This is a genomic window from Streptosporangium sp. NPDC049376, from assembly GCF_044466505.1.
Lineage (GTDB): Bacteria > Actinomycetota > Actinomycetes > Streptosporangiales > Streptosporangiaceae > Streptosporangium.
On record NZ_JBITMT010000002.1, the window covers coordinates 810230 to 866213 of the forward strand.

Here is a 55984-nt window from a genome sequence, read left to right on the forward strand (position 1 = left end):
CCCCGCGCCCCCCCCGCCCCCGGGGCCCCCCCCCGGTTCCGCCCCGGGGGCCGGGGGGCCCGGGCCCGCGCGCGAACCCCTCACCCCGCGATCCAGCCGAAACCCGCGGTGTTGGCCTCGCCGAGGCCCCAGCTCCAGATCGCCTGGAGGGTCTCCGGCGGGCCGGTCAGCTCCACCTCGACCGGCGCGCCGGACTTGCCGCCCCGCACCTGGCCCGTCGAGCCGACGGAGAAGGAACGCCTGGCGCCGACCCAGGTGATCCGGGTCAGCGAAACCTCCGGGTCCAGGCCCAGCGTCTCGGCCTTGCGCCGCAGGTTGCGCTGGAAGCACGTCGGGAACTCCCGGTCGGCCGGCAGCAGCCACGCCTGACGGGTGACACGCTCACCCTGTTCGTCCTTCCCCGCGCCCTTCACCACCACCGGGGTGAGCGTCCTGAAGAGGGCACGACCCGAGGTGAACGCCGGGGGCTCGGCCAGGGTGGCGTTCAGGATGCGGAAGGCCGCCCCGCCCCAGTCCAGCAGCTCCCGCCGTTTGATCCCCTGGGCCATCGCGGTCACCGCCTCGAAGAGGGGGCTGCCCAGCTCCACGTGTCCCCGGCCGCCGACGGCGTACCTGCCCCTGACCCGCGCGGCCCTGGGAAAGACCGGCGCGCCGTGCCCCAGCGGAACCATGCCGTACGGCCCGGCCCCCCGCGCGTGCAGGAGCCGCCCGAGATGGGGGACCTCACGTGTCAGCAGGTCGTAGAGCAGGGAACGACCAGGGGACAGCACCTTCGTCCACGCGAGTTCGGTGGCCCCCGTGGTGACCTCGATCCGCAACCGCATCATTTCCTCCCGCCTGTTCCGCCTCTCGTCGACTACTGATGGACGACGCCTTCGAAGCCGTCGTCCATCAGTAGTCGACGAGAGGCGGGAACGACGGATGGGGCGGTGCGGAGATGGGGCTTCCCCGGGCCAGGAGCGGGACGGGCAGGGCGAGGGAGGTGCTGGCGGGGACGTCCACATGGGCGGTCGCGGCCCTGGCCGGTGTGGCCGCCGCGGTGGCCGCGGGCACGCTGCCCGATGTGATCAAGAGCTGGCTGGGAGAGCGGCGGCCGTTCCTGACGGTGCTGTGCGTGGTCGCGGCGGGGGTGTTCGCCGGGATCAACCTGTGGCAGCAACGCGGCAAAGGGGTCGGCATCGTGGTCGCCCTGCCGAGGGAGGGGCGGCGGGACCCCTGGGACGGCCAGTGGGTGGTCGCGGCGTCCGATCACGCCCGGCGTGGTCACGACTCCTGTTTCACCGTACGGCGGACCGTCCCTGCGTCCGGATCCGGCACCGAAAGGAAAGCCGGGGAGAACGCCGGGGGTGAGGCGGCCCGTGAGGACGCGCTGGAGGTGGCCTACGAGCTGGTGAGCGCCCGGCTGACCGAGCTGTCCGCGGCCGACCCCTCGACGCCGGTGTCCCTGTACGTCAACGCCGCCCTGCCCGACGCCTTCGAGCTGGGCGCGAAGTTCAAGTTCCACATCCAGCGTGAGCTGCGGGGGATGCACGAGATCCCGGAACGGGTCACGCTGCCGCAGCGTTCCGAACGCCCGCACACGGACTTCTTCCCCGCCGTCCGGATCAGCGGCCGGTTGAAGGACCCGCTGAGCCCGGCGGAGGCCGTAAGGGCGGCGAAACTGGCCGAGGTGGTCGAGGAGCCGGACTTCGAGAGCGACCCCGAGGGGCGGGCCGTCGCCGTCGTCGTGCACCTGTCGGACAACCCGCTGATGGTCGCCCAGGCGCTGCGCGCGGCGGGCACGGGGTGCGCGGACACCCGGGGAGAGTGGGCGCGGTGCCGGGCCGCGCTGGTCGTCGACGGTGGCCCGGCCAACCTTCCCGAGACGACCGCCGACTTCGAACTGGTCGTACGGCACGTCTACGCGGCGTGGCGCGCCTGGACCCGGGCCAGACCGCAGTACGCGGGCCTGACCCACCGCCTGTTCATCGCCGCCCCCGCCAGCGTCGCCTTCACGCTGGGCTGGTTGTTCGGCCACACGGTGCGGGTCGTCGAGCCCTCCCACGAAACGCCCCCGCGCTCCCCCGGGACGGAACCCCCTCACGAGACAGGAGAGACATGCACCTCGTCATGATCGGCACAGCCGGTCTCCAGCGCTACATCTTCGCCTCGGGCAAACGCCGGCAGATCGTCGGGGCGTCCGACCTGATCGCCCGGGTCGAGGGCGAGTGGGCCGACCACGCGCTGGAGCAGGTCTTCCCCGGCTTCGACAGGAACGGCTGGCGCATCGACACCCATGACGCGGAACTGCTGGTCGCGGGCGCGGGCGGCGTCACCGTGCTCGTCAGGGACAGAGCGGCCGGGAGACGGCTGGTGACGCGGATGAGGCTGGTCGCGCTGGAAACCGCCCCGGGGCTGGACATGTGCGGCGTGATCGTCGACTACGAGGAGGGTTCGTTGGCCTCCGCCGTACAGGAGGCGCGCAGGAGACTGCCGACGGTGCGCGAACGACAGCCGGGACCGCTGGCGCGCTTCCCCCGCCTGCCCATCGTGGCGGACTGCGCGTCGGACGGGCTTCCCGCGAAGGGCCTGCACGCCGAGGGAGAGGACGAGGCCGCCCGTCCCGAGTCCGCCGTGTCCGAGGCGAAACGCGTATCACGTCCGAACGCGCTCTCCCGGATGTCCGCCATCGCCGGAACGGACCGGGCCACGATGAGCGGGATCATCGACCGGCTCGGGTTCGAGGCCGAGTGGGTGGCGGTGGTCCACGCCGACGGCAACGGCCTCGGCGAGGTCTTCGGCGGCCTGGACGACCTCAGCGCGGAGGGCGCGTCCCTGCCGCCCGGAGAACGGGACCGCCGACACGCGGAGAGGTTGCGCGCCCTCTCCCGCGGTGTGGACGGCTGCGCCAAACGGGCGTTCGCCGCCGCGCTGCGGCTCACCGCCGGCGAACTCGCCTCCCGCGAACCCGTCCCCGTCCTGCCGTTGATCATCGGAGGGGACGACCTGACCGTGGTGTGCGAGGGAACGGTCGCGCTGTCCTTCGCCCGGCACTACCTGGAGCGCTTCGAGCAGCTGACGAAGGAGGACCTCCTGCTGCGTCCCGTCCTTGAGCGGCTCGGGCGCGACGGTCTGAGCGCCGCGGCCGGGGTGGCGATCGTCAAGCGCAACTACCCCTTCCACTTCGCCTACGAGCTGGCCGAGGAGCTGACCAGGGAGGCAAAGGGGGTCAAGAGCTGGAGCTCGGCCCTGTCGTTCGTCGCGCTGTTCGAGAGTTCGGCTCCCGACCTGGGCCGTATCCGAAGCTCGGCCGCCCTGTCCGGCGGCGGGGGCCGGTCGGCCTCGCCGTACCTCGTGGGAGCGGGCTGTGCGAACGGCCTGGCGTCCGGGCGGCGCTGGGAGGACCTGCTCGAAGGGGTCGCCGCGCTGCGGCGGCGTGACCCGGTCTCGGGGGAGGTGCTCCTGCCCGGCGGTCTCGTGCACGAACTGCGCGAGGGGATGTGCCTGGGGGAGGAGGTCGCGACGTCCCGCTTCGAGCTGGCGCGCCGCCGCTTCGAGAAGGACGCCGTGCGCACCGGGGCCCTGCTCGCCCTGGCCCGGGACGGCGGCCTCACATGGACCGACCCCGAGGGGAGAACCGTGACAAGACTGCTGGACGTGCTGGCGGCCCGGCCGTTCGTCCCGGAGGGACCGGAAAGGTCAGAGGGAGGAAACGCGTGACGGGCGAGTTCACGATCTCGTTGTTCATGGTGAGCGACTGGGGGGTGGGCACGGGAAGGGGGGCCTCCGGATACGTCGACCGGCTCGTCCAGCGCGAGGAACAGTCGCCCGCCCTTGCACCCGCTCCCCCGGTCGTGCCCGCCAAGACCCTGGTCGGCGTCTGGCGCGACTCCTGCGAGCTGGCGGCGTACGCCCTGGACAGCGGCTTCGTGGGGGTGTGGCACGCCTGGGTGAGATACCTGTTCGGCGGCCAGTACGCCCCCGCGAGCAGGACCCCGGAGGCGGCGAACAGGACGTCGAGCCCGGCGGCGCTGACACTGGACGGCCCGCTGCGACTGCCCGGCAGACTCGCCGAGGTGCTGCGGGAGCGGCCGCACGTCGCGCTGGCGACGACCTTCCGCAAGCCGGGTGTGGCGGTCGATCCGCGCACCGGCGGCGCGGAGGAGGGCATGCTCCGCTTCGAGGAGATGGCCAGGAACGGCGTCACCTTGGAGGGCCGGGCCAGGATCGACGGATTCGACAAGCTCGATGAGGCCCAGCGGGAGGCCGCCGTCGCCCTGTTGGACGCCGGGGCACGGTTGCTGGAACAGATCGGCGGCAAGCGGCGGCGTGGTCCTGGCCGCTGCCGGATGACCCTCGACGGCCCCGGCGTCTCCCCCGAGTGGACGCCGCCGCCCCCGGACGGTGTCCCTCCGCCACCGGACGGTCCACGGCACGAGGTCGCCGACCGCCCGGAACCGGCGGGGACGGCGGGCCCGGGATGGGAGCGCGTGGAACTGCTCGTCACCGTGGAACAGCCGGTGCTCGTCGCGGCCACCGTGCTCGGCAACGTCGTCAGGGGCGCCGACCACCTCCCCGGCTGGTGCCTGATGCCGGAGGTGGCCAGGAGGCTGGGCGGCGGGGCGCACGCCCTCGTCCGCACCGGAGACCTGGTGGTCACGGCGGCCTTCCCCGTGTCTCCCTCGGGAGCCGGGACGCTGCCGGCGCCCAGGGTCCTGGTGCACGAGAAGAACGCGGACGGCACGGTGATCGGCAACCAGATGGCGGAAGGCGGGCCGTCCAGGGGCAAGCCGTACCGGGAGGGGTACCTCGTGCCCGAAGGGCCGGAGAGGTACACGGTCGTCACCCCGGCCGGCACGGTACGCATGCACAACACCATCCAGGACGACCTGCAGCGGCCCACCCGGGAGGTCGGCGGCGTCTACGTCTACCGGGCGCTGGCCACCGGGACGGTGCTCCGCGCCGAGGTGCGGGCCCGTACGGGCACGCTGGACGACGGCTGGGCGAGGCGGCTGGCGGGACGCTGGCGGATCGGCCGCTCGGCCAAGGACGACTACGGAAAGATCCAGGTCACGGCCACCCCGGTCAGCGCTCCGGCCGGCGTTCCCCCGGCGGGTGGGCGCGGCGACGGCGAGCTCAGGATGTGGTTGCTGTCCGGCCTGCTGGTCCGTGACCGCAGACTCCGGCCGAGCATGGACCCGCGTGACGTCGCACGGGCGCTTGAGCGGGCGTTCGCGAAGGCGGGAGCCCCCGGCGTACGGCTGGAGCCGGTCACCGGGACCGAAGAAAGGCCAACGTCCGGGACCACCGGGAGGGGAATCACCTCCGCTCTCGGCGAGCAGCGCACCGACAGCTGGCACCGGGGGTGGAACCTTCCCCGCCCCACCCTGTACGGCCTCGCGCAGGGAAGCTGCCTGACCTTCACGGTGAAGGACGGCACACTCACCCCGGAGGTCCTCACCGAGGTACGGGCCGCGGGGGTGGGTGAGCGCAGGGCCGAGGGGTTCGGCCAGGTGGAGTTCGACCACCACGTCCTGCTCTGCCCCGTCGACGCCTCCCCGTCCGTGTCTCCCGTACCGGCCGGGCCCGTCGGGCCCGTCGAGCCGCTCGCGCCGGACGAGAAGGGACACCGGGAGGCACGCGTCTTCGAGCGCGCCGCCTGGCGTGCGGAGATCCACCGGGCCTGCGAGCGGATCAGGGCCGACCCGGCGTCGCGTGCCCGGGTCGTCCCCGCCCGGGTCTCCGGAACCCAGCTCAACGCGCTGCGGCGGATCGTCCGCGGCCTGCCGTCCGGCCGCGCGGAGAGCGAACTGCTCTGGCTCACCAGGAACAAGGCGGGACGGCCCCCCTGGCCGAAGGAGGCGGTGACGGCCCTCAGAAGGCTGCTGAACGACCCCGACACGGTCTGGGAACTGCTCGAACTGCCGCAGGACCGGCTCGTCGTCACCCGCGACGGGATCGAGAGCCTGCGGGCCGAGCTCCGGCACGAGGCGGTGCGCGTGCTGATGGACTCCTGCCTCGCCGCGCACGTCCGCGACGAGGCGACTTCGACGGGCACCGGGAGCGAGAGATGAACCCGAGGGCGAGACACCGTTTCACCAGCAGGATCAGGGCACGCGGCTGGCTGCTCACCACCACGCCGTTGCACGTCGGCGGCCTGGGGCACGGCCCGTCCGAGCCGTTGCCGATCGCGCTCGACGGCCAGGGCAGGCCGTACGTCCCCGGCACCACCCTGGCCGGAGTCCTGCGGCACTGGATGGACGGCGCCTCACCCGGCGCGCTGGACGACCTGTGGGGGTCGACGGACGAGGAGGGCCGCGCCAGCCGCGTGGTCGTCGCCGACGGCCTCGTGACGACAGAGCACCGTCTCGACGAACACGGCCTGCCCGCCGCCCCGCTCGACGTCGCCGCCCTGGAGTTCCGGCCCTCGGTGGGCATCGACAGGGTGACGGGGGCGGCGGCCCCCGGGTTCCTGTACGGCAGGGCCGTCGTCCCGGCGGGGCACCACGTCAGGCTGGAGATCGACATCGAGTCGGACGATGACGCCGCTCTCGACGAGGCCAGGATGGACGCGCTGCTCACGGCGCTGCGTGCGGGGAAGGTGCGTTTCGGCGCGGCGACCGGCAGGGGTCTGGGCGCGGTACGGCTGCTCGACGACCCGTTCGAGCTGGTCGTCGACCGGTTCGACTCCCCCGAGGGGCTGCTGGCCGTACTGCGGAACGATCCCGCGCGCCGTCGCGGGGTCGAACCCGCGCTCCGGACCGATCCCGAGCTGCCGCCCGCCAGAGAGGTCCTCGACGTCCGGGTGGAGTGGCGGCCCCTGGCGCCGGTGATGGTCAGGGCCGGGGCGAGCGGCCTGTTCGCCGACACCCTGCCGCTCACCACCCGGGTCGACCGTCGTCACGTCACGCTTGTCCTGCCCGGCGGGTCGATCAAGGGGGTGCTGCGCAACCACGCCGAGCTGGTCGAACGCACCGCGCGGCGTGTCCCCGGCCTCCCGGTGCCGTTCGACGCCTCCGCGGCCGAGCACAGTGCCGCCTTCCGTGCCCGGCTCGACCAACTGCCCGCCGTACGGGCCCTGTTCGGCGCGGCCCGTGACGGGCGGGAGCGTGGGGCGGGGGCGCTGCGCGCCGAGGAGTGCGCGGCCCTGGTGACCGTCCCCGACGAGCTGTGGGACGCCGTGACCGGGGCGGACACCGGAGGCGACCCCGGAGAGTCCGGTGGGGACGAGGAGACGCGGGAGGGGGCGCTGACCGACTCCGTCCGCGACCGGCTGGAGGACCTGGGGATGGCGCGGGCCGACCACGTCGCCCTCGACCGGTGGACCGGCGGAGCCGCCGACGGACGGCTGTTCACCGTGCTCGAACCCCACGCGGTGAAGTGGGAGCCGATCAGGCTCTCCGTCGACCTCACCCGCCTGGGTTCCGGCTCCGAGGTCGCGCTGGCCCTGCTGCTCGTCACCCTTCGCGACCTGGCCGGGGGGCGGATTCCGCTCGGCGCCTCCGCCAACCGGGGGTTCGGCGACATCGAGGTCGCCGAGATCGTCCTGACCGGCCCGCCCTGGGCACGGCCGGTCACGCTGCCGCAGGCCCTGAACTCGCCGGAGGCGTCCTCCGTGGCACGGGCCTGGACCGACTACCTGGCACGGGAGGTGTCATGACCGTTCTGCGCGCCGCCGCCGTCACGGGTCTCACGTTGCCGCGGGCGCTGGAGGCGTCCGGCCTCGACGGCGGGTGCGCCCTGCTGACGACGCCGTCGGCCTACCGGGTCGCCTCGGTGACGGGTGGGACGTGCCGTACGCCCGAGGGGGTCGTCGACCTGTCGGCCGTCTACGAGGCGCGGGTCTTCACCGGGGAGGCCGAGCTGCGCTGGACGGGGGAAAGCGCGGTGCTGCTGGCCGAGGATCGCGCCTCGTTCCCGCCCGCGTTCGACGAGGAGGTGGAGGACCTGGAGGCCTTGACGACCCTGGACAACCACTACCTCCTGTGGGGCGTGGTCGACGACTCCGCCTCGCCCGGCCCCGGCTGGGTCGCGCTCTCCTCCAGCCGGGTCGGCCGCCTGACCGTCCCCATGGCGACGGCCGTTCCCCGGTCCGAGGGGCACCAAAGGCGGGTGCGGTTGCTGACCCGCGAGTACGTCGTCGTCGGCGACGACCACGGCAACGTCCACGTCGCCGAGGAGCGGCTGATCGGCTTCGAGACCTATCGTGCGAAGGGAATCGCGTGACGACCGGCGAAGAGGGGTTCCTCAACCCCTACACCTTCATTCCCGCCTTCCCCAGGGACGCCCTGCCCGACGCGTTCGGGGACGCCCCGCCCCCGTCGAGGGACCGGCTGCGGGCGGGGTGCCTGACCGGCCGGATCGCGGTGACGCTGACCGTGGAGACCCCGCTCCTGCTCCTGGACACCACCCGCGCCGTCCCTGCCTCGACGGGGGAGAAAGACCACCGGGTCTACCCCGTACGGCTCCGCGACGGCCGCCCGCACCTGCCCGCGACCACGGTCAAGGGCATGCTCCGCGCCGCCTACGAGGCCGTGACCAACTCCCGCTTCGGCGTCTTCGAGGACCACGACACCCCCTTCGGTTTCCGGCGCGAGGCGGGATACGCCCTGGGCATGGTGCCGGTGTACGTCGCCGGGGAGGGGACGCTCTTCCGTCTCCAGAGCGCGTTGTTCGAGATGTACGACAAGGAGAGTGGCGAGAACCTCTACCCGGACGGCGACCTCCATGCTCCTGTGCACATGGAGCGCCTCCGGGCGGTGATCAAAAAAACCAAAAACGGCGAAAAAGTGGTTGATTTCGCTCCGGCGGACTCGTCCGTAACGCTCACCGCGGAAAGAGGGGAGAAGGTGGTCAGCGGCATCGCCTACATCACCGGCCCCAACGTCGAACGCAAGAGGTACGAGCGGTTCCTCTATCTGCCGCCGGGAGACAAGCCGTCTCCCCTGCCCCTCGCCCGGGAGTGGAAGGCGCTGGCCGAGAACTGGGAGTCGCTGATCCGGAACTACCGTGCCGCCCACGACGACGAGCTTCGCCGGAGGCGGACCCCGGACGGCCTGCCCGCCGGGCCGGACCGGCGCGTCGGCGACGGGCCGGGCCGACTCGCCTGGAGCCCGCACCTCCACGACGAGAACCACCTGCGGCTGAGGCGTTCCGCCATCTGCTACGCCAGGCTCGTGGACGGCGGGGTCGATCGGCTGTATCCGGTTCTCATCCCACGGGACCTGTACCCCGTCGCCCCGGCGGAGCTCCTGGGAGAGGGCCTGGCCCCGGCGCCCTCCTACGAACGGCTGTCCCCGGCCGACCGGGTTTTCGGGTGGGTGGCGCCGAAGGGGGCCGGTGTACGGCCCTCGGCGTATCGGGGACGGCTGCGTGTCGGCCCGGTCACCTGCGACGGCACCGCCGCGGAAACCGTGGACAGGTTCGAGGGGGACGGCCTGCCGCTGGCGATCCTCAGCCGCCCCAAGCCGCAGCAGGGACGGTTCTACCTCGCGGAGTCAAGGCAGCGTCCCCAGCGGCCGATCAAGGACGGCACCCCGAAGGAGGAGCTCTACGCGCAGGGGCGGGGGCTGCGCGGCAGGAAGGTCTACTGGCACCACGCGGGCCTGGACGCCGGGAAACACTGGAGGATCCCCGGCGCCGAGGACCCGGCACAGGCTCCGGCCGGTGGCCGCCACCGGGAGTACGCGCGTTCCTGGAAGGCCGCCGACGACAGCGGCCGGCTGACCAGGGACCGGCGACGCCACGAGACCGTCCCCGGTGCCGAGCAGCGCGACTCCCAGAACCGCTCCATCAACGGCTGGGTACGGCCCGGCACGGTCTTCCGGTTCACCGTCGAGGTCCGCGACCTCGACGAGCACGAGCTCGGGGCACTCGCCTGGCTGCTCGGCCTGCCGGAGGGACACTTCCACCGGCTGGGGTTCGGCCGCCCGCTCGGTTTCGGCAGCGTCCGGCTCGCCGTCGATCCCACCGGCACCGAACTGCACACGGGGGCGGAGTACGCGACGTACTACCGAACCCTCACCGGCGGCCTTCCCGCGACCGACGGCGTCAAGGTCCTGGACGAGGCGAGACGGGTCTTCGAGAAGGAGGCGGCCGCCTCTCCGGCGCTGTCCACGATCCGCGACGCGATGCTCACGGTGTCGCGCGGCGACCCCGCGCTGCCGGTGCACTACCCCCGCACCCGCCCGGACGGGTTTCCCCCCGGGGTTCCCGCACCACCGGATCCGAGGGGCAGGAACTTCGAGTGGTTCACCGTGAACGAGCAGGACGAGAAGTCACCGAGAATCCGGACGAAACGCTCGCTCCCCGGCCTGGAGGCCACCGCTCCCCCGCTCAGGATCTATCCGAAGAAAGCGCTGCCCGAAGAAACCATAAGAAAAGGCGCCAACGGCCCCCGGCGGAAAGGTGGTAACAAGAGATGACTCCATAAGAACGGGGGGCGGCCATTCCGGACAAGAGCGACGGCGTGCTGCTCGTTCACGCCGTCGGTGGCGGAGACCTGGGGCTCGCCTCCGCACGGACGGTTCCCGTTCTCAACGACACCCCCGAGGCGACGGGCACCGACCGCAGGCCGCTGCGGAAGCTCTTCGAGGCGCTGCCGCCGGTCTCCGCGCTCGCCCTGCTGGGGACGACCAACCCGGGCGGCCCCCTCGGCCTGCCGTTCGCCCACTGGGCCACGGAGATCGGGGCCCGTCTCGCCTCCGAGGAGGGACTGTGCGGGGTGCGCCTCGATCCCGGCGCGGTTCACGTCGTCGAGGTCGAGGAGCCCCGGATGGAGGCCGCCTCGCTGTCCCTGACGGCCTGGCTGGCACGGCACCGGCCGGAGAGGGTCCTCATCAGCTACGGCTCCGGGGCGTTCGCGCTGAGCGCGGGCGCCCTGTGCGCCGCGCTGGAGACGTGCGTTCCCACCGGCCTCGTGCACATCGACGAGCCGCGCAGGCCGTACACGCTGGAACGTCCCCCGGACATGGCCGGGCACATGGAGTCCTGGCTGCTCAGGCACCGGTTCTGGGACGCGCTCGCGGAGACCGACCCCGGCGACGGGGAGCTGTGGCGGCTGCTGGCCGCCCGGCAGGCCGGGGACACCCGGCTCGCCGCGCGGACGCACGCGAGCGACACGATCACTCGGGGGGAGCTGGCGAAGTTCGCCGAGTTGCGCCCCACCATGCAGGCGGCCCTGTTCGAGCGGCTGGGGCGTGGCGAGGCCGCCGACCACGGCCTGCTGCGGGCCTGGTTCGGTGACCGGCTGCGCAAACTGTTCCGCGACGACCGGGATGGACTGCCCGTCAGGGTCAGGGAGCAGATCGAACGGCTCATCACCGCGCTCGGCACCCGGGACGACGACCAGGGCCACCTGTCCGGGCGGATCAGGCAGACCGCCCGCCTCATCGACGAGCGTGTCGACGCCGCCTGCGTCCGGCTGCTCAGGGACCAGGCGCTGACCGACCTCTACGCCAGGGCGTCGACCCACCGGGCGCATCTGCTGTCCGAACCCATGGGGCCGGGGCCGTTGCCACCCGGGCTGCTGACGGCGGCCGACCAGTGGGAACGGGGCGACCAGGGGGTCAGGCTCGTCGCGAGGACGGGCAGGACCGGCTGGCCCGTCCTGGGCAGCGGGGACGTCCTCGGACTCCTGGCCGTCGGACTGGACAGAGGCGACGGCCCCGCCGACGGCCGAAGGGACGCCGAGGACCGGCAGGCCATCCGGGTGGTCCTCACCGAGCTGCGCAGGCGGCTGGACCGGCTGCCGCGCAGGGGCGTCCCGCGGCTACGGCTGCCGGCCAGCCCCGAGGCCGCGCGGCGGGCGCACGCGCTCGCAGGCTGGGCCTCCTCCGTCGCCCTCGACACCGACGTCCGGGTGATCGAGGACGTCTCCGGCGGCATCGAGCGGGTCCGCGAGGTGATCGTCACCGCGCTGCGGTCCGAGGCCGCGCCCACCGGCCGCACCGGCTCGGGCAGCCCCCGCGACATCGACGAACTGCTGCTGGTGCTCAACCCCGGGCCTCCGGCGACGAACTACGGCATGATCGCGGCGAGCGTGGAGTGGTCGCTGACCGCGGCCTGCCCGCTCCACGTCACGGAACTGGTCGGTCGCGGAAACGCCGCCCCCGAACTGCGCGGCGGCCGGCCGGTCCTGGCGCGTCTCGGCGCGGACCACGTCCTGGCCCGGCTGACCGCGAGCGCCGTCCACCGGCTGGACCTGCGCACCGCCGTACGGCTCGCCGGTCGAGGCTCGTCCCGGCTGCGCGAGTCGCTGCCCGCGATCGAGGAACTGGAGAAGGACCTGTTCGGCCCCGCCCCTTCCACCTGGACGGAGGGGGAACAGCGGGCCGCCGCGCGCAGGCGTCTGGGGCTGATCGCGGCGGCGTGCGGCGACCATCCGGGGCTGGCGGTCTACCTCGCCGTCTCCGCCCTCCAACCGGCGCTGTTCCCCTGGGGGGCTTGGAAGGACATGCGCGAGTCGCATCCCGCCCTGCGGGAGCTCGGACGGCGGGCGAACGAGGCCCTGCACGGCCACGCGCTGGACAGGCTCGACCGGCGAGGCCGTTCCGGCAACGGCGCGGACGGCCGTGGCGACGCGCGGGCGGTGTTGGCGCGGGCGATCGGCGAACTGGGTGGACCACTCAAAGGAGACGACGAGCTTATTGTTCGCCATAAATCGCTCATCGCCGAACTCTCTCTCGTATATCAGGAAAACGGTTGACGGTGATCGGACCGGCTGGAATTCTGATGCCGTTCAACGGCCGGTGCCCGCGAGCCTGAGCGGTTGTCTCCGCTCCCTCTGAGGACCTCGGATGTCGAGGTCGACGTCATGAGAACGCGCCCCGAAAAGCGCGTCCTTTCGTCATTCTCGGAGGAGCACCATGCACCTCGGCGATCTCGCCGCCCCCGATCGCTCGGCCGCCTTCCTCGTCTACCACGCGCTGATCTCCCCCACGCTGCGGGACCTGATCCGGGGTCCGCTGCGCAGGGCCAGACACGGCGGCCGTCCCTGCAGCGGGGTCAGCGGGACGCACTGGTGCGACGAGTGCGAGCAGGAGACGAACGACCGCCTGCTCGACGGATACGCCCCCCTCCGCAGGGCACTGGCCGGAGACCCGCCCCGCACCCGGGCGGGCGAACCGGTGCGCGAGCTTGAGACGGTCGCCCGCTGGGTGGCCTCCCCCGAGGCCGCCCGTCAGGACGTCGGCCACGCGGCCCTGCTGATCCGCAGGCGGCCCAGCGACGGGGAGCCCGCCGCGATCCGCGCGGCCCGCGCCCAGCTCGTCCACTACCCGCTGCGCAGCCTGGAGGCGCAGGTACGCCGCAAGGTCGCGACGGCCAGGGGAGCCTCCGCCCAGCCGTTGCGCGACCTCAGGCAGGCCGACTGGGCCGCGCCGCTGCGCCAGGACCTGGTCGCCTTCGCCCTGCTGACCGACGCGGTCGTACGGCTGCGCGGCGTCACGCGCGACCTGTTCGCCGTCTCCCCGGCGGTGCTCGGCGAACACGGGCTGGACGTGCGAACGGCGCGGAGGCTGCTGCGCGACACGCTGGAACGGCTGCGCGAACTACGTCCCGCCTTCTACACGGCCAACGTGGCCGTCCACCTCGGGGAGCCCTCCCTCCCCCACGTCCACCCGCCGACCCCGGAGGAGGTGATCATCCACGGCGAGGAGGAACGGCTGGCCCGCGGAAGGCTGGCCACGCTGCTCGGCGACAGGCGCGCGCGGTACCGGCCCCTGATCGAGGCGGTCCGCGCCGCCGTCCCGGAAAGCGGCCCCGCCCTGGTCGAACAGACCGCCCACGACTTCGGCCTCACCCCGAAGGCCGCGGAGAGGTTCGTCAGAACCCTCATCAGACTGATCTCCCGCGCGAACCTTCTCTGACTCCGCCATCAAAGGACCCCGGTGGTTCCGGGGTCCTTGACGTACGGCCTAGCCGAGATGGCCGTGCTTGACGGTGGTGATGAAGGCCGACCACCCAGCGGGGGCGAAGAACAGAGCGGGACCAGAGCGGTCCTTGCTGTCACGGACGCCCACTCGCCCTTCGGACAGCCTCGCGACCTCGACACAGTTGCCGCCATCCGGTCCCGAAAGAGAGGACTTCGTCCACACGGCGCCGGTCAGGTCATCCATCTGCTTCTCTTCTCCTCGATCAGAACAAGGGATTCGCGCTGGGACAGGGACTCGGCACGGATCGCCTCGTACCACGTCAGCGTCTCCTTCACCTCGCTCGGCTGGTCGGTGGTCTGCCCACGCAGAGCGGATTGCAGATACACGGTATCGGCCATTCCCACGGTCTGTGCAATAACAAAACCGCCCAGCAGACCGGTGGTCGAACGCGCGACGTACGGAAGGACCTGGATGGTGATGTGCGGGAGTTTGGCCATCTCCAGCAGATGGTCAAGCTGTCTCAGCATGACTTCATCGCTGCCCGCAGGGCGCATGAGCACGCCCTCGTCCATGACCACCCAGAACATGGGCGGTTTCTCACGCCGGAAAACCCCTTGGCGCTCCATTCGGGAGGCGAGTGCGTTCTCCACGACTTCGGAGGAGACACCGGGCTTTCCGCTGAGAACGGCGCGAGCATATCCCTCCGTCTGGAGAAGTCCGGGGACCGTGAGCGGTTCCCAGGTCCGGAGGCTTTCCGCCTGCTGCTCGATCTCCACCCATTCTCGGAACCACGGCGGGATCTTGGCGACCATGTTGTCGATCATCGCCTTGAGGCGGCTGAGAGCTCCTTCGAGTTCGAGCGCCTCGTCACATCTTCTGACGAAGTCATCAGTCGGCGCCCTTCGCCCGGTTTCGGTCATACTTACTAAACCGTACGAATACCCGATCCTGTTTGCCAACGCCGTCTGGGACAGCTTCGCGGCCGTACGGTATTTCCGCAGCTCATAACCGAAGTAGGCACTTGGTGACAGTGCCGGATCGAGATCCTTGAGACCGGGCATCGAGGCTTCCTCCATTGTTTAAGCCACGGTTTAACAAAACCGTTGATCCCCCGTTCAACCCGTTTGACTACTGACTGTAGCTGTGGTCTGCGAATCTGGTCAGGCGAATCCGAGAACACGGACGACCAGGCAGGGAAAATCATGGATCTTGAGGAGTCCCGTCTAGACAATCGCTGGACGCTCCTGGGCGCGGAGACGTTCGCCCTCGCACCGGAAGTCGTTTCGGAAGCCCGTGCCCGCCTTCGTCAATGGCTGGGAACCGACCATCCCGTATATGAGAGCGCGGAACTGGTCGTCTCCGAACTGGTGACGAACGCGGTCGTCCACTCGACGAGAGGAAGGCTGTACGGAAACAAGGTGAATCTGACCGCCACCGGTTCGGAGACCCGGATCTACATTCAGGTGATCGACCCCGGTGGACCCTCGTGGACACCGACCGTTCCCCGGGAGATACCGCCCGACCGGATAAGCGGCCGTGGACTGTGGCTGGTCACACGCCACTCCCGGCAGTGGGGCGTACGAGACTACGGATCTCTCGGCCGCGCCGTGTGGGCCGTACTGGACATCCCGAAGAACCCTGATAACCGCTGAAGAACACGGTTCACGACGCCGGGCCCACCACCGGGACTATCTCCGGGGCGCCCAGGCGGATGGCGTCGGCCTCCTGGTCGGTGTCCTGTTCCTGGGAGAGGCGTTCGGCCTCGATCCGCTTGGTGTAGTGCTCGATCTCCCGTTTGATCTGTTCGTCGTCCCAGCCGAGCGGCCCGGCCATCAGTTCCGCGGCCTCCTCCGCCACGGCCAGTCCCCGGTGGAAGGTCTCGATCGAGATGTGCGTGCGTCGTGACAGCGCGTCGTTCAGGTGCCGCGCCCCCTCGTGGGTGGCCGCGTGGACGATCTCCGCCCTGAGGTAGTCGTCGGCCCCGGTCAGCGGGAGCGCCAGGGACGGGTCCCGTTCGATCAGCGTGACGACCTCGTCGATCAGCGAGCCGTACCGCTGGAGCAGGTGTTCGATCCTGGCCACGTGCAGGCCGGAGGAGCCGGCCAGGCGCTGCCGGGAGTTCCACAGGGCCTGGTAGCCCTCGGCCCCGGCGAGCGGGATGCGGTCGGTGCACGACGGCGGGACGCGCTGGTCGAGGCCGTGGACCACGGCGTCGACGGCGTCCCTGGCCATCACGCGGTAGGTGGTGTACTTCCCCCCGGCCACCATGACCAGGCCGGGGACCGGGTGGGCGACCACGTGTTCCCTGGAGAGCTTGGAGGTCTCCTCCGACTCGCCCGACAGCAGGGGCCGCAGCCCGGCGTAGACGCCCTCGACGTCGTCGCGCGACAGCGGTACCGACAGCACCCGGTTGACGTGTTCGAGCACGTAGTCGATGTCGGAGCGGGAGGCGGCCGGGTGCGCCCTGTCCAGGTCCCAGCGGGTGTCGGTGGTCCCGATGATCCAGTGGCGGCCCCAGGGGATCACGAAGAGCACCGACTTCTCCGTGCGCAGGATGATCCCGGTGAGCGAGTGGATCCTGTCCCGTGGGACGACCAGGTGGACGCCCTTGGAGGCGCGGACGTGGATCTGCCCGCGTCCGCCGACCAGTTCCTGGATGTCGTCGGTCCACACGCCGGTGGCGTTGACGACCTGGCGGGCCCGTACGTCCAGTTCGACGCCGTCCTCCAGGTCGAGCGCCCTGACGCCGGTGACCCGCTCCCCCTCGCGCAGGAAGCCGACCACCTGGGCCCGGGAGGCGACCTCGGCGCCGTAGGTCGCGGCGGTCCGCAGCATGGTCATCACGTAACGGGCGTCGTCCACCTGCGCGTCCCAGTACTGCACCGCCCCGGAGAAGGCCGTACGGCGCAGCGCGGGCGCCAGCCGCAGCGCCCGTCTGCGGGACAGGTGCCGGTGGCCGGGGACGCCCCGGGTGAACCCGAGGGAGAAGCCGAGCGTGTCGTACAGCGTCAGGCCCGCCCCGACGTAGGGCCGTTCCCAGCCCAGGTGGGTCAGCGGGAACAGGAACGGCACCGGCCTGACCAGGTGGGGCGCGATGCGCTGCAGCAGCAGGGCCCGTTCCTGGAGCGCCTCCCTGACGAGGTCGAAGTTGAGCTGTTCCAGGTAGCGCAGCCCGCCGTGGATCAGTTTGGACGACCTGGAGGAGGTTCCCGAGGCGAAGTCACGGGTTTCGAGGAGTCCCACGGTCAGCCCCCGGGTCGCCGCGTCGAGGGCGACCCCGGCGCCGACGACTCCGCCGCCGATCACCACCACGTCGAGTTCCTGGGCGGCCATCCGCCGCAGTGCCGTGGCCCGCTCGGCGGGGCCGAGCCGAGCCGTGCCCATTCGCGCCGTCATGTGCATCCCCCCGGGGTACGGGTCACCGGCTTGCTCCCAGGTACCTACCCCCTCGTTCCGTCCGTTACTACCGGTCGGTAGCTATTCACCCGACTCGACGCCGAGGATGGCGAGGAAGGCGGCGGCGGCCGGGGTGTGGCCGGTACGGCGCCAGATGACGTACTCGACCCGGCTCGGCGCGTCGGTGACCTCGATCGTGACGACCCCGGTGAGCCGGGGCACGTAGGCGCTGGGGAGCATGGCCACCGCGAGGCCCGGCCCGACGAGCCGGGTGATGTAGTCAGCGGTGGTCACCTCGAAGGCCACGTCCCGGCTGAGCCCGGCGGCGGCGAAGGCCTGGTCCGACTGGATGCGCCCGGCCGTCCCCACGGGGAAGTCCACGAACACCTCGCGGGAGAACCTGCGGAGGGTGACCGTGGGTTCGGCGGCGAGGGGATGGTCGCGCGCGACCACCGCGACGAGCCGGTCGCGGGCGAGTTCCCGTACGGCGACGCCCTCGGGACGCGCCGTGGTCGGCAGCCCGAGGAAGGCCACGTCGTCGCTTCCCTGCCTGACCTGCTCGGCGAGGTCGTCGCTCGCGCCGACCCGCAGGCTGATGCGCACGTTCGGGTACCGCTCGCGGAAGACACGCAGCGCGTCCGGGATGTCCACCGCGGCGACGGTGGGGATCAGGCCGACGGCGAGCCGTCCGCGCACCTCCCCGACGGCCGCGGCGACCTCGGCCGCGGCGCGTTCTGCGGCCTCCAGGCACTGGCGGGCGGCGGGAAGGAACGCCTCCCCGGCGGGCGTCAGCCGTACCCGGCGGCTGGTGCGTTCGAAGAGCCTCGCGCCGAGTTCCCGTTCCAGGCGCGCGATCTGGTGGCTGAGGGCGGACTGGACGACCAGGCACCGCTCCGCCGCCCGGGTGAAGCCGCCGGTCTCGGCGACGGCGACCACGTAGCGCATCTGCTGGAGTTCCATGGATCCATCTTGATTCACGATCGATGAGCTGACAAACATGTGTTGGACTCATCAATCGTCGTCCCGTGAGACTGCGAGGGTGACGAATCCAACCAATCTGCCGCGTACGGTCCTGACCGCGCTCGCGCCTCTGGTGTGGGGCACGACCTACGTCGTCACGACCGAACTTCTGCCCCAGGGGCATCCGCTGTTCGCGGGGCTGCTGCGCGCGCTGCCCGCCGGTCTGCTCGCGCTGGCGATCACCAGGACGCTCCCGAGGGGAGTCTGGTGGGGCAGGGCCGCGGTGCTCGGCGTGCTGAACATCGGCCTGTTCCTGCCGTTGCTGTTCGTGACGGCGGAACGGCTGCCGGGCGGCGTCGCCGCGACCCTGGGCGCGGCCCAGCCGCTCGTCGTCGCCGTCCTGGCCGTGACGGTCCTGCGGGAGAGCCCCTCCGTCCGGCGGATCCTGTGGGGGGTGGTGGGCGTCGCCGGGGTCGGCCTGGTGGTGATCGGGCCGAACGCGGCACTCGACGCCACCGGGGTGGTCGCGGGTCTCGCGGGCGCGGTCGCCATGGCGCTCGGTGTGACGCTCACCAAGCGCTGGGGGCGGCCCGCCGGGGTCGGCCCGACCGCCTTCGCCGGCTGGCAGCTCACCGCGGGCGGCCTGTTCCTGGTCCCGGTCACCTTCCTCGCCGAGGGGGCGCCTCCGGCGATCGACCTGAACGCCGCCCTCGGCTACCTCTGGCTGGGGCTGGTCGGCGGCCTGCTCGCCTACGCCCTGTGGTTCCACGGCATCACCGTCCTGCCCGTCACCTCCGTCGCGGTCCTGACCCTGCTGTCGCCGCTGGTCGCCGCCGCCCTCGGTGTCGTCCTGCTCGGCCAGACGCTCGGCCCGGTCCAGCTCGCCGGGTTCGGGCTCTCGCTCGCCGCGATCGTCGCGGGCCAGCTCCCCCAACCCGCCCGCCTCACCCCGTCCATGGAAAGGAAGACCTCATGAGGATCGTCGTCGTCGGAGCCGCGGGCATGGTCGGCTCGCGCGTCGTCAGCGAGGCCGTGAACCGGGGCCACGACCTCGTCGCGGTGTTCAGGAGAACCCGGCCCGTCCCCGGGCGGGAGCACATCGTCGCGGCGACCACGACGGCGCTGCTCGACGCCGCCGCGAAGGCCGGCACGCGCGTCCTCGTCGTCGGGGGCGCCTCTCCCCTGCGGGTGCCGGACGATCCCGGCCTGCTCGTTCTCGACAGCCCCCGGTACGTGCCCCCGGAGATCCGTACCATCGCCGCCGCCAGCGCCGCGCAGCTGGACGCCTGCCTGGCGCACCCGGCGAGCTGGGTCTACCTCAGCCCGCCCGCCCTCCTCGAACCCGGGACCCGCACCGGGGAGTACCGGCGCGGCACCACGACCCTCATCGCCGACGCCGACGGCACCTCCCGGATCTCCGCCGAGGACCTCGCCGTGGCCGTACTCGACGAGCTGGAGAACCCCTGCGGGGACCGGCACCTCACGGTCGGCTACTGACGGACACCCCGTAGCCGTCGCTCGGCCTGGCGGACGCGGGCCGCCGCCTCGGGGGGAGCGGCCAGGGTGACACCGGCGTCGGTGAGGATGCTCAGGTCCAGGGTCCAGGTGATGGCCGAGCGGGTGTGCCACTCGGCGAACGCGGCGTCGATGTGGGAGTCGGCCTGGCCCGCGCTCATCCCGGTGACGGCCCGCAGGTGTGCGACGGCCTGGACCTCCTTGCCCTGTATCTGGGCCAGCCCCATGTGGGTGACGGTGTGGCAGTCGGTGCACAGGCACACCAGCCGCCGCAGCGCCTGGGTGCGGGCGGCCTTGTCGTAGGACCAGCGCTCGTGGGCCTCAAGCCAACGCTGGACGACCCGGTCCTCACCCCGGCCGCAGATCTCGCAGCGGTGTGCGGCGCGCCGGGTGATCATCCGGCGCAGCCGTTCCCAGTCGCGCCGGTCGACGCAGGACCGGACGTTGGTGAACCAGCACGAGGTGGGGACCAGGTCGACGAACAGGCCGGAGCCGAAGGCGCGGTCCTCACCGGGCAGCAGGTCGGGCACGTCCGGCAGCGCCGCCCAGCGCTCCAACCCGGTCATACCGGCCTGAGGCGCGTACCACCTCCTGGCGGCCGGGTCCCACCGGGCACCCAGCGCCTTGGCCTCGTCCTTCTCGTCGTAGGGGACGTCCAACCAGAACCGTTCGGCAGCCATGCGTGATCTCCGTTCGGGGGTGAGGGGCCACCTGCCATCGGATCACGACACATCCCGCCTGTCAGGCATATTTCTGGTTCTATACCTGCTCGGCGACAACCATCCTGGTACGGCGCCAGGCCACCGCGAGCAGCCCGATCAGCACCCAGAGCGGGACGGTGCCCACCGACCAGCTCAGGGCCATCGGCGGCCCCGGCTGCGGAAGCACCTGGAGGTCCTTCATGACACCCTCCCCCCGTCCCGAGGGCCCCTCGACGGCGAGGGAGAACCTCCAGGTGCCCTCCCTGGGCAGGGCCAGGGTGTCCATGCCCCACACCTCCCGCTTACGCGGGTGCTTGGCCAGCCTGCTCCGGTGCTTCTGGCCTCCGGGCCCGGCCATGGTGATGGTGCCGTGTTTGCCGCCGATCCCGTCGTCGGGGGTGAAGGTGAAGTCCAGCGACTGCATGGCCCGCAGCGGCCAGGTGCTGAACCCCACGGTGACGCCGTACGGCCCCGCCTGGATCCGTTCGGTGTGCACGGTCTCGACCGGCGGATAGGCCAGGGCCGGGGTCGCGCTCGCCAGGACCAGGCCGGTCGCGGCCAGCACCGCCGCGACGGCACGCCGTGAACCGGAGAGAGAACCGAGAGGAGACACGGGTCACCGACCTTCCTGAGACGCGACGGGCGCCATCACGCGCAGCATGACGGCGAAGCGGCGGCCGAGGAACCCGGCCAGGGCCCCGGCGAGGGCGCCCACGGCGACCGTCGGCGCCAGGGGGAGGAACGACGGCAGCGAGTGCCCGTAGGCCAGGATCGTCTGTACCAGCCCACAGGTCGTGACGAGCGCCCCGACCAGGAGGCCCGTCAGCGGCGCGGCCAGGGGCCCGGTCCACCGGCGACCCACGGCCCGCATGATCCCCCAGGTCAGCACGGCGGCCACGAGCAGGGACATCGGCATCTGCGAGGGCACCAGCGGCGCCGCGGGCACGTAGTCGCGCAGCGGCAGGCCGACCCCGGCCGCGTACGCCCTGGTCGCCCAGGGCGAGAACCACCACAGCAGGCCCTGGGCGAGCGCGAACGCGACCCCGAAGCCCAGGATCAGCCGGGTGTCGCGCAGGAATCCCACGGCGGTGAACACCGTCAGCGTCGTCAGGAACGTGACACCGACCGCGATGGCGTCCACCGGGCCACCTTCGAACGCCTCAAGCCCCTGCGCGGCCACCAGGCTGAAGGCCAGCGTCACGATGAGGGCGAGCACGGCGCCGACCCTGGCCCAGGGGTGCTCCATGCCCGCGGCGAAGACCATCACGGCGCCGACCATGCTCAGCGTGATCGACAACAGCAGGCCGATGTGCGGGGGTGAGGCGATCACGGCGTCGAAGCCGTACAGACTGTGCCACCACAGGTCGAACAGGCCGTAGAGCAGGAAGCCCGCCGAGCCGGTGCCGGAGACGAGGTAGCCGAGCGGCGCGGCGAAGGTCCCGCCGAACACCCGTACGGCCCGGCCGCCGACGGTGGCGTCGATCGCGCGGTCGTTGCGCCTGGCGGCGGTCGTCATGAGCACCACGGCCAGGCTGGCCAGCCCGGACAGGGCGCTGCCCGCGTAGAGGAACAGGTGCGGCAGGGTGAAGAAGGTGTCCGGTCCCACGTCGATGTGCCACTGGATGTCCCAGCTCGCGGCCGTCAGCGAGAACGCCGCGCCCAGCAGGACGACATAGGCGGGGACCCACCCCTTGGGCGTGGTCACCGCTCGGGTGGACGCCGGGGCGCGTCCGCCGATCGGCAGCGCCCCGTCAGCGACGGTCATCGTTTCCTCCTCGGTTGTTTCGTTCATGTCGTCGTCCTCACGGACTCGCCCGGTCGCCGTGCCCACGGGCTCGCCGGCCACCGGTGTCCGCCGCGAGGCCGGTCGCCGGTGTCCGCCGCGAGGGCCCGTCGGTCCGTCGGTCACCGGGCCCTCGGGCCTCCCGGTCGCCGGTCAGGACGGGGTCACCCGGTCACCAGCACCGGGAAGGTGACCCGGTCGGTCCCTCCCGGCCCGTTCATGAGCACGGTGAACGCCCAGGCTCCGCCCATGGGCAGGGCCAGGCGTTCGGCCCGGTACCTGCCCGGCCCCTGGGCCACGGCGGGGACGGGTTCGAGGGCGTGGCCCATGTTCGTCATGACCGGCTCGACGGTGACGCTGCGCAGTGTCACCGGCCGACCCCGCAGGTCGGCCACGTCGACCGTCACGGGGCCCGTCCCCGAGCGTTCGACCGTGAGCCGTACCCGGTAGTGCTCCGTCCCGTTGCGCAGCACCGTCGGCCCCGAGCCGCCCCGCGGCCACAGCAGCCACAGCGCGGCACCGGCCAGTACGGCGACGCAGACGGCCGCCCACGCCCCCCGGCGCCTCATGAGTCCCCCTCCTTCGCCGTGACGTCCAGCACGGCCGGTACGGTCACCAGCGCGTAGCCGCGCTCCACCTGCGCCCAGAGCCGGTAGCGGCCCGGTTCGGGGAAGGTGTGGGTGAAGCGCACCTCGGGCCCGAACATCGCAACGGTCTCGTCCGGACGGCTCGCCGCTCCCCTGGGCCTGGGGGCCATCGCGTGCACGTGCCCCCAGACCGGCGCGGTCTGCGCGGCGGCGCCGACCGGTGTGGAGTCCGGCAGCGGCCCGACGACGATGAGGTGTCCCACCATGCCGAGCCACGGCTGCAGGTCGGCGCGCTCACCGACCTTGACGGTGACCGTGGTGGCGGCCCCGGCCGACGGCGCCGTCACGGCCAGGTCGACCCTGACGCCGTCGATCTCCCTCGGGCCCGGGCCTTCGGGCTGCGGCGCCGCCGCGACGGGAGTGGCGCCCGGGGCGACGTCCAGCCCGGAGGCCGAGCGGACCAGCTGCACGCCGCCGCCCCGTCTGGCCAGTTCCGCCGAGATCGCGTAGTGCCCTGGCTCCGCCAGGGCGAGGCCGACCCGGTAGCGGCCCGGACCGGCCATGACCGGGTGCAGGTGCCACAACCGGCCGGACGGTGAGACGACCAGCAGGTGGACCAGCGCGTCGTCGTGGACGAGCAGGTCCTCGACCGGCCGTCCCGTCGAGCCGTCCGTCAGCAGCAGGTCGAGGTCCGCCAGGCGTCCCGAGGTCGTCTCCGAGGCGCGTACCAGCATGTTCACCGGTGGCCGTGAGTAGTCGGCGTTCACCGGCCTGGCCGCCGTGTAGGGCGAGACGACGTTGTCCACGGTCGCGTCCACCTGCTGGCCGGGCAGCGGCGGTTGCGGGGTGAGCGGGGACAGCGCGGCGCCGGTCACCCCGGTGGCCAGGGCCGCGACCATCCCGCAGGCCGGGACCAGCGGAAGCCACCAGCGCCGCGACCACACCGCCGTACCGAGCGCGAGGAGCAGCAGCCCGCCCGCCACCGAGAAGCCCGCGTAGGCGACCGTGTCGGGAGGCGAGCTGACCGGGGCGGGCACGACGAACGGGATCCGCCCGCTGTCACGGCCGTCGTCGACGGTCAGCTCCCACGGCCCGGGACGGTCGACCCGCAGGGTCGTGCCGTACACGCCGGGTGTGGCGCCCAGGACCAGCTCTCCCTGGCTGACGACGGTGCCCGCGGCGGGCAGGCCGTCGTCGGCGCCGCTGGCCCCGGTCGGGACCAGCCGCAGGGTGAGCCTCCCCCCGCCGACCCCCGGAGCGGTTCCCGAGGTGGCCCCCGCGTGGGTGAGGACCTCGACGCGCAGCGGGCCTGGCACCTCGTCCACCCGGCGCAGGATGACCGAGAGCTCACGGGTGCCCAGGGTCTGGGCGACGTGTACGTCCTGTCCCGTGGGCGCGCCGTCGGCCAGCGCGGGCCGTTGACCGACCGCCAGCACGGTCGCCAGCAGGACCACGAAGGCCGGTATGAGCAACACCCGGTGTCCGTAGGTTCTCATCGCGGCCGACGCTAACCGGGACATCACGGGGATTTCGTCACCTGGGAGCGGGATCCGGGTCCCCCGTTTGAGGGACACGGCGGCCCCCACCTGCGAGAACGCGCCTCAGTCGATCACCGGGCGGTACGGCCCGCGAAGGCCGTGCCCACGGGGGATACCGTGTTCTCCCCCATGGGGAGGGATCTTCCCTCCCGGAGGGAGAGCGGGCAGCATGCCGGGTGGGGACCGACGAGGAGCGAGGGCCATGGGACGTGACGCCAGCCGGTCGCTGGCCGGCCAGTCGTTGCTGGTCGCGGGTGTGTGCATGGTGGCGGACTCGGGCGTGTTCCTGCTCGGCAACCGGCCGAGCGGCGTGTGGCAGTACTGGCTGGCCCTCCTCGCCGTCCTGGTGATCGACGCGTTGCTGGCCACCCCTCCCCGTTTCTCCGGCGTCGTCGCGGTGGTCCACGGCCTCGCCGTCATGATGCCCGCGCTGCTGTTCCCCGGCGCCCTCTGGCACCCGGTCGAGGCCGGCCTCCTGGTCGCGGGCTACCGCGCGGGGGCGTGGCTGCGCTCGACGCAGGCGTTGACCGCGCTCGCGGCGCTGGCGGCGGGGGTCACGGGAAGCTATCTGCTGACCGTCGGCCACATCGCCGTCCGCCCGATGAGCCCGATCGTCCTGGGGATCGACCTCACCGCCAGGGTGCTGCTGCCCTGGATGGTCGGACGTTACACGACCGAGCGGCGCGCCTACATCGCCGAGTTGGAACGCCAGGCCGAGCTGCGGCTCCACGACGAGCGGGCGGCGGTACAGCGAGCCGTCGCCGAGGAGCGCAGCGCCATCGCCAGGGACCTGCACGACGTGATCTCCCACCACGTCAGCGCGATCGGCATGCACGCGGGCGCGGCGCGGCTCGGGCTCGGCGCGCCGCCCGGCGACGGCTCGGCGGACCGGGCCTACAGGTCGCTGTCCGCCGTCGAGTCGAGCAGCCGCGCGGCCATGGCCGACCTGCGCATGCTTCTGGCGATCCTGCACGGCGACGAGACCGAGACCGGGCGGCGTCAGCCGGGTCTGAACAACCTCGACGAGCTGCTCGACGGCGTGCGGGCCGCGGGCCTGAAGGTCACGCTGACCACCCACGGCCCGCCCCGTGAGCTGCCCGGCTCACTCGACGTCGCGGTGTACCGCGTCGCGCAGGAGGCCCTCACCAACGCCCTGCGGCACGGCCGTGGCGAGAGCGTCGGCGTCGAGCTCGAATACCGGGAGACAGAGGCGGTCGTGACCGTGACCAACCAGCTGGGCGAGTGGCACGGCCCCTTCGAGGAACGGAGTTCGCCGCACCGGGGCCTGGCCGGGATCAGGCAGCGGGTCGCGCTGTTCGGCGGCCGGATCACCTACGGCGTGCAACCCGACGGCAGACACTGGCAGGTCAGGGCCAGCTTCCCCCTGGAACGGCCACAACTCTGATCCGAAAAAGCCGGTCCAGCGGCTTTCCCAGGCTTTATACGGAAATTTCTCCATATAACAAACCGTCCGCGAAAGTCCACGTCTCCGGGAGACAATCGCCGTCCGTGACACGTTCTCCGCACGGAACCGGCTTCCGTCCGGAACCTCCCAGCCCCCGAGACCTGGAGACGCCGTGACGCTGCGCGTGCTGCTCGCCGACGACCACGCGATGTTCCGTTCCGGTATGCGCGCCGTACTCGAAACCCAGCCGGACCTGCTCTGCGTCGCCGAGGTCGGAGACGGCCACGAGGCGGTCGCCGAGACCCTGCGGCTCCGCCCGGACGTGGCGATCCTGGACGTGCGGATGCCCAGGCTGGACGGCCTGGCCGCGACGGAGGCGATCCTGGCGGCGCCGGGGAACGCCACCAGGGTCCTGGTGCTGACCACCTACGACAACGACGACTACGTCTACCGCGCGTTACGGGCCGGGGCCAGCGGCTTCCTGCTGAAGAGCCTGCCTCCGGAGGAGATGGCGTCCGCGATCCGGGTGGCCGCCCGGGGGGACGCGCTGATCGACCCCTCGGTGACCCGGCGCCTGATCGCCCGGTTCACCACCAGCATCGAGCCGACGGCCGTGCCCGCCGACTTCGAACGACTGACCTCCCGGGAGCGTGAGGTGTTGCTCCTGCTGGCCGACGCCCGCAGCAACGCCGAGATCGCCGCGGCCCTCCACGTCGGCGAGGAGACCGTCAAGACGCACGTCTCCCGCATCCTGTCCAAACTCAGCCTGCGCGACCGGGTCCACGCCGTCGTCTACGCCCACCTGAACGGCCTGGCCGGGACGCCGCCCCGGTGAAGGCCCTCAGGAGCCGAGCGGGTCGACAGGGGCGGCCGGGTCGGCCAGGCGCTCCAGGTCTCGGCGGATCAGCAGCTGGTTGGCCATCAGGACCGGGCCGTCGGGCTTGACGGTCAGCAGGGCGCGGTGGACCGTACGGTCACCCGAGCTGACGTCGTCGTGCGCGACCGTCTCGACCGAGTCGGACAGAGGCTTGCCCGCGACGACGGCGGTCGTGGTGAGGCGCTCCTTGAACACCTTGCCCACCTCGGCGGCTCTTGGCAGCACGCACACCACGTCGACCGCCTTGTCGGCCGTGGACGCGGGCCTGCGCAGGCCGACGCCGTACAGGACGACCCCGCCCGGCTGCGTGGGGGCCATGACGATGGCGGAGACGACGTCGCCCAGGCAGTCGGCGACGGCGGCGTGGTCGGAGTTCTCGGCCAGGGAGGAGCCGGTGCCGAGAGCCGCCGCGACGGGCTCGGCCGCGGCGCCCGCGACCAGCGCGGAGTCCGTGACCACCACCTGGTTGAGCTGGTTGATCAGCCCGAGCCCGGACTGCGGGCCCTTCATGTCGATCATGTTGTCCTCGGCGAGGGACAGCCCCTCCTGGCCGCCGATCTCCCGGGGCTTGGCCCCCATGGAGGTCAGTTTGGCGCTGATGCCCGAGGCGTCGAGAGCGCCCTCGACACGGATCGCGGTCTTCGGCGGGACTCCGATGTTGACGGCCTGGTTCGCGGCGAACACGTTGAGACCGGTCGCCTCGGCGAGCCTGTCCCCGCTCACCGCGAGGTCGCCGAAGCCCGAGCCGACGGCGGCCCTCCAGCGCTTGTCCTGGCCCGGCCCCTTGTCGGTGACCACGCCGAGCTTGCGCCAGTGCGCCATGTCGCCGTATTCGAGGTAGGTCGCGGCGGGGCCGGAGGCGTCGAGACGCGCCATCGCCTGGCGCAGGCCCTGTCCCTCCTCCGAGCCGCCGGTGCCGCATCCGGCAAGCACCAGTCCCGCAACCGCCAGAGTCCATCCGAGAGCACGCATGCCCAGGACCTTAGCCATCCACACCGCACCGCACGTCACCCAAAAGGGTGAAATGATCACCTCATTCCCCCCGAAGCGGGACAAAGGTCACTCAGCGAGAAGCCCGCACACCCGCTCGATCCCCAGCCCGCTGATCAGCAGCCGTTCCTTGGCGTTGCCGAGCAGCGCCGCGGTCCAGGTGGTCGACCCGCCGTCCCCGAGGTTGAGGGTCTCACCCCGTGGCGTGACGACGTCGATCCCGAACGAGACGCCGGTGTAGTAACCGCGCCCCGTCACGCGCTCGTCGTCGAAGACGAAGGTGACGTCCGGGTGCTCCGGCGCCAACCGGTCGAGGACCCGTTCGCGCAGCGCCGTACGGTGCCGTCCCCCGGTCAGGTCGGTGAGGCCGACGCGCACCGCCGGGATGGCGTGGCCGAGTTCGCGGGCTCCGTCCAGGATGTCCAGGTGAACGCCGACGTGCTCGACGAGAGTCTCCGTCTCGAAGCCGAAGGAACCCTCGTCCCGGCCCGCCGTACACAGCCCGAGCAGCGCGAAGTGCTGCATCATGCCCGGCCCGAACGGCTGCGCGCGCAGGACGCGCTGTGCCGCGCCGAGCCGTACCCTCGACCGGGAGCGGGGCTCGTCCCGGAGCAGGCCCCGGCGGCGGACGGCGCATTCCAGGGCCAGGACGTTGGTCACGTCCGAGACGACCTCGGTGTTGCGGGTCGTCGTCAGCACCTTGTCCTGGCTCACGGTCGCCACCGCCGAGGCGGTGCCCAGCGGGCAGACCGGCGCCGTCGCGAGGCCGGTGAACCCGTGCCCGGTGAGACGTTCGTGGGCCAGCAGGGTCAGGCGCGCCAGGTCGCCCGCGTCGACCGGTGAGAGGGCGGTGAACCGGTCACGTTCGTACCGCCGGAGCAGATGGGCGGGCGTGACGTCGGCCGCACGGCGCCGGTGGACGGCCATCAGCAGCGTCTGAAGATCCGCGGGGGACAGCCGCTCGGCCAGCGCCTCAAGCATCTCCGGCGCCGCCCCCTCACGGAGAATCCGCCCAAGCCAGGGGTCGTTCATCGGAACATCGTGGCGTACGGCCCACTCCCGCCGCACCGGGTTATCCGCCGCCGAAGCCCTGAAAGGCCACCGAACCTCGGAAAGCCACCGGGCCCGGAGAGCCGGTCGGTCTCAGACGCCCCGGGAGGCCCTGCGCTCCGGGCCCTCCTTCTCCAGGTGCTGGAGGACGTGCCTGAGCGACTCCCCCAGCTCGGTCAGGCGCCTCTCGCCGAGGCCGGAGAGCACGAACTGCTCCTCCCGGTTGAACTCGGGGAACAGGGTGGTCATCAGCTTCCTGCCCTCGGGGGTGAGGGAGAAGACGGTACGCCTGCGGTCGGTCGCCGGGATCTCCCGCAGGATCAGCCCGCGTGCCTCAAGCGTCTGCGCCACCCCGGTCAGCGTGCCCTTGGTGATGCCCGCCTCCTCGGCGACGTGCCGGTTCTCGATCGACTCCCAGATCCACACGACCCACAGCACCACGAAGGCGGTCCAGGTGAGCTCGGCCTCCTTCAGCACGGTCTGCTCGAAGTGGTTCCTGATGGACGAGGCGACCCGGTAGAGGTTCGAGATCGCGGTCATGGCGCGAAAGTCCAGCTCCAGCCCCTGGAGTTTTCCCGAGACGGCCTCCTCGGTCTGCCGCAGGGTGTGCGCGCCACTCACAGACAAGCTCCTCGGGGGTTCGGCCATATCGACCCCGGGCGGCGGAATCGTCCGGACTCTCCTGATCCTAGATGATTTCCGACAAATGCCTGTTCTGAGACGCTAGACGCGGACCACGTTCACGCCCGCGTCGGTGAACCGGGCGGCCTCCTCGTCCGGCAGGCCCTCGTCGGTGATCAGGGTGCCGATCGCGTCGATCGAGCAGATCCGCGCGAAGGCCCGCCCGCCGATCTTGGAGGCGTCGGCGACCGCGACGACCTGGGAGGCCCTGCCGATCAGCAGGTTGTTGACGCTCGCCTCGCCCTCGTGGTGGGCGAAGGCGCCCGCGACCGGGTCGAGCGCGTCCACGCCGAGGAAGGCGATGTCGAGCGCGACCTGTTCGAGCACCCCCGAGGCCAGCGGGCCGATCAGCTCGTAGGACTGCGGCCTCGCCACCCCGCCGGTCACCACGATCTTCACGTGCTGCCTGACCGTCAGCTCGGCGGCGATGTTCAGCGCGTTGGTGACCACGGTGAAGCCGAGGTCGGGGTCGGCCCTGATCGCCAGGGCGCGGGCCACCTCCGAGGTGGTCGTGCCGCCGTTCATGCCGACGATCGCGCCCGGTGTGACCAGTTCGGCCGCGGCGTCCGCGATCCGCTGTTTCTCGTCGGCGTGACGGGCGGTCTTGTAGCGCAGCGGCAGGTCGTAGCTCACGCTCTGGGAGACGGCGCCACCACGGGTGCGCATGAGCATCTGCTGCTGGGCGAGCTGGTCGAAGTCGCGGCGGATCGTCGCCGTCGAGACGGTCAGCGCCTCCGCGGCCTCCTCGACGGACAACCGCCCCTCCTGCGAGAGCAGTTCGAGGATCGCGTTCCAGCGCTCATATCGGCTCACAGCAGTCAGCCTTGCACACGGGGCGATCAAAACCCACCTCTGCACAAAGTTGCTCATTTCTGGTATAAATCAATCACAAACGAAGCTTCTTGGGGAGGCGCGCCGTGACCACGCACACCGAATCCGAGATCGTGTCCCAGCCCGACTGCTGGCGCAGAGCCGTCGCCGAGACCCCGAGGGACGCGCTGCCCCGCCCCGGGGAGCGGGTGGCCGTCATCGGCTGCGGCACCTCGTGGTTCGTCGCCCAGTCCTACGCGGTGCTCCGCGAGCGGGCCGGACAGGGCGAGACCGACGCCTTCGCCGCCTCCGAGTTCCCCGTGGGACGTCCGTACGACCGGGTGCTCGCGCTGACCAGGTCGGGCACGACGACCGAGGTCCTCGACGCGCTGGCGGCCCTGCGCGAGCGGGGCGTCAGGACGAGCGCCGTCACCGCCTCCCCCGGCACCTCCGTCGTGACCGCCGCCGACGAGATCGTGATGCTCGACTTCGCCGACGAGCGGTCGGTCGTGCAGACCCGCTTCGCCACGACGCAGCTCGCCCTGCTCCGCGCCCACCTCGGCGAGGACCTGAGCGGCGCGATCGCCGACGCCGAACGGGCGCTCGCCGTCCCGCTCCCCGAGATCACCCTGACCGCCGAGCAGTTCACCTTCCTCGGCCGGGACTGGTCGTACGGCCTGGCGCTTGAGGCCGCCCTGAAGATGCGCGAGGCGTGCCGGGCGTGGACCGAGTCCTATCCCGCGATGGAGTACCGCCACGGCCCGATCAGCATCGCGGGCCCGAACCGCGTCACCTGGGTCCTCGGGGAGGGCGCGAGGGGGCTGCGCGCCGAGGTCGAGGCCACGGGTGGAGCGTTCCTGAACAGCCTCCTCGACCCGATGGCCGAGTTGGTCCTGATCCAGCGGGTGGCCGTGGCCAGGGCGCTGGCCCAGGGACTCAACCCGGACGAACCACTCAACTTGACCCGTTCTGTCATCCTCCCCTCCTGAACATTGACCGGTGGGAGAAACGGGAAGAACTGACGCCATGAGCATCACACTCTCCGACGCCCGTGTCGTGACCCCCGAAGGTGTCCACGAGGGCTGGCTCACCATCGAGGACGGCCGCATCACCCATGTGGGCCGGGGCGCCGCCCCCGGCCCCGGGCTCAGCCTCGGGGGCCGCCACGTGGTTCCGGGCTTCGTCGACATCCACTCCCACGGCGGCGCCGGAGGATCCTTCCCCAGCGGCGACCAGGAGGAGGCCCGCCGGGTCGCCGCCCTGCACGCCGCGCACGGGACGACCACGATCGTCGCCAGCCTGGTCACCGCGACCACGAACGAGCTGACCAGGGCCGCTTCCGCCCTGGCCGACCTGTGCGAGGACGGCCTGCTGGCCGGCGTCCACCTTGAGGGCCCCTACATCTCCAAGGCCCGCTGCGGCGCGCACAACCCCGCCCTCCTGCGGGAGCCCTCCGTCCGGGAGTTCACCGAGCTGCTCAAGGCGGGCCGTGGCCACATACGGATGCTCACCCTCGCCGCCGAGTTGCCCGGGGCGCTGGACACCATCAGGGAGGCCGTCGCCAACGACGTGATCGCCGCCCTCGGGCACAGCGACGCCGACTACGAGCAGACCCTGCTGGGCATCGAGGCGGGCGGCAGCGTGGCCACCCACCTCTACAACGCGATGCCGCCCCTGCACCACCGCGACCCCGGCCCGATCGCCGCACTGCTTGAGGACGAGCGGGTCACCATCGAGCTGGTCAACGACGGTGTGCACGTGCACCCGGCGATGATGCGCCTGGCCTACGACGTCGCCGGTCCCGGCAGGACCGTGCTCATCACCGACGCCATGGCCGCCGCGGGCATGGGCGACGGCGTGTACGGTCTCGGCCCGATGCGGGTCGAGGTCGTCGACGGCGTCGCCAGGCTGGCCGGCGGTGGCTCCATCGCGGGCAGCACGCTCACCATGGACGTGGCCTTCCGCCGCGCCGTACAGCAGGTCGGCCTGTCGCTGTCCGAGGCGGTCGAGATCACCTCGCTCACCCCCGCCAAGGTGCTCGGCCTGGCCGACGACCTCGGCTCCATCTCCGTCGGCAAGCGGGCCGACCTGGTGGTGCTCACCGACGACCTGGAGGTCTCCGGCGTCATGCGGCACGGAAACTGGACGACGGCTCCCCGATGACCTCCCCGCCCGCCCGTGGTCCGGTCCTGACCGTCACGCTGAACCTCGCACTCGACGTCACCTACGTGACCGGGGACGTCGACTGGGACGGCGTCAACCGCGTCGGGGCCGTGCACCGCAGGGCGGGCGGCAAGGGCGTCAACGTGGCCAGGGTGCTCGCCGCCCTCGGCTGCGAGGTGCTCGTCACCGGTCTCGCGGGCGGCCCGAACGGCGAGGCGGCCCTGGCCGACCTCGCCGCCGCGGGCCTGCCCACCGCCCTCACCCCGATCTCCGGTCCCTCCCGCGCCACCCTGGCCGTCCACGACCACGGCCGTGCCCCGGGACGCACCGCGCTGTTCAACGAACCGGGTCCGCTCGTCACCGAGGACGAGATCGGGCGTTTCCTGAGCGACTACGAGGCCCGGCTCAGGGGTGCCGCCGCGGTCGTGATCTCCGGCAGCCTGCCCTCCGGGGTCTCCCCGCGCCTGTACGCCGAACTCGCCGCCCGCGCCCGGGCCCACGGCGTCCCGGCGGTCGTGGACGCCGACGGCGAGCCGCTCAGGCACGCCCCCGGCGGGCGGCCCGAGATCGTCAAGCCCAACGCCGAGGAACTCGCCCGGGCCCTGGCCCTGTCCGGCCCCCAGGAGGCTCACAGCCCCGGCACCGGCCCCGGCGCCGCCGTGCGGGGGGCCCAGGTCCTCAGGCGTTCCGGGGCCAGGGCGGTCGTGGTCTCCCTCGGGGCCGACGGCCTGCTCGCGGTGACCCCCGAGGGGGCGTGGCGGGCGGCGATGCCGTACCGGGTCGAGGGGAACCCGACCGGCGCGGGTGACGCGCTGGTCGCGGGGCTGACGCTCGGCCTGGTCGAGGGCACCCCCTGGCCGGAACGGCTGCGCCGGGCGGCGGCGCTCGGCGCGGCGGCGGTCGCGGCCCCGGTCGCGGGTGACTTCGACGCCGACGTCCTGCGGGAGGTCCACCCGGGTGTCCGGGTGGAAGCGGAACCTGTGTAACGGAGGCCAATCATGTCCCTCGTCGGAATCGGCGACATCGTCGGGAACGCTCCAAAGGGCGTCGGCGCGTTCAACGTCATCCAGCTCGAACACGCGGAGGCGATCGTCGCCGGGGCCGAGGCCGCAGGCACACCCGTCGTGCTGCAGATCAGCGAGAACTGCGTCCGCTACCACGGCGCGCTCGCCCCGATCGCGGCGGCGTCCCTGGCGGTCGCCAGGGCGGCGGCCGTGCCCGTCGCCGTCCACCTCGACCACGCCACCGACCGCGCGCTGGTCGAGGAGGCCGCGGAGCTGGGGATCGGCTCGGTGATGTTCGACGCCTCCGCGCTGCCCGACGAGGAGAACGTGGCGCTCACCGCCGAGGTCGCCGCCCACTGCCACGCCCGTGGCCTGTGGGTGGAGGCCGAGCTCGGCGAGGTGGGGGGCAAGGACGGGGTGCACGCGCCCGGGGCGCGGACCAGGCCGCACGAGGCCGTGGACTACGTGGCCAGGACCGGGGTGGACGCGCTGGCCGTGGCCGTCGGCAGCTCGCACGCCATGACGACCAGGGACGCCGTGCTCGACCTTGAGCTGATCTCCGCGCTGCGCGCCGCCGTACCCGTCCCGCTGGTGCTGCACGGCTCCTCGGGCGTGCCGGACGAGACCCTCCGCGCCGCCGTACGGCACGGCATGAAGAAGATCAACATTGCCACCCACCTCAACAAGACCTTCACCGGGGCGATCCGCGACCACCTGGCCGCCGACGAACGGGTCGTCGACTCCCGCGTCTACCTCGCCGCCGCCCGTACGGCCGTCGCCACCGAGGTCACCCGCCTCCTGAAGGTCCTGGCCTAACCCCTACGACGCCCCTACGACGTCCCCTACGGCCAGTTCCAGCGGATGCCGATCAGGCCGGGGCGCAGCGAGTCGGCCACCAGGTGGACCGCGTGGTGGGCGTTGAGGGTCAGTTCACCGTGGTCGTGCTCCTCCGCGGCGTGGTCGTGCCGGGAGAAGCGGCGGATGCCCGCGGGCAGCGCCGAGGCGGCGAAGCTCACCCTGAGCGTGTACTGCCCGGCGGGGAAGCGGAACCCCCGTTCGTACTCGGTCGTCTCCACCCCGCTCGGGTCGGCCAGCTCGTAGCGGATCACCTGGGTCTCCCCCACCCGCAACCTGCGGTCGAACAGCAGCTCGGCCGCCACGAGCGCGGTCGGGCCGTCCCGCCTGACCCTGCCGACCCGGCAGTCCTCAAGCGCCCTGATCCGCACCCGTTCGACGTCGCACCCCAGGTCGCCCCGGTAGACGATGATGTGGCGGTCGGTCGCCTCCTGCGCCCGCATCACCTGGAGCGTCTCACGGCGCACGACGCTGCGGTCCGGGCCGATCTGCAGCGTCTCGTACATCCCGCTGATGTGCAGCCGCCTGTCGTCGGCGGAGCCGTCGAGGTCCTGCAGCAGGGCCGAGAGCGCTCGTGAGGGCTCAAGGATCGTGGCGTAGGGAACGGCGGCGGAGATCGGGACGGACGTGCCCCCGCCGTTCTGCCCCCGGCCCCGGGGCCGGGGCGGCCCGAGCAGGCCCATCAGCGAGCGCGGCGGGAGGATGAGGATCTCCTCAAGCGCCCGTACGGCCCGCAGCGACTCGGGCCGCTCGGGGCGGCGCAGTCCCTGCTGCCAGTAGCTCAGGCTCGTCATCCCGACCCGCAGCCCGCGCTCCTCAAGGCGGTGGCGGAGCCGGTCAAGGGTCAGCCCCCTCGCTTCGACCGCGGCGCGGAGCGCGACGTGGAACGGGCCTTCCCGAAGAGCGACCCGCAGCTCACGATCATCCGACACATGGGAATGTTCACAGATTTTTCGGCTTACGTCACTTTTGCCGACGCAGACAGTGTCAATTTCGTGACCAGCCGCCGGTCTGCGTCGACACCCATGACAGTGTCCCCCAGCGCCAATCCCTGGCACCCAGCGCACATCCGGCGCGCCTCCCGTGCCGTCCGACGACACCCGACCTGGGGCCTTCCCGGTCGGTGATGGACCTGTTCCGGAGCGGTACCGGGCCACGGCGCACGGGCGGGAAAACACGCGTGCCCGGAGCGAATCGCTCCGGGCACGGCAGAAACGGCGGTGTCAGGAACCCTGGGGGGCGACGACGACCTCGACCCGCTGGAACTCCTTCAGGTCGGAGTATCCGGCGGTGGCCATCGTCCGCTTGAGCGCGCCCATGAGGTTCATCGAACCGTCGGCGACCGAGGAGGGACCGTGCAGGATCTGCTCCAGCGTGCCGACCGTGCCGAACTGCACCCGCTTGCCCCGGGGCAGCTCGGGGTGCTGGGCCTCGGAGCCCCAGTGGAACCCGCGGCCCGGGGCCTCCGTGGCCCTGGCGAGGGGAGAGCCGACCATGACCGCGTCAGAACCACAGGCGATCGCCTTGGCGATGTCACCCGAGGTGCCCATGCCGCCGTCGGCGATGACGTGGACGTACCGGCCGCCCGACTCGTCCATGTAGTCGCGCCGGGCCGCGGCCACGTCGGAGATCGCGGTGGCCATCGGCACCGCGACGCCGAGCACCGTGCGCGTGGTGTGCGAGGCGCCGCCGCCGAAGCCGACCAGGACGCCGGCCGCGCCGGTCCGCATGAGGTGCAGCGCCGCGGTGTAGGTGGCGCAGCCGCCGACGATCACCGGAACGTCCAGCTCGTAGATGAACTGCTTGAGGTTGAGCGGCTCGGCCCGCCCGGAGACGTGCTCGGCGGAGACCGTGGTGCCGCGGATCACGAAGATGTCCACACCCGCGTCGATGACGGCCTTGTGGTACTGGACCGTGCGCTGCGGGGACAACCGCACCGCCGTGGTCACCCCGGCCGCGCGGATCTCCTCGATGCGACGGCCGATCAGCTCTTCCCTGATCGGCGCGTTGTAGATCTCCTGGAGCCGCCTGGTCGCGGCCTCCCCCTCAAGCTCGGCCACCTCGGCCAGCAGCGACGTCGGGTCGTCGTAGCGGGTCCACAACCCCTCAAGGTCGAGTACGGCCAGCCCGCCGAGCCTGCCCACCTCGATCGCCGTCGCCGGGGAGACCACGCTGTCCATCGGGCTCACCACGACGGGCAGCTCGAACCGGTAGGCGTCGATCTGCCAGGCGATCGAGACCTCCTCGGGGTCACGGGTGCGGCGGGAGGGAACGATGCCGATCTCGTCGAGCGCGTAGGCACGGCGGCCGTTCTTGCCGCGGCCGATCTCCACCTGAGTCATATGCCTGTCTTTCCATGTCATGCCTGTACGGCGGGCCGTACCGTGCCGTCACGGCCCGGCCCGTCGCGAGAACCGGGTCGGGACTCTATCGGCGGTGGTAGTTCGGAGCCTCGACGGTCATCTGGATGTCGTGCGGGTGGCTCTCCTTGAGCCCGGCCGCGGTGATCGGCATGAGCTCGCACCTGCTGTGCATGTCCTCGATCGTGCGGCACCCGGAGTACCACATGCCCTGGCGCAGACCGCCGACGAGCTGGTGGGCGACCGCGGCGACCGGCCCGCGGTAGGGGACCTGGCCCTCGATGCCCTCGGGGATGAACCTGTCCTCGCTGCCGACGTCGGCCTGGGCGTAGCGGTCCTTGCTGAAGGAGGTTCCGCCGCGCTCGCGGTTGCGGACCGCGCCCAGCGAGCCCATCCCCCGGTAAGACTTGAACTGCTTGCCGTTGATGAAGATCAGCTCACCCGGTGACTCCTCGCAGCCCGCCAGGAGCGAGCCGAGCATGACCGTGTCCGCCCCGGCCGCGATGGCCTTGGCGATGTCACCGGAGTACTGCAGGCCGCCGTCGCCGATCACCGGGATTCCGGCGGGACCGGCCGCGAGCGAGGCCTGGTGGATGGCCGTGACCTGCGGCGCGCCGACGCCCGCGACCACCCGGGTGGTGCAGATGGAGCCGGGCCCGACGCCGACCTTGACCGCGTCGGCCCCCGCGTCGACCAGCATCTGGGCACCCGCGCGGGTGGCGATGTTGCCGCCGACGACCTGGACGCCGCTGTTGGCCTTGAGCTTGGAGATCATGTCGGCCAGGCCCTTGGAGTGGCCGTGCGCGACGTCGACCACGACCACGTCGACCCCGGCCTCGATCAGGGCCGCCGCCCGCTTCTCGGCGTCCTCGCCCACGCCGATCGCGGCTCCGACGACGAGCCTGCCGTCGGCGTCCTTCGTGGACAGGGGGTACTGCTCGCTCTTGGTGAAGTCCTTGACGGTGATGAGCCCGCGCAGCCGTCCGCCCGCGTCGACCAGCGGCAGCTTCTCGATCTTGTTCTTGCGCAGCAGCGCGAAGGCGTCGTCCCTGGAGACCCCGACCGGCGCGGTGACCAGCGGCATCGAGGTCATGACGTCGCGCACGGGGCGGCCGTGGTCGGTCTCGAAGCGCATGTCGCGGTTGGTGACGATGCCGACCAGCACGCCGTTCTCGTCCGTCACCGGGACACCGGAGATGCGGTAGGTCGCGCACAGGCGCTCGACGTCGGCGAGCGTGTCCTCGGGCGAGCAGGTGACCGGGTTGGTGACCATCCCGGCCTCGGAGCGCTTGACGAGATCGACCTGCTGGGCCTGCTCCTCGATGGAGAGGTTGCGGTGCAGGATGCCGATGCCGCCCTGACGCGCCATCGCCACCGCCATCCGCGCCTCGGTGACCGTGTCCATCGCGGCGGAGACGAGCGGGATGCGCAGGGTGATGCCCCGCGACAGGCGGGTGGTGGTCTCCGCCTCACCCGGCTGTAGATCCGAATAGGCGGGAACCAGGAGCACGTCGTCGAACGTGAGCCCGGTCTCGGTGAACCTTGCCATCTGCGACCCTCCTGCCACGGCGCTCTCAAGTGGAGTGGGGAAGGCGCCGGCCCCCGGGTCACAGTTTAGAGTCTGGCGCCAAACCCGGAGGACACCGGGGAAGGTGGGGAACCGGACGGCCGGTGAGCGTCCGGTTCCCCTCCCTGAAGGACGGGAGCCGGGCGGCCGACGGACCGCCCGGTCCCGGCCGGGGTTTGGGGAACCGAGCGGTCGGTGACCCGCCCGGCTCCCCGGTCACCGGCGGGAGGCGCGGGGACACCGCACGCCGCCGGACCCCCCTCCGCGTCCGAACGGCCACTACGCCCACGCCCCTCGCCGACGCTGGGTAAAGTCTGCGTTACCTTCTGTTCACACGCAATGTACGGACGTGCAGTTGCACGAAGCTGCACCCGACCGCCCAGGAAGGACCGGGTTCCCCGATCGGCGACGGCTCGGGACGAGTCGTCCACGAGACCGGAAGGGGCCCAGAAGACGCAACGCCCGGACACCGGTGATTTCGGGACGTTATTCTCGCGGAACGCCGTGCCATCTCTGGAGCCTCTCGCCGATGCGTACCGACACACCGCCGCTTGAGAGTCTGGGCTTCACCTCGGCCCAGATCTCTCTCTACAACGCGGTGCTACGCCTGCACCGCGCAACCTGCGCCGAACTCGCCGACGCCCTGGACGGCTCGCCTGAGCGGCTGAGCCGCGAGCTGGCCACCCTGGTGAAGCTGGGCGTGGTCCACGAGCAGGGCGGCGAGTACCTCGCCCGTCACCCCGCGACGGCCCTGGGCCACCTGCTCGCCGACCGGCTCGACCGGCTCGCCGCGGAGAGCCGCAGGATCGACACCGTCGTCGGGTCGATCCGCGACCTCATCCACGAGTACGACGCGGGCCGCGACTACCAGGCGGGCCGGTTCTCCGTCGACCTGGTCGGCGGGGCGGACGAACTGTACGAGAGCGTGATCGGCATGGCCGTACAGGCGCCGCCGCTCGAACTGCTCTCGGTCATCCCCGACCGGCGCACGATGAACGACTTCGCGCACCGCTACGCCGACCAGTGGATCGGGGCGCAGCGCGCGGGCCTGCTGTCCACCAGGAACATCATCCCGGTCCAGACCCTGGAGATCCCCGCGCTGCGGGAGAAGCTGAGCCAGTTCCAGCAGGCCGGGGCCCGCGTCCGCACCCTGGACACGGTGCCGAGCTGGTTCCTGATCGCCGGGACGGACGCCGCGGGTGTGCCCGCCCGGTGGGGCGGCACGCTGGCGGAGAGCGCCTACAACTTCCACCTGGTCAGAACCCCCGTCGTGGTGGACGCGCTGCGTTCCCTCTTCGACGAGCTGTGGGCCCGCGCGGCGCCGCTGCCCTGGCCGCGCCGGGGCGACGGGATGATCCAGGTGCTGCGGCTCGCCGCCCAGGGCGTCTCCGACGAGATGATCGCCAGGCAGCTCGGGGTCTCGGTGCGCACGGTGCGGGCCCGCTTCGCCGACGCCATGGCCGAGCTCGGCGCCCAGTCCCGCTTCCAGGCGGGCGCGGAGGCCGCCCGGCGCGGCTGGCTGACGTGAAGGCCTCTTTGCGCGCCTGCGCGTCGCTCCGCGTGCCCGTGGGCCGCCGGTTGGACCTGCCGCACATCAAGGTCATATCAAGGCCATAAGGTGGGATCGTGCTCGACGACGTCCCCCGCGACCCGTTCGCGGACGACCCCGACGACCCGGCGGCGGCACTGGGCGAGACGGACTCCCCCCAGTCGCTGACCTCCGCCGAACGCGACGAGGCCATGACGGACCTCGCCGACGTCGAGGTCTTCCGGTCTCTCCTTGAGCCCCAGGGGGTGCTCGGGCTGGTGCTCGACTGCCCCGAGTGCGGGGAACAGCACTACTTCGACTGGGAGCTGCTGCGCGGCAACCTGCGGCAGATGATCGACAACGGCAGGCCGCAGGTTCACGAACCCGCCTACCAGCCCGACCCCACGAACTATGTGACCTGGGAGTACGCCAGGGGTTACGTCGACGGGGTGACCGACACCGAGGGGCACCGCTGATCGACGTCGTCGATCAGCGCGGCCAGTAGACCGACGGCGACGTCCGAGGACGAGGCGGGCTCACGCCGGGAGAGCCCGTCGAGAAGGCGGTCGGTCTCGGTGACGCCCCGATCCTCCTCAGGGCCGTATCTCCGGACGGGACGCCTGGGGTGGACCGCCGTCATGGGCTCACCCGCCAACGGGTCTCACCGGACCGGCGAGACCCACTCCACGCTTCCCGGCGGCGCCGGCGAATCCGGCCCGGCTGGTCCGCGGTCAAGCCGTCGACTCCAGCTCCGCCATCGCGCGCAACCGCGCGAGCGCCCGGTGCTGCGCGACCCGGACCGCGCCTGGTGACATGCCGAGCACGTTACCCGTCTCCTCGGCCGACAACCCCGAGACCACGCGGAGCATGAGCAGTTCACGCTGGTTGTCCGGGAGCCTGGAGAGCAGCCTGCGGGCGTGCTCGGCCTCGATGTAGCGCACCACGGTCTCCTCGGGCCCCGGCCCCTCGTCAGGACCGTCGGGAAGGTCCTGGGTGGGTACGGCGGAGCGCACCGAACTGCGCAGCGCGTCGGCCACCTTGTGGGAGGCGATGCCGAAGACGAAGGACGCGAAGGGTCTGCCCATGTCGCGATAACGCGGCAGGGCGGACAGAACCGCGATGCACACCTCCTGCGCCACGTCGTCCGCGATGTGGTACTGACCGGAAACCCGCCCGAGGCGAGCACGGCAATATCGGACGACCATTGGCCGTAACTGCGCGATCAGAGATTCGATCGCGGTGCGATCTCCCTGAACGGCGAGGCTCGTCAGATCCTTGAGATCGTCCCTGTGGGGGACCCCTTCAGATCTCGTCGCAAGCCTTACCCCACTTTTGGCGTCGGCGACGCATCCCTCGGTCACGTTAGGCATGATGCCCGCCCCGATCGAGCCTGTCGTCATGGCGAACGGCTACGGATTGGTCACATTGAGAGGGCGATAACGGGGCGTAATCAATCGACCACAATAAGGCTTTGCGCCTGAAGGAATATTTCATTGGACCGCCGATTATGTCGGCCATTGGTCACATGAAAGTTTACTCCTTACGCGCATCCTCGCATGACGCTTTGAGGCACGTTTCGGTTTACCGGAAAACGAAACGGCCCGCATCCGGTGAGAGATGCGGGCCGTACGGCGAAAGCGGATCAGTGGCCGTGGCCGTGACCGTGGCCGTGCCCGGCGGCGGCCGGAGCCTCCTCCTCGGGCTTGTCCACCACGAGGGCCTCGGTCGTCAGCAGCATGCCGGCGATGGAGGCGGCGTTCTGGACGGCCGAGCGGGTGACCTTGACCGGGTCGATGACGCCCTGGGAGATCAGGTCGCCGTACTCGCCGGTGGCGGCGTTGAGGCCCTGACCGACGGGGAGCTCGGAGACCTTGGTCGTCACGACGTAGCCCTCAAGGCCGGCGTTCTCCGCGATCCAGCGGGCGGGCTCGATGAGCGCCTTGCGGACCACGGCGACACCGGTCGCCTCGTCACCGGACAGGCCCAGGTCGTCGAGGACCTTGGAGACGTGGATGAGCGCGGAGCCACCGCCGGAGACGATGCCCTCCTCGATCGCGGCGCGCGTCGCGGAGATGGCGTCCTCAAGGCGGTGCTTCTTCTCCTTGAGCTCGACCTCGGTGGCCGCGCCGACCTTCAGCACGCAGACACCGCCGGAGAGCTTGGCCAGACGCTCCTGGAGCTTCTCACGGTCCCAGTCGGAGTCGGACTGCTCGATGGCGAGCTTGATCTCCTTGACGCGGTCGGCGATGGCCTGCGCGTCGCCCGCGCCGTCCACAACCGTGGTGCTGTCCTTGGTGATCACGACACGGCGGGCCGTGCCGAGGACCTCCAGGCCGACGTGCTCCAGCTTGAGGCCGACCTCCTCGCTGACGACCTCGCCACCGGTGAGGATGGCGATGTCCTGCAGCATGGCCTTGCGGCGGTCACCGAAGCCGGGGGCCTTGACCGCGACCGAGGTGAAGGTGCCGCGGATCTTGTTGGTGACCAGGACGGCCAGGGCCTCGCCCTCGACGTCCTCGGCGATGACGAGCAGCGCCTTCTTGGTCTGCGCGACCTTCTCCAGCAGCGGCAGGAAGTCCGCGACCGAAGCGATCTTGTTCTGGTTGATCAGGATGTAGGGGTCTTCGAGAACCGCCTCCATCCGCTCCTGGTCGGTCACCATGTAGGGCGAAAGGTAACCCTTGTCGAACTGGAGACCCTCGGTGAACTCCAGTTCGAGGCCCATGGTGTTGGACTCTTCGACGGTGATGACGCCGTCCTTGCCGACCTTGTCGAACGCCTCGGCGATCAGCTCACCGATCTTGGCGTCCTGCGCGGAGATCGTCGCCACGTGGGCGATCTCCTTCTTGTCCTCGACCGGCCTGGCCGAGTCGATCAGCTTGTCGCTGACGGCCTTGGCGGCCAGGTCGATGCCGCGCTTGAGGGACAGCGGCTGGGCGCCGGCCGCGACGTTGCGCAGGCCCTCGCGGACCATCGCCTGGGCGAGGACGGTCGCGGTGGTCGTGCCGTCACCGGCGACGTCGTTGGTCTTGGTCGCCACCTCCTTGGCGAGCTGGGCGCCGAGGTTCTCGTACGGCTTCTCCAGCTCGACCTCACGCGCGATGGTGACACCGTCGTTGGTGATGGTCGGCGCGCCGAACTTCTTGTCGATGACGACATTGCGGCCACGGGGGCCGAGGGTCACCTTGACCGCGTCGGCGAGGGCGTTGACACCACGCTCAAGAGCGCGGCGCGCGTCCTCCTCGAAGGACAGGATCTTGGGCATTGTGGTCCTCTCTGAAAGCACGTCGGCGCATCAAAGCCCCGGGCGCTCGCGCGACCCGGGGCTCGATACGTCATCTCTGCGAAGTGTCGGTTACTTCTCGATGATGGCGAGCACGTCGCGGGCGGAGAGCACGAGGTACTCCTCGCCGCCGTACTTCACCTCGGTGCCGCCGTACTTGCTGTAGAGGACGACGTCGCCCTCCTTGACGTCGAGCGGAATGCGCTTGTCGCCGTCCTCGTCCCAGTTGCCAGGGCCGACAGCGAGGACCTTGCCCTCCTGCGGCTTCTCCTTGGCGGTGTCCGGGATGACGAGACCGGAAGCAGTGGTCTGCTCGGCCTCAAGCGGCTGGACCACGATGCGGTCGCCGAGCGGCTTAACGGGAACCTTGGTGGCGGTCGTCACGTCGGACCTCCCCTTCAGATTTGAATGATCTAGAAGAGGCGACCAGCGGTCTGCCGTCGCGGGTGTCAGACCTGCCTCGTCGCGTATGTTTGGCACTCTCACCGGGAGAGTGCCAATACGGAACAGTATGCAAGGAGGCCTTGACAGTCAACACGAACCGCCTCCGCACTGGGTACGCGAACCTCAAACCCTGCGTCGCCCCGCCGCGGGCAGACCCCTGACCCGCGCGATCTCGGTCTCGTACAGCTCCCGCGAACCGCGCAGGAAACCCAGCACGAAACGGATCTCCTCGTCGGAGTAACCCGAGATCAGCCGCCTCCCCCGTTCGACGACGGGACCGTACAGCTCCTCGACCTTCGCGAGGGTCTCGGGGGTGGCGCGTACGACCACCTTCCTGCGGTCCCCGGGATCGGGGGAGCGCGTCAGGTATCCGGCCCGTTCGAGGCGGTCGAGCATCGCGGTGACGCTGCCCGTGGTGAGCCCCAGGCCCGTCCCGAGGACGCTGGGTGTGACGTTCCCCTCAGCCCCCTCGCGCACCAGGATCTCCAGGCAGCGCAGGTCGGTCCTGTTCACCCCGAGGTGGATCGCGACCGCCTCGTCGAAGGCGTCGACGGCCGTCTGACCCGCCTGGACCTCCCGCCCCAGCTCCGCCCTGAGAGCGCCGTCCCCATGCGCGGGACCATTTTCCCTTGACATTCAAGCCTCTCGACCATCAAGCTAAATATGCCTCGAACATCAAGATACATGGCGTTCGAGAAGAACACCCCTGTCCAGACCCGTCCTCCAAGGGAGACCCGTGTCCCCTCTCCACGTGATCGTCATCGGTGCGGGCACCGGCGGAATGTGCCTGGCCCACGGCCTGCGGCGCGCCGGGATCTCGGTCGCGGTCTACGAACGCGACCGCACCCGCGCCGACGGCGTGCACGGCTACCGCGTCGGCATCGACCCGACGGGCAACCAGGCGCTCCGCGAGTGCCTGCCCCCCGAGCTGTTCGACACCTACACCGCCACCTGCGCCAGGACGCCCGCCCACTTCAACGTGCTGACCGAACGGCGCAGGACGGTCGCCTCCTTCCGGCTGCCGGAGAGCACCGACCCGGTCCACAGCGAACGCTCGGTCTCCCGGATGACCCTGCGCCAGGTGCTGCTCACCGGGATGGACGACGTCGTGCGCTTCGGCAAGACCTTCACCCACTACGAGCACGGCGCCGACGGCACCGTGACCGCCTTCTTCGACGACGGCACCTCGGCCACCGGCGACCTGCTCGTCGCCGCCGACGGCACCGGCTCCAGGGTCCGCAGGCAGTACCTCCCGCACGCGAAGGTCAGGGACACCGGGGTGATCGCGGTCTCCGCCAAGGTCGCGGTGACCCCGGAGACCAGGGCGCTGCTGCCCGAGGAGGTCTTCAACGGGATCTCCGCCACCTTCGCCCCGAAGGGCCAGTTCTGCATCTGGCACGTCATGGAGTTCAAGTGGGACCGCGACGGCGAGGTCAAGCACGGCGTCGGCGGCAACGACGCGGAGCTGATCGCGCGCTGGCCCGGCCTGCTGTACGACAACACCCGCGACTACATCAACTGGGGCTTCTCCGCCTCGGCCCGCAGGTTCCCGCCCGGGGTGATGGACCTGCGCGGCGAGGACCTCAAACGGGTGGTCCTGGACATGACGCCCAACTGGCATCCGGACCTGCGCGCGCTGTTCCGGGCCGCCGACCCGGGCAGCTGCTTCCCCATCGCCATCCGCACCTCCGAGCCGGTGGACCCGTGGGACACCACCAACGTCACCCTGCTCGGCGACGCCGTGCACACCATGACCCCCGGGCGGGGCGTCGGCGCCAACACCGCCCTGCGCGACGCGATGCTCCTGACCAGGCGGCTCATCACCGTCCGTGACGGCGCCCCGCTGCTGGACGCCGTCGCCTCCTACGAGGCGGAGATGATCCCGTACGGCTTCGCCCGCGTCGCCGACTCCCTCGCCCAGAACGGCACCAACGGCGACGACCTGCTGCACAGGCCGGTCGTCGGCCGGGCGGTCCTGGCGGCCAACCGGACGTTCTTCCGCGCGGTCGGCCGGGTCCCGGCGCTGCGCAGGAGGTTCGTCGACGCCCTCGTGGCCTACCGCGCCGCGGACGCCTGAGGACCTTCACCCCGATTCCCGCGCTTCGGGGCGACACCGGGACGCTCATCGGGGAACATACGACTTCGGGAACATACGAGCGAGCACCGGGGGGAACGCGACCCGATGGCTACGAACGGTGACGGGAAAGACGCTGCGGTGAGCGATGTGACCAGCACGCTGAGCGAGGAGACGAGCGCAACGCGCGAGGTCGGCGAGCTTCTCGCCAACTGGCCCTATCCGCCGCCCGGCGGATGGACGGCCGACGACCTCGACCGGCTTCCCCAGGAGGGCCCCCACGGCGAGCCGGACTTCTTCAAGCACGTCGAACTCGTCGATGGAGCCCTCATCTTCATGTCCCCCCAGAAGCGTTTCCACGATGTCGTGATCCGCAGGCTCGCGAACAGTCTCGAAGCCCAGGCGCCCGAGCACCTCGCGGTGGCGACCCAGATGGACGTCGTACTCGGCGTGAGACAACGCCCGTGTCCCGACGTCCTGCTCATCGACGCCGCCCTGGACCGCGAGCACGACCGCACCGCCTACGTTCCCGAGGAGGTCCACCTGGTCGTGGAGGTGGTCTCGCCCGAATCCGAGTTCCGCGACCGGGAGGTCAAACCCAGGCGCTACGCGGCCGCCGGCATCACCCACTTCTGGCGGGTCGAGGCTGAGAACGGCGTTCCCGCCGTGTACGTCTACGAGCTCGACTCCGCGACGCGTGCCTACGTTCCCACCGGCATCCACCGTGACAAGCTCTCGGTCCAGGTCCCCTTCCCCGCCACGATCGACCTGACCGCCCTGCTGGGCTGAGGAGAGGCTCCATCCGTCCGAGGCGGTAGCGTCGGGCGGTGTGGAGCTTGACTCGTTCCTGGAGCTGTTGACACCCCGAGGCCAGGAGGCCCTGGCCGCCGCCGGAGCCGCGGGAGACGACCCGGTCGCGGCGGTCACCCGGCTCAGGAAGACCTACGACGCCGATCTGACCTCCGCGGCGCTCACCCAGGCGGGGCTCAGACGCCGCGCCGTGGAGAAGTTCGGCGCCGACGCCGGGGTGATGTACTTCACGCCGAACGGCCTTGAGCAGTCGACCCGCCGCGAGGTGGCCGACCACCGCGCCCGGCGCGTCCCCCCGGGCTCCCGGGTCGCCGACGTCTGCTGCGGCATCGGCGGGGACACCCTGGCCCTGGCCAGGGCCGGATGCGTGGTCGAGGCGGTCGACGCCGACCCGCTCACCGCCGCGGTCGCCCAGGCCAACGCCGACGCGCTGGGGTTCGGCGACCGGGTCACGGTCCGGGCGGCCGACGCCGCCACGGTCGACCCGTCCGGCTTCGACGTCCTGTTCGCCGACCCCGCCCGCCGTACGGCCCGGGGCAGGACCTTCGATCCGATGGCCTACTCACCACCGTGGCCCCAGGTGCTGGAGATGGCGCGCCAGGCGAGGGCCGCGTGCCTGAAGGTCGCCCCGGGGATCGACTACGCGTTCATCCCGCCGGGGGCGGAGGCCGAGTGGGTCTCCCACCGGGGCGAGGTCAAGGAGGCCGCGATCTGGTGCGGCGCCCTGGCAGGCGAGGTCGAGCGCAGGGCCACGATGCTGCCGTCCGCCGCGACGCTGACCCCCGACCCCAAGCTCGGTACGGCCGGGCACGGCCCGGTCGGGCGCTACGTCCACGAGCCCGACGGGGCGGCGATCAGGGCCCACCTCGTGGCGGAGGTCGCCGACGCGGTCGGCGGGCACCTGCTCGACCCGCGCATCGCCTACATCACGGGGAACGGGACGGAGCGGACGCCGTGGGCGGCGCGGTACGAGGTCCACGAGACTCTGCCGTTCTCACTCAAACGGCTGAGGGCGGCGCTGCGTGAGCGTGGAGTGGGAAACGTGACGATCAAAAAGAGGGGCTCCGCGGTCGACGTCGATCGCCTCAGAAAGGACCTTCGCCTGACCGGGGGCGAATCCGCGGTCGTTATTCTCACCAGGATCGAGGAAAGGCCTTTCGCCCTGATATGCACCCCTTCCTGAACTGGCAAAACGGTACATCAAGCAATTAACCGGCGATCTGTCTTTTTTAAATTTGACACGGAGGACACATGTCTCAGGGGCTAGGGTTACTCACGCATGGATTTCCGGGGAAAACTCGGCCTACATTCCTCGGTAAATTAAAAACAAAGTCCTTAAAGAAACATTAAAACCCGCCGCGTGGCCGACCGTCGGTGGGGAAAGGGGTTTTCCGTGGATCGTTCCGGCCACACCCTGTTCCACGCGGACGAGCAGAGCCCGATCTTCGACCGGATGCGCGAACTGCTGGCGCACGCCGCCCAGGACCCCGTGCGCGAGCAGCTCCCGCAGGGGCCCGCGTACGAGCAGCGCCCGCAGAGCTCCGTCTACGAGCAGCTCCCCCCCGCGCCCATTTACGACCAGTGCCCCCAGACGCCCGTGTACGAGAAGCTCTCCCCCGCGCCCGTGTACGACCAGCGCCCCCAGGGCACCGGGCTCGACGAGATCCGTCAGCGCCTCGACGGCGTGGAGTGGCTGCTGCGGGAGGCCAGGGATCGGGAGAGCGGGCTGAACGGCACGCTCGAATCCGTGACCGGCCGCCTCGACAAGGCCCTGACCCGCCCGCCCGCCTGGGTCCAGGGGCTCGCCCAGCACGTCGAGGCGGTCCGCGACCACGTGGACTCGGTCGGCGCACGGGTCGGCTTCCTGACCCGGGAGGTCAAGTCGGTCGGCGCGCAGATCGTCCCCCTGGACGGGCTGCCGCGCCTGTGGGCCGACCTCAGCGCCGTGAGCGAGAAGACCGACGAGGCGCTCACCCGGCTCCGGGTGCTCACCGGCAAGACCCAGGACAACGGCGAGACCACCGAGCGGCTCGGCCGTCTCCAGACGGGCATGGACGCGGCCGCGGGCCGGTTCACCCGGCTGGACAAGGGGCTGGGTGAGCTGGTCCGGCGTACGGGGTCCCTTGAGAAGGGCCTGCCCGAGCTGTCGGCGGGCTTCCAGGGGGTCGTCGCCGAGGCGACCCGCCGTCTGTCGGACGCCGTCGAGCAGGTGAGCGGCAAGATCGACATGATCATGGTCAGGCTCGACGGCCTGACCGAGGACGTCGGAGACTGCCTGAGCGACCTGGACAGGCGGCTGGCCGCGCTTGAGCGGCGGATGACGGAGACGAACGAGCGGCTCGGTGAGATCGCCGCCCGTCACGAGGCGCGGTTCGACGCCCTCGACGAGCGTCTGGACGACGTCGAGGGGCGGACCCTCAACAGGATCGAGGCCGTCGACGCCCGGCTGCGGACGCTCGACGGCCACACCGGGCGGCCGGAGGACGTGCAGGCGCACGTCACCGGGGCCGGGAAGCGGCTGAAGGGCCTGCTGCAGACCCGGGAGCAGCGGCGCCTCGACCCGTTCGAGGAGCGCGTCGCCCAGGCCCGCGCGGCTCTCGCCCCCCTGGGCGACACGCTGCGCGCCCAGCCGGGCCGCGAGCGGCTCACCGAGGCGCTGACCCGGGCCGTCGAGCCCGCCGGCGCAGGCCCGGCCGACAGGCTCGGCGCGCTTGAGGAGACCGTGCTGGTCCTCGCCGAGGCCCTGCTGTGCCGGCCCCACGGCAACGGGGACTGACGCTTTCAGCACATGGTGTCGCCCGGTAGGCAGGGGGAGGTGTCGCACGCCTCCTCACCGCACAGGTTGTTCCTGACCACCTTCAGCAGCAGGGTCAGCTCCCCCGCCTGCTCCGGGCTCAGGCCGCCGATCATCCGGCGGTGGACCTCCGCCAGGACGCGTTCGACCTCGGGACGCAGGGCGTCGCCCTTCGGAGTGCTGCTGACGATGCTGACGCGGCGGTTGGCGGGACTGGGCGCGCGGCTGACGAAGCCGCTGCGTTCGAGGCGCTGGAGGGTCTTGGTCATCGTGGACATGTCGATGCCGATGAGCCTGGCGAGCACGTTCTGCGGCTGCGGGCCGTACTCCCAGAGCAGGGTCAGGGTGCGTTCCTGGCCCGGGTAGAGGTCGAGTTCGGCCAGTAGACCGGCCATGAGCGTGCGGTGCCCCCGGGCGGCCTGGATCATCAGGCAGTTCAGGCTGTCAGGGCTTTCCTCCCAGGCTTCGACCCCCGCCGGTTCCTCGTCAAGCCGTGGAAGCGTCATCTCGTCCTCCTGTTCGACTCCAGCCTACTCCTTGCAAGTTGGTCGCCCAAGTTGTAGAACTAACTCTTGGCCGACCAAGTTGGTCGCCCAAGTTAGCCGACCATATTAGAATCCCGAAGGGATCAGCCATGCCGTTCTCCCCGTTCAGGCTCGGTGCCCTGGAACTGCCAAACCGCCTGGTCATGGCCCCCATGACCCGTTCACGCGCCTACGTGGACGGCATCCCCTCCACGCTGACCGCCCTGTACTACGCGCAGCGCGCCTCGGCCGGTCTGATCGTCTCCGAGGGGGTGCAGCCGAGCGCGGCGGGCAAGGGATACATGGACACGCCGGGTCTGCACACCGACCACCAGGTCGCCGGATGGCGTGAGGTGACCGACGCCGTCCACGCGGCGGGTGGCCGGATCTTCGCGCAGCTCATGCACGCGGGCCGGGTCGGCCACCCGGACAACACCGGTGCGATCCCCGTCGCCCCGTCGGCCGTACGGTCGAGCGGCCAGATCTTCACCCCGAACGGCCCGCAGGACACGCCGATCCCCGTCGAACTGACCACCGAGGAGGTCGAGGCGACCGTCGGCGACTTCGCCGACGCCGCCCGCCGCGCGATCGACGCCGGGTTCGACGGGGTCGAGCTGCACGGGGCGAACGGCTATCTCATCCACCAGTTCCTGTCGCAGAACGCCAACCTGCGTCAGGACCGCTTCGGCGGCTCCGTCGAGAACCGCATCCGCTTCGCCGTCGAGACCGCGCGGGCCGTCACGGACGCGATCGGCGCGCACCGGGTCGGCATCAGGATCTCCCCCGCCACCGGCATCCACGACCTGGCCGAGGAGGACGCGAACGAGGTCTACCCGGCGCTGCTGGCCGAGCTGGCCCACCTCGACCTGGTCTACCTGCACCACCTGGCGGGCGGTTCGGCGGAGTTCGACGGGCGGGTCCGCGCGCTGTGGCCGAACGCGCTCATCGTCAACGACCCCGCGAGGAACGACCCCTCCGACTCCGTCGCCCACTGGCTCGCCCAGGGCGCCGACCTGGTCTCCCTGGGCAAGTCGTTCCTGGCCAACCCCGACCTGCCGGTGCGCCTGCGCCTCGGCGCTCCGCTGAACGAGCCCGACCTCTCCAAGGCCTTCGGCGGCGACCACACCGGCTACACCGACTACCCGGCGCTCGCCCTGCACCCGGCCTGACGGCCCTCCGTCACACGTGGACCGTGGTGATCGGCAGCGAGGAGTCGGCGGGGATGTCCAGCGGGGAGGGGGAGATCCCGGCCGCGACCAGGTCGGAGCCGAGCGTGGCCACCATCGCCCCGTTGTCGGTGCACAGGCCGGGCCGGGGGACGCGCAGCCGTACACCCGCGGCGTCGCAGCGCTCCTGGGCCAGGGCCCGCAGCCGGGAGTTGGCGGCCACGCCACCGCCGATCAGCAGGTCGCGCACGCCGTGCTCCCGGCAGGCCAGCAGGGCCTTGTGGGTCAGCACGTCGACCACGGCCTCCTGGAAGGAGGCGGCCACGTCCGGCACGTGGATCGTCTCACCGGCGCGCTCCCTGGCCTCGACCCAGCGGGCGACGGCGGTCTTCAGCCCGGAGAAGGAGAAGTCGAGTGTCCCGTCGTCGTGCTTGCCCCTGGGGAAGGCGATGGCCGTACCCGAGCCGCCGCCCGCCACCCGGTCGATGTGGGGACCTCCGGGGAAGGGCAGGCCGAGCACCCGGGCCACCTTGTCGAAGGCCTCTCCGGCGGCGTCGTCGACGGTCGAGCCCAGCGGGATGACCTCCTTGGCGACGTCGGGCACCAGCAGCAGCGAGGAGTGACCGCCGGAGACCAGCATCGCGATGCAGGGCTTGGGCAGGGCGCCGTGTTCGAGCTGGTCGACCGCCACGTGGGCGGCCAGGTGGTTCACGCCGTACAGGGGCACACCAAGTCCGAGCGAGTAGGCCTTGGCGGCGGCGACGCCGACGAGCAGGGCGCCCGCCAGGCCCGGGCCCGCGGTCACCGCGACCGCGTCGATGTCGGTCAGACGCAGACCCGCCTGGTCGAGGGCGCGCTCGATGGTCGGGGTCATCGCCTCAAGGTGGGCCCGTGAGGCGACCTCGGGCACGACGCCGCCGAACCGGGCGTGCTGCTCGACGCTTGAGGCGATCGTGTTGGCCAGCAGGGTGTGCCCCCTGACGATGCCGATCCCGGTCTCGTCACAGGAGGTCTCGATGCCCAGCACCAGGGGTTCGTCACGCATTGAGGTCCTTCTTCATCATGATCGCGTCGGTGCCGTCCTCGTAGTAGCGGCGGCGCAGGCCGATCCGCTCGAATCCGAACCTCTCGTAGACGGCCTGGGCGCCGGAGTTGTCCGCGCGCACCTCAAGGAAGACCGACGTGGCGCCACGCCGTACGGCCTCGGTGAGCAGCTCGGTCAGCATGGCCCCGCCGATCCCGGCCCGGCGGTGGCCCTCGGAGACGGCGATGGTCTGCACGTCCGCCTGGTCCCCCGCGGCGTAGAGCCCGGCGTAGCCGACGATCTCCTCGCCGACGACGGCGACCACGTAGTGCCTGGTCCTGGGCTGGTCGTCCAGCTCGCCGCGGAGCATGCCCTCGCTCCAGGCGTCCAGCGGGAAGGTCTCCCGCTCGACCTTCATCACCTCGGGCAGGTCGTCGTGGGTCATCGGGCGCAGGACCACGCTCACGCGGAGACCCTCTTCGGCGGCGCGGGCACCTGGGCGTCGGGACGGCGCAGGTAGATCGGCCTGGGCAGGCTCAGCACGGGGTGCGTGCCGCTCTCCACGACCTCCGCGACGTCGGGCCGGCCGAGCTGTTCGGCGGCCAGCGCCGCCATCGCCCCGGCGAAGGGGTACTCGGGCGCGTCGAGCAGCCGGGAGGCGCCGACGACCTCGGCGTACATCCGCGCGCCCGCGCCGACGAGCGGCAGGTCCGCGGGCAGGTCCTGGGGTTTGTCCACGGCGGGGCCGGACAGACGGGTCCGCCGGTCCTCGTAGTGACCCCAGAAGACCTCCTTGCGGCGGGCGTCCGTGGCCACGAGGAAGGGCTCTTCGAGCCCGCTGCCGTAGGCCACGGCGTCGAGCGTGCACAGGCCGTAGGCAGGCACGCCCAGCGAGGTCGCCAGGGCCTGGGCGGTGACCAGGCCGACCCGCAGCCCGGTGTAGGGACCGGGGCCGGAGCCCGCGACGACGGCCGTGACGTCGGCGAGGACGACACCGGCCTCCCGCAGGACCGTCTCGATCGTGGGAACGAGCAGCTCGCCGTGCCGACGGGCGTCAACCGTCGTCGACTCGGCCAGGACCCTCTCACCGTCGTGCAGCGCTGCGGTGACGGCGGGGGTCGCGGTATCAAAGGCCAGGACCAGCACGAACAGTTAGCCTAGTCCGTCTCGGATCGGGTCAGGTCCTCGCTTCGACGAGCGCGCGTCGATCCGCGCGCCGACCTGGCCGGCCGCTCCGTCCCGGATCAGGTCTTCGCCTTGACGAGGGTGGCGTAGACGATGACGTTGTCGCGGTACTCGTGCTTGTCCCAGTCGAAGGTGCCGCCGCAGGTGATGAGCCTCAGGCCGTCCTCCAGATAGACCTTGTCCGCGGGGAAACGGTCCTTGCTGGTCTGCTCGATGGAGTCCACACGGTACTGGGCGACCTTGCCGTCGCTGCGCACGACCTTGATCGCCTGCCCGGCCCGCATCTGCTTGAGCTTGTAGAAGACGGCCGGGTCGGTCTTGGTGTCGACGTGCCCGAGGATCACCGCCGAACCGGGGTCGCCGGGGACGGCGCTCTCCTTGAGCCATCCGGCCTCGTCCGGCCTGTCGAACGGCGGCAGGTCGATCTGGCCGTCCGTGACGCCGAGTTTCATCAGGGGCGCCTCGATGCCCAGCGAGGGGATGTCGAGGCGCTTGGGCACGACCGCGGCGCGGGCGGGGGTCTCGTCCCGGTCGCCCCTGTTGATCGCGACCATGACGAAACCGGTGACGAGCCCGGCGACGACGATCCGGGTCCAGCGGGAGGAGGCCATCGGTTACCGCTACGAGCGGCGACGCCGTACGACGAGGTAGCCCGCTCCGCCGGCCAGGGCGACGGCGAGCAGGGCCCCGGTCGTGCCGAGCGGCATGCCCGAGCCGTCGTTCGGACCGCCCGCTGCGGTGCCTCCGCCGCCGGTCGCCGGGCCGTGGGTCGAGATGATCGTGCGGGTCGGCTTCGGACGCGAGGTCGGCTTCGAGCTCGACTCTCCGTCGGAGACGATCCTCAGGCTCGCCTTGCCGGTGTCGTTGGTGCCCTCGCACCGGGTGTTGACGTCGTAGACGCCCGTCTTGGCGCCGTCGGCGACGGTGGCCTGGCCGCGGACCCAGGGGCGCGCGGCGGGCGTGCCGGTCGCGGAGGCGGAGGGGCTCGGAGTCGCCAGGATCGGCTCAAGGGTGATCGCGGCGCTGAAGACCTCGGCGGAGGCGGTTCCCCGGTGTTCCGGGCCGCCCTCGGGGATGGGGCAGTTGGCCAGCACCCACACCTTCTGCCCGGCCTTGGCGCGGGCGGGCTGGAGCTGGACCTCGATGTCCTGCCTGCTGATCGTGGTCCGATCCGCCACGGGTGAGGTGTTCCCGTTCGTGCCCTCCGTGGTGGGCTGGGCCGAGCATCCGGCCACTCCGAAGAGGGCGGCAGCCCCCAGAACCGCGACACGCTTCACCCTTGGCACCCGTCGCACTCCACTTCGCAGTCCGGCCGACGACCCTGGCTCGGCTTAACTTCCCGCCTGATCCCCATTAAACATGGACATAACCGCATGGTCGATCTTCGGTCCCGATCATCTATCCCAAGTGGGATGTGATGCCAGAGTGCCAGGATTCCCGGGCCTACGGGGGTGAATCAGACAACGCCCTCCCAGCGGGCGCCGACGCCGCGCAGCCGTACGGTCCGTTCCTCGGTCTCGCCCGCGGCCTCGGCGCGCTCGACGCTGATCTCAAGGCGGTCCTCGGTCAGCCCCTCGACCAGGCCCTCACCCCACTCGACGACCGTCACCGAGTCTTCGAGGGAGGCGTCCAGGTCGAGGTCGTCGACCTCCAGGTTCCCGCCGAGACGGTAGGCGTCGGCGTGCACCAGCGCGGGGCCGCCGGACAGCGAGGGGTGGACCCTGGCGATGACGAAGGTCGGGGAGGTGATCGGCCCGCGCACCTTCAACCCCTCCGCGATCCCCTGGACCAGGGTCGTCTTGCCCGCGCCCAGCGGCCCGGACAGCACCGCGAGGTCTCCCGCGCGCAACAGCCCGGCCAGTTCGACGCCCAGCTCGCGCATCTCCTCCGCGGTCGCCACGACTCTCACCGGTTCGTCTCCTCTGTGTCCGCGGGCTCCGTGCCCCCTGGTTCGGCCGCCGCCCGCTTGAGCAGGTCGCGCAGCGCGTCGTTGACGACGGTAGGCCGTTCGAGCTGGATCAGGTGCGAGGTTCCGGGAACCTCGGTGAGCTGGGCCCGTGGCAGCGCGGCGGCGATGGCCCTGCTGTGCTCGATCGGCGTCAGCCAGTCCTTGTCCCCCACGATGATGGAGGTCGGCACGTCGTCCAGGACGCCGAGCGCGCCCAGTTTGTCGTGCGACATCAGCGCGGGGTAGAAGTCGGCGATCACCTCGAACGGCGTCGAGCGGATCATCGACTCGGCGAAGTCGACCACCGTCGGGCTGACGTTCTTCGGGTCGCCGAAGCCCAGGTGACGCAGCAGCAGGAAGGCCACGTCGTTGCCCGCCTGCCGCCCCTTGTCGACCAGCGCGCCGCCCCTGCCGAGCAGGGCGACCGTGCCGGGGGTGACCCTGTGCACCGCCCTCGACAGCAGCGCCGGAAGCCCCAGGGAGATCTCGGCCAGCTTGCCCGCCGAGGTGGAGATCAGCGCGACGCCCCTGACCTTGTCGCCGAACAGGTCGGGGTGGCGTTCGGCGAGCGCCATGACGGTCATCCCGCCCATGGAGTGGCCGACCAGGACGCACGGGCCGGGCACCAGCTCCTCGATCACCTCGGCCAGGTCGTCGCCGAGCCGGTCGATCGTGCACCCCTCGGCGCCCGCGTGCGGCGAGCGCCCGTGCGCCCGCTGGTCCCACAGGACCAGACGGTGGGAGTCGCGCAGGTCACGCCGCTGGTAGTGCCAGGAGTCCAGGTTGAGCGTGTAGCCGTGGCAGAGCACCACGGTGAGCGGGGAGTCCTCGACGCCGTCCACCTCGGCGTAGAGACCGACGCCGTCGGAGGTGGTGACCCTGACCGGCTCACCGCGCAGCTCGCCGAGGGGCTCGCTCATCTCCAGGTCGGGGCGGAGCCTGATGCGCCCGACCGCGTACCGCTTGGCGAGGGCCGCGGCGGCCACCCCGGCGGACGCGGCGCCGACGACGGCTCCCGCGATGCCGACCCTGCGCCGTGCGGTGTTGCTCATGCGACCCCCAGCCGTGCCTCTCAGTGGTAAACGCGCGGAACCCGCGATCCGATCCTG

General features: G+C 71.4%; 55 protein-coding genes (1 of these 55 only partly in view). 24 read left to right on the forward strand and 31 right to left on the reverse strand.

Translation table 11 applies throughout. From position 1 onward, the window contains the following. Window positions 1-80: 80 nt before the first annotated feature. Window positions 81-827, reverse strand: a complete 747-nt coding sequence (locus tag ACIBVQ_RS09065; protein ID WP_399176571.1) for a CRISPR-associated endoribonuclease Cas6 — start codon at window positions 825-827, stop codon at window positions 81-83. Window positions 828-937: 110 nt separating this feature from the next. Between ACIBVQ_RS09065 and ACIBVQ_RS09070 the strand changes: the two genes are divergently transcribed. The 8 genes from ACIBVQ_RS09070 (at window position 938) to ACIBVQ_RS09105 (ending at window position 13847) form a co-directional block, all read left to right on the forward strand. Then, entirely contained in the window at window positions 938-2113 is a 1176-nt protein-coding gene (locus tag ACIBVQ_RS09070) for a hypothetical protein (protein ID WP_399176573.1), read from the forward strand. Further along, a complete protein-coding gene (locus ACIBVQ_RS09075; RefSeq protein ID WP_399176574.1) occupies window positions 2098-3699 on the forward strand; it encodes a Cas10/Cmr2 second palm domain-containing protein in 1602 nt (533 codons plus the stop codon). Before ACIBVQ_RS09070 ends, ACIBVQ_RS09075 begins: the two co-directional genes overlap by 16 nt. Continuing rightward, entirely contained in the window at window positions 3696-6053 is a 2358-nt protein-coding gene (locus ACIBVQ_RS09080) for an RAMP superfamily CRISPR-associated protein (RefSeq protein WP_399176576.1), read from the forward strand. The genes ACIBVQ_RS09075 and ACIBVQ_RS09080 overlap by 4 nt, the downstream gene beginning before the upstream one ends. Beyond that, window positions 6050-7639, forward strand: a complete 1590-nt coding sequence (locus tag ACIBVQ_RS09085) for an RAMP superfamily CRISPR-associated protein (RefSeq protein ID WP_399176578.1) — start codon at window positions 6050-6052, stop codon at window positions 7637-7639. The genes ACIBVQ_RS09080 and ACIBVQ_RS09085 overlap by 4 nt, the downstream gene beginning before the upstream one ends. Continuing rightward, window positions 7636-8205: a CRISPR-associated protein Csx19 gene (csx19, locus tag ACIBVQ_RS09090; RefSeq protein ID WP_399176580.1), complete on the forward strand. Its 570-nt coding sequence runs from the start codon at window positions 7636-7638 to the stop codon at window positions 8203-8205. Before ACIBVQ_RS09085 ends, csx19 begins: the two co-directional genes overlap by 4 nt. Continuing rightward, complete coding sequence (locus ACIBVQ_RS09095) at window positions 8202-10403, forward strand: TIGR03986 family CRISPR-associated RAMP protein (protein ID WP_399176582.1); 2202 nt, start codon at window positions 8202-8204, stop codon at window positions 10401-10403. The genes csx19 and ACIBVQ_RS09095 overlap by 4 nt, the downstream gene beginning before the upstream one ends. Before the next feature lie 44 nt (window positions 10404-10447). After that, a complete protein-coding gene (locus tag ACIBVQ_RS09100; protein WP_399176584.1) occupies window positions 10448-12685 on the forward strand; it encodes a hypothetical protein in 2238 nt (745 codons plus the stop codon). 160 nt (window positions 12686-12845) lie between these two features. Beyond that, window positions 12846-13847, forward strand: coding sequence for a hypothetical protein (locus tag ACIBVQ_RS09105; RefSeq protein ID WP_399176586.1), 1002 nt, complete (start codon window positions 12846-12848; stop codon window positions 13845-13847). A gap of 48 nt (window positions 13848-13895) precedes the next feature. Here the strand turns inward: ACIBVQ_RS09105 and ACIBVQ_RS09110 are convergent, their stop codons facing one another. After that, window positions 13896-14096 carry a DUF397 domain-containing protein gene (locus tag ACIBVQ_RS09110; protein WP_362916266.1) on the reverse strand — a complete coding sequence of 67 codons (201 nt, stop codon included), beginning with the start codon at window positions 14094-14096 and terminating at the stop codon, window positions 13896-13898. Beyond that, window positions 14084-14914: a Scr1 family TA system antitoxin-like transcriptional regulator gene (locus tag ACIBVQ_RS09115; protein WP_399176588.1), complete on the reverse strand. Its 831-nt coding sequence runs from the start codon at window positions 14912-14914 to the stop codon at window positions 14084-14086. The genes ACIBVQ_RS09110 and ACIBVQ_RS09115 overlap by 13 nt, the downstream gene beginning before the upstream one ends. 141 nt (window positions 14915-15055) lie before the next feature. On the opposite strand from ACIBVQ_RS09115, the gene ACIBVQ_RS09120 reads away from it, so the two are divergent. Next, on the forward strand, window positions 15056-15505 hold the full coding sequence (locus ACIBVQ_RS09120; RefSeq protein WP_399176590.1) for an ATP-binding protein: 450 nt from the start codon (window positions 15056-15058) through the stop codon (window positions 15503-15505). A 10-nt stretch (window positions 15506-15515) separates the two neighbouring features. On the opposite strand, the gene ACIBVQ_RS09125 is transcribed toward ACIBVQ_RS09120, so the two are convergent. Further along, on the reverse strand, window positions 15516-17249 hold the full coding sequence (locus ACIBVQ_RS09125) for a glycerol-3-phosphate dehydrogenase/oxidase (protein ID WP_399176592.1): 1734 nt from the start codon (window positions 17247-17249) through the stop codon (window positions 15516-15518). 81 nt (window positions 17250-17330) lie between these two features. Then, window positions 17331-18209 carry a LysR family transcriptional regulator gene (locus ACIBVQ_RS09130; protein WP_352015529.1) on the reverse strand — a complete coding sequence of 293 codons (879 nt, stop codon included), beginning with the start codon at window positions 18207-18209 and terminating at the stop codon, window positions 17331-17333. Window positions 18210-18288: 79 nt separating this feature from the next. On the opposite strand from ACIBVQ_RS09130, the gene ACIBVQ_RS09135 reads away from it, so the two are divergent. Further along, complete coding sequence (locus ACIBVQ_RS09135) at window positions 18289-19185, forward strand: EamA family transporter (protein ID WP_352015530.1); 897 nt, start codon at window positions 18289-18291, stop codon at window positions 19183-19185. Then, the gene (locus tag ACIBVQ_RS09140; protein WP_399176594.1) at window positions 19182-19706 is read left to right on the forward strand and encodes an NAD(P)-dependent oxidoreductase; all 525 of its coding nucleotides are present in this window, start codon (window positions 19182-19184) and stop codon (window positions 19704-19706) included. Before ACIBVQ_RS09135 ends, ACIBVQ_RS09140 begins: the two co-directional genes overlap by 4 nt. Here the strand turns inward: ACIBVQ_RS09140 and ACIBVQ_RS09145 are convergent. The 5 genes from ACIBVQ_RS09145 to ACIBVQ_RS09165 form a co-directional block, all read right to left on the reverse strand. Then, window positions 19700-20404 carry a DUF5710 domain-containing protein gene (locus ACIBVQ_RS09145; RefSeq protein ID WP_362773103.1) on the reverse strand — a complete coding sequence of 235 codons (705 nt, stop codon included), beginning with the start codon at window positions 20402-20404 and terminating at the stop codon, window positions 19700-19702. The genes ACIBVQ_RS09140 and ACIBVQ_RS09145 overlap by 7 nt on opposite strands. Window positions 20405-20483: 79 nt before the next feature. Continuing rightward, the gene (locus ACIBVQ_RS09150; RefSeq protein WP_352015533.1) at window positions 20484-21038 is read right to left on the reverse strand and encodes a hypothetical protein; all 555 of its coding nucleotides are present in this window, start codon (window positions 21036-21038) and stop codon (window positions 20484-20486) included. 3 nt (window positions 21039-21041) lie between these two features. Then, on the reverse strand, window positions 21042-22190 hold the full coding sequence (locus ACIBVQ_RS09155) for a hypothetical protein (protein ID WP_399176597.1): 1149 nt from the start codon (window positions 22188-22190) through the stop codon (window positions 21042-21044). Between the two features lie 182 nt (window positions 22191-22372). Then, window positions 22373-22777, reverse strand: coding sequence for a FixH family protein (locus tag ACIBVQ_RS09160; protein ID WP_352015535.1), 405 nt, complete (start codon window positions 22775-22777; stop codon window positions 22373-22375). Next, window positions 22774-24291, reverse strand: coding sequence for a hypothetical protein (locus ACIBVQ_RS09165; RefSeq protein ID WP_399176599.1), 1518 nt, complete (start codon window positions 24289-24291; stop codon window positions 22774-22776). Before ACIBVQ_RS09165 ends, ACIBVQ_RS09160 begins: the two co-directional genes overlap by 4 nt. 244 nt (window positions 24292-24535) lie before the next feature. Here ACIBVQ_RS09165 and ACIBVQ_RS09170 point away from each other — a divergent pair, with 244 nt between their 5' ends. Together ACIBVQ_RS09170 and ACIBVQ_RS09175 are read left to right on the forward strand one after the other, a co-directional pair. Further along, window positions 24536-25738 (forward strand): histidine kinase, encoded by a 1203-nt coding sequence (locus ACIBVQ_RS09170; RefSeq protein ID WP_362916282.1) that lies wholly within the window; start codon window positions 24536-24538, stop codon window positions 25736-25738. Between the two features lie 172 nt (window positions 25739-25910). Then, window positions 25911-26573, forward strand: coding sequence for a response regulator (locus ACIBVQ_RS09175; protein ID WP_399176601.1), 663 nt, complete (start codon window positions 25911-25913; stop codon window positions 26571-26573). Between the two features lie 6 nt (window positions 26574-26579). On the opposite strand, the gene ACIBVQ_RS09180 is transcribed toward ACIBVQ_RS09175, so the two are convergent. From ACIBVQ_RS09180 to ACIBVQ_RS09195, 4 genes are all read right to left on the reverse strand, one after another. Beyond that, complete coding sequence (locus ACIBVQ_RS09180) at window positions 26580-27587, reverse strand: hypothetical protein (RefSeq protein ID WP_399176603.1); 1008 nt, start codon at window positions 27585-27587, stop codon at window positions 26580-26582. Between the two features lie 87 nt (window positions 27588-27674). After that, the gene (locus ACIBVQ_RS09185; RefSeq protein ID WP_399176605.1) at window positions 27675-28637 is read right to left on the reverse strand and encodes a hypothetical protein; all 963 of its coding nucleotides are present in this window, start codon (window positions 28635-28637) and stop codon (window positions 27675-27677) included. Window positions 28638-28748: 111 nt separating this feature from the next. Continuing rightward, the gene (locus tag ACIBVQ_RS09190) at window positions 28749-29276 is read right to left on the reverse strand and encodes a MarR family winged helix-turn-helix transcriptional regulator (protein WP_386193947.1); all 528 of its coding nucleotides are present in this window, start codon (window positions 29274-29276) and stop codon (window positions 28749-28751) included. Window positions 29277-29378: 102 nt separating this feature from the next. After that, window positions 29379-30149: a DeoR/GlpR family DNA-binding transcription regulator gene (locus tag ACIBVQ_RS09195; protein ID WP_352015542.1), complete on the reverse strand. Its 771-nt coding sequence runs from the start codon at window positions 30147-30149 to the stop codon at window positions 29379-29381. A 104-nt stretch (window positions 30150-30253) separates the two neighbouring features. On the opposite strand from ACIBVQ_RS09195, the gene ACIBVQ_RS09200 reads away from it, so the two are divergent. From ACIBVQ_RS09200 to ACIBVQ_RS09215, 4 genes are read left to right on the forward strand one after another with little or no spacing between them, the layout of a single operon-like run. Beyond that, on the forward strand, window positions 30254-31135 hold the full coding sequence (locus tag ACIBVQ_RS09200) for an SIS domain-containing protein (RefSeq protein ID WP_399176607.1): 882 nt from the start codon (window positions 30254-30256) through the stop codon (window positions 31133-31135). Between the two features lie 37 nt (window positions 31136-31172). Then, on the forward strand, window positions 31173-32309 hold the full coding sequence (gene nagA, locus ACIBVQ_RS09205) for an N-acetylglucosamine-6-phosphate deacetylase (RefSeq protein WP_399176609.1): 1137 nt from the start codon (window positions 31173-31175) through the stop codon (window positions 32307-32309). Next, window positions 32306-33295, forward strand: coding sequence for a 1-phosphofructokinase family hexose kinase (locus tag ACIBVQ_RS09210; RefSeq protein WP_362773134.1), 990 nt, complete (start codon window positions 32306-32308; stop codon window positions 33293-33295). Before nagA ends, ACIBVQ_RS09210 begins: the two co-directional genes overlap by 4 nt. Window positions 33296-33307: 12 nt before the next feature. Next, window positions 33308-34129: a class II fructose-bisphosphate aldolase gene (locus ACIBVQ_RS09215; protein WP_362916293.1), complete on the forward strand. Its 822-nt coding sequence runs from the start codon at window positions 33308-33310 to the stop codon at window positions 34127-34129. A gap of 26 nt (window positions 34130-34155) precedes the next feature. On the opposite strand, the gene ACIBVQ_RS09220 is transcribed toward ACIBVQ_RS09215, so the two are convergent. The 3 genes from ACIBVQ_RS09220 to guaB form a co-directional block, all read right to left on the reverse strand. Continuing rightward, entirely contained in the window at window positions 34156-35100 is a 945-nt protein-coding gene (locus ACIBVQ_RS09220) for a hypothetical protein (RefSeq protein WP_352015547.1), read from the reverse strand. A gap of 291 nt (window positions 35101-35391) precedes the next feature. After that, entirely contained in the window at window positions 35392-36510 is a 1119-nt protein-coding gene (locus ACIBVQ_RS09225; RefSeq protein ID WP_352015548.1) for a GuaB3 family IMP dehydrogenase-related protein, read from the reverse strand. An 85-nt stretch (window positions 36511-36595) separates the two neighbouring features. Then, window positions 36596-38077, reverse strand: a complete 1482-nt coding sequence (gene guaB, locus ACIBVQ_RS09230) for an IMP dehydrogenase (RefSeq protein WP_352015549.1) — start codon at window positions 38075-38077, stop codon at window positions 36596-36598. 547 nt (window positions 38078-38624) lie between these two features. Here guaB and ACIBVQ_RS09235 point away from each other — a divergent pair. Continuing rightward, window positions 38625-39623 (forward strand): helix-turn-helix transcriptional regulator, encoded by a 999-nt coding sequence (locus ACIBVQ_RS09235; protein ID WP_352015550.1) that lies wholly within the window; start codon window positions 38625-38627, stop codon window positions 39621-39623. A gap of 98 nt (window positions 39624-39721) precedes the next feature. Continuing rightward, window positions 39722-40099, forward strand: coding sequence for a DUF5319 family protein (locus ACIBVQ_RS09240; protein WP_352015551.1), 378 nt, complete (start codon window positions 39722-39724; stop codon window positions 40097-40099). Here the strand turns inward: ACIBVQ_RS09240 and ACIBVQ_RS09245 are convergent. From ACIBVQ_RS09245 to ACIBVQ_RS09265, 5 genes are all read right to left on the reverse strand, one after another. Continuing rightward, complete coding sequence (locus tag ACIBVQ_RS09245) at window positions 40060-40263, reverse strand: hypothetical protein (RefSeq protein ID WP_362773147.1); 204 nt, start codon at window positions 40261-40263, stop codon at window positions 40060-40062. The two genes, ACIBVQ_RS09240 and ACIBVQ_RS09245, sit on opposite strands and share 40 nt — an antisense overlap. Before the next feature lie 91 nt (window positions 40264-40354). Then, the gene (locus tag ACIBVQ_RS09250) at window positions 40355-40993 is read right to left on the reverse strand and encodes a sigma-70 family RNA polymerase sigma factor (RefSeq protein WP_352015615.1); all 639 of its coding nucleotides are present in this window, start codon (window positions 40991-40993) and stop codon (window positions 40355-40357) included. A gap of 272 nt (window positions 40994-41265) precedes the next feature. Further along, the gene (gene groL / locus ACIBVQ_RS09255) at window positions 41266-42888 is read right to left on the reverse strand and encodes a chaperonin GroEL (RefSeq protein ID WP_352015553.1); all 1623 of its coding nucleotides are present in this window, start codon (window positions 42886-42888) and stop codon (window positions 41266-41268) included. 90 nt (window positions 42889-42978) lie between these two features. Further along, window positions 42979-43290 carry a co-chaperone GroES gene (gene groES, locus ACIBVQ_RS09260; RefSeq protein WP_184712660.1) on the reverse strand — a complete coding sequence of 104 codons (312 nt, stop codon included), beginning with the start codon at window positions 43288-43290 and terminating at the stop codon, window positions 42979-42981. Between the two features lie 183 nt (window positions 43291-43473). Then, window positions 43474-43986 carry a MarR family transcriptional regulator gene (locus ACIBVQ_RS09265; RefSeq protein ID WP_386193962.1) on the reverse strand — a complete coding sequence of 171 codons (513 nt, stop codon included), beginning with the start codon at window positions 43984-43986 and terminating at the stop codon, window positions 43474-43476. Between the two features lie 100 nt (window positions 43987-44086). Here ACIBVQ_RS09265 and ACIBVQ_RS09270 point away from each other — a divergent pair, with 100 nt between their 5' ends. The 4 genes from ACIBVQ_RS09270 to ACIBVQ_RS09285 all read left to right on the forward strand — a co-directional run bounded on the left by ACIBVQ_RS09270 (window position 44087) and on the right by ACIBVQ_RS09285 (window position 49010). Beyond that, a complete protein-coding gene (locus tag ACIBVQ_RS09270) occupies window positions 44087-45427 on the forward strand; it encodes an FAD-dependent oxidoreductase (protein WP_399176614.1) in 1341 nt (446 codons plus the stop codon). Between the two features lie 138 nt (window positions 45428-45565). Continuing rightward, a complete protein-coding gene (locus ACIBVQ_RS09275) occupies window positions 45566-46213 on the forward strand; it encodes a Uma2 family endonuclease (RefSeq protein ID WP_399176616.1) in 648 nt (215 codons plus the stop codon). 40 nt (window positions 46214-46253) lie between these two features. Then, window positions 46254-47417 carry a methyltransferase domain-containing protein gene (locus ACIBVQ_RS09280; protein WP_399176618.1) on the forward strand — a complete coding sequence of 388 codons (1164 nt, stop codon included), beginning with the start codon at window positions 46254-46256 and terminating at the stop codon, window positions 47415-47417. 210 nt (window positions 47418-47627) lie between these two features. Further along, complete coding sequence (locus ACIBVQ_RS09285) at window positions 47628-49010, forward strand: hypothetical protein (protein WP_352015558.1); 1383 nt, start codon at window positions 47628-47630, stop codon at window positions 49008-49010. Window positions 49011-49015: 5 nt separating this feature from the next. Here ACIBVQ_RS09285 and ACIBVQ_RS09290 read toward each other — a convergent pair whose 3' ends face one another. After that, window positions 49016-49534 carry a MarR family winged helix-turn-helix transcriptional regulator gene (locus ACIBVQ_RS09290; RefSeq protein WP_399176620.1) on the reverse strand — a complete coding sequence of 173 codons (519 nt, stop codon included), beginning with the start codon at window positions 49532-49534 and terminating at the stop codon, window positions 49016-49018. Window positions 49535-49662: 128 nt separating this feature from the next. Between ACIBVQ_RS09290 and ACIBVQ_RS09295 the strand changes: the two genes are divergently transcribed. Continuing rightward, entirely contained in the window at window positions 49663-50721 is a 1059-nt protein-coding gene (locus ACIBVQ_RS09295) for an alkene reductase (protein ID WP_399176622.1), read from the forward strand. Between the two features lie 10 nt (window positions 50722-50731). Here the strand turns inward: ACIBVQ_RS09295 and tsaD are convergent, their stop codons facing one another. The 8 genes from tsaD to alr form a co-directional block, all read right to left on the reverse strand. After that, window positions 50732-51763 (reverse strand): tRNA (adenosine(37)-N6)-threonylcarbamoyltransferase complex transferase subunit TsaD, encoded by a 1032-nt coding sequence (tsaD, locus tag ACIBVQ_RS09300; protein WP_399176624.1) that lies wholly within the window; start codon window positions 51761-51763, stop codon window positions 50732-50734. Next, window positions 51756-52208 (reverse strand): ribosomal protein S18-alanine N-acetyltransferase, encoded by a 453-nt coding sequence (gene rimI / locus ACIBVQ_RS09305; RefSeq protein ID WP_352015562.1) that lies wholly within the window; start codon window positions 52206-52208, stop codon window positions 51756-51758. Before rimI ends, tsaD begins: the two co-directional genes overlap by 8 nt. Next, window positions 52205-52888: a tRNA (adenosine(37)-N6)-threonylcarbamoyltransferase complex dimerization subunit type 1 TsaB gene (gene tsaB / locus ACIBVQ_RS09310; RefSeq protein ID WP_352015563.1), complete on the reverse strand. Its 684-nt coding sequence runs from the start codon at window positions 52886-52888 to the stop codon at window positions 52205-52207. Before tsaB ends, rimI begins: the two co-directional genes overlap by 4 nt. Before the next feature lie 98 nt (window positions 52889-52986). After that, the gene (locus tag ACIBVQ_RS09315; protein WP_352015564.1) at window positions 52987-53538 is read right to left on the reverse strand and encodes a class F sortase; all 552 of its coding nucleotides are present in this window, start codon (window positions 53536-53538) and stop codon (window positions 52987-52989) included. Between the two features lie 9 nt (window positions 53539-53547). Continuing rightward, complete coding sequence (locus ACIBVQ_RS09320) at window positions 53548-54204, reverse strand: hypothetical protein (RefSeq protein WP_362773171.1); 657 nt, start codon at window positions 54202-54204, stop codon at window positions 53548-53550. Window positions 54205-54383: 179 nt separating this feature from the next. Beyond that, on the reverse strand, window positions 54384-54836 hold the full coding sequence (tsaE, locus tag ACIBVQ_RS09325) for a tRNA (adenosine(37)-N6)-threonylcarbamoyltransferase complex ATPase subunit type 1 TsaE (protein ID WP_352015566.1): 453 nt from the start codon (window positions 54834-54836) through the stop codon (window positions 54384-54386). Beyond that, window positions 54833-55927: an alpha/beta hydrolase gene (locus ACIBVQ_RS09330; RefSeq protein ID WP_362916306.1), complete on the reverse strand. Its 1095-nt coding sequence runs from the start codon at window positions 55925-55927 to the stop codon at window positions 54833-54835. The genes tsaE and ACIBVQ_RS09330 overlap by 4 nt, the downstream gene beginning before the upstream one ends. 20 nt (window positions 55928-55947) lie before the next feature. Then, on the reverse strand, window positions 55948-55984 hold the 3' portion of the coding sequence (gene alr, locus ACIBVQ_RS09335; protein WP_352015568.1) for an alanine racemase. Its footprint extends 1085 nt past the window's final position; the window shows 37 of its 1122 coding nt (coding positions 1086-1122); its start codon lies beyond the right edge, outside the window; it ends in the stop codon at window positions 55948-55950.

What these genes read in the sequence shown, in the direction of transcription:
- ACIBVQ_RS09225 (WP_352015548.1), bottom strand. Translation starts at nt 36,510, where the DNA reads ATGACTCAGGTGGAGATCGGCCGCGGCAAGAACGGCCGCCGTGCCTAC.
- csx19 (WP_399176580.1), top strand. Translation starts at nt 7,636, where the DNA reads ATGACCGTTCTGCGCGCCGCCGCCGTCACGGGTCTCACGTTGCCGCGG.
- guaB (WP_352015549.1), bottom strand. Translation starts at nt 38,077, where the DNA reads ATGGCAAGGTTCACCGAGACCGGGCTCACGTTCGACGACGTGCTCCTG.
- ACIBVQ_RS09070 (WP_399176573.1), top strand. Translation starts at nt 938, where the DNA reads ATGGGGCTTCCCCGGGCCAGGAGCGGGACGGGCAGGGCGAGGGAGGTG.
- ACIBVQ_RS09185 (WP_399176605.1), bottom strand. Translation starts at nt 28,637, where the DNA reads ATGAACGACCCCTGGCTTGGGCGGATTCTCCGTGAGGGGGCGGCGCCG.
- ACIBVQ_RS09295 (WP_399176622.1), top strand. Translation starts at nt 49,663, where the DNA reads ATGCCGTTCTCCCCGTTCAGGCTCGGTGCCCTGGAACTGCCAAACCGC.
- ACIBVQ_RS09265 (WP_386193962.1), bottom strand. Translation starts at nt 43,986, where the DNA reads ATGTCAAGGGAAAATGGTCCCGCGCATGGGGACGGCGCTCTCAGGGCG.
- ACIBVQ_RS09065 (WP_399176571.1), bottom strand. Translation starts at nt 827, where the DNA reads ATGATGCGGTTGCGGATCGAGGTCACCACGGGGGCCACCGAACTCGCG.
- ACIBVQ_RS09085 (WP_399176578.1), top strand. Translation starts at nt 6,050, where the DNA reads ATGAACCCGAGGGCGAGACACCGTTTCACCAGCAGGATCAGGGCACGC.
- ACIBVQ_RS09110 (WP_362916266.1), bottom strand. Translation starts at nt 14,096, where the DNA reads ATGGATGACCTGACCGGCGCCGTGTGGACGAAGTCCTCTCTTTCGGGA.
- ACIBVQ_RS09290 (WP_399176620.1), bottom strand. Translation starts at nt 49,534, where the DNA reads ATGACGCTTCCACGGCTTGACGAGGAACCGGCGGGGGTCGAAGCCTGG.
- ACIBVQ_RS09155 (WP_399176597.1), bottom strand. Translation starts at nt 22,190, where the DNA reads ATGACCGTCGCTGACGGGGCGCTGCCGATCGGCGGACGCGCCCCGGCG.
- tsaD (WP_399176624.1), bottom strand. Translation starts at nt 51,763, where the DNA reads ATGCGTGACGAACCCCTGGTGCTGGGCATCGAGACCTCCTGTGACGAG.
- ACIBVQ_RS09130 (WP_352015529.1), bottom strand. Translation starts at nt 18,209, where the DNA reads ATGGAACTCCAGCAGATGCGCTACGTGGTCGCCGTCGCCGAGACCGGC.
- ACIBVQ_RS09075 (WP_399176574.1), top strand. Translation starts at nt 2,098, where the DNA reads ATGCACCTCGTCATGATCGGCACAGCCGGTCTCCAGCGCTACATCTTC.
- ACIBVQ_RS09170 (WP_362916282.1), top strand. Translation starts at nt 24,536, where the DNA reads ATGGGACGTGACGCCAGCCGGTCGCTGGCCGGCCAGTCGTTGCTGGTC.
- ACIBVQ_RS09245 (WP_362773147.1), bottom strand. Translation starts at nt 40,263, where the DNA reads ATGACGGCGGTCCACCCCAGGCGTCCCGTCCGGAGATACGGCCCTGAG.
- ACIBVQ_RS09165 (WP_399176599.1), bottom strand. Translation starts at nt 24,291, where the DNA reads ATGAGAACCTACGGACACCGGGTGTTGCTCATACCGGCCTTCGTGGTC.
- ACIBVQ_RS09160 (WP_352015535.1), bottom strand. Translation starts at nt 22,777, where the DNA reads ATGAGGCGCCGGGGGGCGTGGGCGGCCGTCTGCGTCGCCGTACTGGCC.
- ACIBVQ_RS09180 (WP_399176603.1), bottom strand. Translation starts at nt 27,587, where the DNA reads ATGCGTGCTCTCGGATGGACTCTGGCGGTTGCGGGACTGGTGCTTGCC.
- ACIBVQ_RS09140 (WP_399176594.1), top strand. Translation starts at nt 19,182, where the DNA reads ATGAGGATCGTCGTCGTCGGAGCCGCGGGCATGGTCGGCTCGCGCGTC.
- ACIBVQ_RS09105 (WP_399176586.1), top strand. Translation starts at nt 12,846, where the DNA reads ATGCACCTCGGCGATCTCGCCGCCCCCGATCGCTCGGCCGCCTTCCTC.
- ACIBVQ_RS09215 (WP_362916293.1), top strand. Translation starts at nt 33,308, where the DNA reads ATGTCCCTCGTCGGAATCGGCGACATCGTCGGGAACGCTCCAAAGGGC.
- ACIBVQ_RS09235 (WP_352015550.1), top strand. Translation starts at nt 38,625, where the DNA reads ATGCGTACCGACACACCGCCGCTTGAGAGTCTGGGCTTCACCTCGGCC.
- ACIBVQ_RS09315 (WP_352015564.1), bottom strand. Translation starts at nt 53,538, where the DNA reads ATGGCCTCCTCCCGCTGGACCCGGATCGTCGTCGCCGGGCTCGTCACC.
- nagA (WP_399176609.1), top strand. Translation starts at nt 31,173, where the DNA reads ATGAGCATCACACTCTCCGACGCCCGTGTCGTGACCCCCGAAGGTGTC.
- ACIBVQ_RS09125 (WP_399176592.1), bottom strand. Translation starts at nt 17,249, where the DNA reads ATGACGGCGCGAATGGGCACGGCTCGGCTCGGCCCCGCCGAGCGGGCC.
- ACIBVQ_RS09250 (WP_352015615.1), bottom strand. Translation starts at nt 40,993, where the DNA reads ATGCCTAACGTGACCGAGGGATGCGTCGCCGACGCCAAAAGTGGGGTA.
- ACIBVQ_RS09145 (WP_362773103.1), bottom strand. Translation starts at nt 20,404, where the DNA reads ATGGCTGCCGAACGGTTCTGGTTGGACGTCCCCTACGACGAGAAGGAC.
- ACIBVQ_RS09330 (WP_362916306.1), bottom strand. Translation starts at nt 55,927, where the DNA reads ATGAGCAACACCGCACGGCGCAGGGTCGGCATCGCGGGAGCCGTCGTC.
- ACIBVQ_RS09210 (WP_362773134.1), top strand. Translation starts at nt 32,306, where the DNA reads ATGACCTCCCCGCCCGCCCGTGGTCCGGTCCTGACCGTCACGCTGAAC.
- ACIBVQ_RS09115 (WP_399176588.1), bottom strand. Translation starts at nt 14,914, where the DNA reads ATGCCCGGTCTCAAGGATCTCGATCCGGCACTGTCACCAAGTGCCTAC.
- groL (WP_352015553.1), bottom strand. Translation starts at nt 42,888, where the DNA reads ATGCCCAAGATCCTGTCCTTCGAGGAGGACGCGCGCCGCGCTCTTGAG.
- ACIBVQ_RS09120 (WP_399176590.1), top strand. Translation starts at nt 15,056, where the DNA reads ATGGATCTTGAGGAGTCCCGTCTAGACAATCGCTGGACGCTCCTGGGC.